Source organism: uncultured Cohaesibacter sp. (genome assembly GCF_963556055.3).
In the GTDB taxonomy this organism is placed as follows: Bacteria; Pseudomonadota; Alphaproteobacteria; order Rhizobiales; family Cohaesibacteraceae; genus Cohaesibacter.
On sequence record NZ_CAUVYE020000012.1, the window covers coordinates 172,516 to 229,392 of the forward strand.

55 protein-coding genes, 2 tRNA genes and 1 pseudogene (1 of these 58 only partly in view) are annotated in these 56,877 nt (G+C 52.8%); 20 read left to right on the forward strand and 38 right to left on the reverse strand.

What is annotated here, in order from left to right:
• The first annotated feature begins 214 nt into the window (after positions 1 to 214).
• Both ACHZB8_RS07155 and ACHZB8_RS07160 read left to right on the forward strand, forming a co-directional pair.
• The gene (locus tag ACHZB8_RS07155; RefSeq protein WP_316859572.1) at positions 215 to 1,360 is read left to right on the forward strand and encodes a hypothetical protein; all 1,146 of its coding nucleotides are present in this window, start codon (positions 215 to 217) and stop codon (positions 1,358 to 1,360) included.
• A gap of 172 nt (positions 1,361 to 1,532) precedes the next feature.
• Positions 1,533 to 2,429: a LysR family transcriptional regulator gene (locus tag ACHZB8_RS07160; protein WP_316859573.1), complete on the forward strand. Its 897-nt coding sequence runs from the start codon at positions 1,533 to 1,535 to the stop codon at positions 2,427 to 2,429.
• 72 nt (positions 2,430 to 2,501) lie between these two features.
• Here the strand turns inward: ACHZB8_RS07160 and ACHZB8_RS07165 are convergent, their stop codons facing one another.
• The 3 genes from ACHZB8_RS07165 to ACHZB8_RS07175 are packed head-to-tail and all read right to left on the reverse strand — an operon-like array spanning position 2,502 to position 5,136.
• The gene (locus tag ACHZB8_RS07165; RefSeq protein ID WP_316859574.1) at positions 2,502 to 3,557 is read right to left on the reverse strand and encodes an NAD(P)-dependent alcohol dehydrogenase; all 1,056 of its coding nucleotides are present in this window, start codon (positions 3,555 to 3,557) and stop codon (positions 2,502 to 2,504) included.
• 43 nt (positions 3,558 to 3,600) lie between these two features.
• Positions 3,601 to 4,497, reverse strand: a complete 897-nt coding sequence (locus ACHZB8_RS07170; protein WP_316859575.1) for an aldo/keto reductase — start codon at positions 4,495 to 4,497, stop codon at positions 3,601 to 3,603.
• Between the two features lie 42 nt (positions 4,498 to 4,539).
• Positions 4,540 to 5,136, reverse strand: coding sequence for an NAD(P)H-binding protein (locus tag ACHZB8_RS07175; RefSeq protein WP_316859576.1), 597 nt, complete (start codon positions 5,134 to 5,136; stop codon positions 4,540 to 4,542).
• 294 nt (positions 5,137 to 5,430) lie between these two features.
• Between ACHZB8_RS07175 and ACHZB8_RS07180 the strand changes: the two genes are divergently transcribed.
• Entirely contained in the window at positions 5,431 to 6,633 is a 1,203-nt protein-coding gene (locus ACHZB8_RS07180; RefSeq protein ID WP_316859577.1) for a multidrug effflux MFS transporter, read from the forward strand.
• A 75-nt stretch (positions 6,634 to 6,708) separates the two neighbouring features.
• Here ACHZB8_RS07180 and ACHZB8_RS07185 read toward each other — a convergent pair whose 3' ends face one another.
• From ACHZB8_RS07185 to ACHZB8_RS07240, 12 genes are all read right to left on the reverse strand, one after another.
• Entirely contained in the window at positions 6,709 to 7,725 is a 1,017-nt protein-coding gene (locus ACHZB8_RS07185; RefSeq protein ID WP_316859578.1) for a zinc-dependent alcohol dehydrogenase family protein, read from the reverse strand.
• A gap of 163 nt (positions 7,726 to 7,888) precedes the next feature.
• A complete protein-coding gene (locus tag ACHZB8_RS07190; protein ID WP_316859579.1) occupies positions 7,889 to 8,704 on the reverse strand; it encodes an SDR family oxidoreductase in 816 nt (271 codons plus the stop codon).
• A gap of 62 nt (positions 8,705 to 8,766) precedes the next feature.
• Positions 8,767 to 9,183: a cupin domain-containing protein gene (locus ACHZB8_RS07195; protein ID WP_316859580.1), complete on the reverse strand. Its 417-nt coding sequence runs from the start codon at positions 9,181 to 9,183 to the stop codon at positions 8,767 to 8,769.
• A gap of 250 nt (positions 9,184 to 9,433) precedes the next feature.
• Entirely contained in the window at positions 9,434 to 10,192 is a 759-nt protein-coding gene (locus tag ACHZB8_RS07200; protein ID WP_316859581.1) for a DUF4405 domain-containing protein, read from the reverse strand.
• A 12-nt stretch (positions 10,193 to 10,204) separates the two neighbouring features.
• Positions 10,205 to 10,840: a flavodoxin gene (locus tag ACHZB8_RS07205; RefSeq protein WP_316859582.1), complete on the reverse strand. Its 636-nt coding sequence runs from the start codon at positions 10,838 to 10,840 to the stop codon at positions 10,205 to 10,207.
• Positions 10,841 to 10,851: 11 nt separating this feature from the next.
• Positions 10,852 to 11,835 carry an aldo/keto reductase gene (locus ACHZB8_RS07210; RefSeq protein ID WP_316859583.1) on the reverse strand — a complete coding sequence of 328 codons (984 nt, stop codon included), beginning with the start codon at positions 11,833 to 11,835 and terminating at the stop codon, positions 10,852 to 10,854.
• 369 nt (positions 11,836 to 12,204) lie between these two features.
• Entirely contained in the window at positions 12,205 to 12,777 is a 573-nt protein-coding gene (locus tag ACHZB8_RS07215) for a hypothetical protein (protein WP_316859584.1), read from the reverse strand.
• Positions 12,778 to 12,781: 4 nt separating this feature from the next.
• A complete protein-coding gene (locus ACHZB8_RS07220) occupies positions 12,782 to 13,744 on the reverse strand; it encodes an NrtA/SsuA/CpmA family ABC transporter substrate-binding protein (RefSeq protein WP_316859585.1) in 963 nt (320 codons plus the stop codon).
• Entirely contained in the window at positions 13,738 to 14,562 is an 825-nt protein-coding gene (locus ACHZB8_RS07225) for an ABC transporter ATP-binding protein (RefSeq protein WP_316859586.1), read from the reverse strand. Before ACHZB8_RS07225 ends, ACHZB8_RS07220 begins: the two co-directional genes overlap by 7 nt.
• Positions 14,562 to 15,407, reverse strand: a complete 846-nt coding sequence (locus ACHZB8_RS07230; RefSeq protein ID WP_316859587.1) for an ABC transporter permease — start codon at positions 15,405 to 15,407, stop codon at positions 14,562 to 14,564. Before ACHZB8_RS07230 ends, ACHZB8_RS07225 begins: the two co-directional genes overlap by 1 nt.
• A 645-nt stretch (positions 15,408 to 16,052) precedes the next feature.
• Positions 16,053 to 16,142, reverse strand: a tRNA-Ser gene (locus ACHZB8_RS07235).
• Between the two features lie 270 nt (positions 16,143 to 16,412).
• Positions 16,413 to 17,033, reverse strand: a complete 621-nt coding sequence (locus tag ACHZB8_RS07240) for a TetR family transcriptional regulator (RefSeq protein WP_316859588.1) — start codon at positions 17,031 to 17,033, stop codon at positions 16,413 to 16,415.
• Positions 17,034 to 17,205: 172 nt separating this feature from the next.
• Here ACHZB8_RS07240 and ACHZB8_RS07245 point away from each other — a divergent pair, with 172 nt between their 5' ends.
• The 6 genes from ACHZB8_RS07245 (at position 17,206) to ACHZB8_RS07270 (ending at position 27,431) form a co-directional block, all read left to right on the forward strand.
• Positions 17,206 to 18,303 carry an efflux RND transporter periplasmic adaptor subunit gene (locus tag ACHZB8_RS07245; protein ID WP_316859589.1) on the forward strand — a complete coding sequence of 366 codons (1,098 nt, stop codon included), beginning with the start codon at positions 17,206 to 17,208 and terminating at the stop codon, positions 18,301 to 18,303.
• 108 nt (positions 18,304 to 18,411) lie between these two features.
• A complete protein-coding gene (locus ACHZB8_RS07250) occupies positions 18,412 to 21,498 on the forward strand; it encodes an efflux RND transporter permease subunit (protein WP_316859590.1) in 3,087 nt (1,028 codons plus the stop codon).
• A gap of 316 nt (positions 21,499 to 21,814) precedes the next feature.
• The gene (locus ACHZB8_RS07255) at positions 21,815 to 22,585 is read left to right on the forward strand and encodes a DeoR/GlpR family DNA-binding transcription regulator (RefSeq protein WP_316859591.1); all 771 of its coding nucleotides are present in this window, start codon (positions 21,815 to 21,817) and stop codon (positions 22,583 to 22,585) included.
• 13 nt (positions 22,586 to 22,598) lie between these two features.
• Positions 22,599 to 24,104, forward strand: a complete 1,506-nt coding sequence (gene glpD / locus ACHZB8_RS07260; protein WP_316859592.1) for a glycerol-3-phosphate dehydrogenase — start codon at positions 22,599 to 22,601, stop codon at positions 24,102 to 24,104.
• 139 nt (positions 24,105 to 24,243) lie between these two features.
• On the forward strand, positions 24,244 to 25,737 hold the full coding sequence (glpK, locus tag ACHZB8_RS07265; RefSeq protein WP_316859593.1) for a glycerol kinase GlpK: 1,494 nt from the start codon (positions 24,244 to 24,246) through the stop codon (positions 25,735 to 25,737).
• Positions 25,738 to 26,132: 395 nt separating this feature from the next.
• The gene (locus tag ACHZB8_RS07270; RefSeq protein WP_316859594.1) at positions 26,133 to 27,431 is read left to right on the forward strand and encodes a threonine/serine exporter family protein; all 1,299 of its coding nucleotides are present in this window, start codon (positions 26,133 to 26,135) and stop codon (positions 27,429 to 27,431) included.
• A 192-nt stretch (positions 27,432 to 27,623) separates the two neighbouring features.
• On the opposite strand, the gene rpsI is transcribed toward ACHZB8_RS07270, so the two are convergent.
• The 3 genes from rpsI to ACHZB8_RS07285 form a co-directional block, all read right to left on the reverse strand.
• Entirely contained in the window at positions 27,624 to 28,106 is a 483-nt protein-coding gene (gene rpsI, locus ACHZB8_RS07275; RefSeq protein ID WP_316859595.1) for a 30S ribosomal protein S9, read from the reverse strand.
• A gap of 2 nt (positions 28,107 to 28,108) precedes the next feature.
• On the reverse strand, positions 28,109 to 28,570 hold the full coding sequence (gene rplM, locus ACHZB8_RS07280) for a 50S ribosomal protein L13 (RefSeq protein WP_316859596.1): 462 nt from the start codon (positions 28,568 to 28,570) through the stop codon (positions 28,109 to 28,111).
• Between the two features lie 400 nt (positions 28,571 to 28,970).
• Positions 28,971 to 29,264, reverse strand: coding sequence for a hypothetical protein (locus tag ACHZB8_RS07285; RefSeq protein WP_316859597.1), 294 nt, complete (start codon positions 29,262 to 29,264; stop codon positions 28,971 to 28,973).
• A gap of 277 nt (positions 29,265 to 29,541) precedes the next feature.
• Here ACHZB8_RS07285 and ACHZB8_RS07290 point away from each other — a divergent pair, with 277 nt between their 5' ends.
• From ACHZB8_RS07290 to ACHZB8_RS07330, 9 genes are all read left to right on the forward strand, one after another.
• A complete protein-coding gene (locus ACHZB8_RS07290) occupies positions 29,542 to 30,360 on the forward strand; it encodes an enoyl-CoA hydratase (protein WP_316859598.1) in 819 nt (272 codons plus the stop codon).
• A gap of 8 nt (positions 30,361 to 30,368) precedes the next feature.
• Entirely contained in the window at positions 30,369 to 30,794 is a 426-nt protein-coding gene (locus ACHZB8_RS07295; protein WP_316859599.1) for a CoA-binding protein, read from the forward strand.
• Between the two features lie 261 nt (positions 30,795 to 31,055).
• Positions 31,056 to 32,336 (forward strand): O-acetylhomoserine aminocarboxypropyltransferase, encoded by a 1,281-nt coding sequence (locus ACHZB8_RS07300; protein ID WP_316859600.1) that lies wholly within the window; start codon positions 31,056 to 31,058, stop codon positions 32,334 to 32,336.
• 100 nt (positions 32,337 to 32,436) lie between these two features.
• Positions 32,437 to 32,850, forward strand: a complete 414-nt coding sequence (locus ACHZB8_RS07305; RefSeq protein ID WP_316859601.1) for a DUF6404 family protein — start codon at positions 32,437 to 32,439, stop codon at positions 32,848 to 32,850.
• Positions 32,851 to 32,866: 16 nt separating this feature from the next.
• Positions 32,867 to 33,064 (forward strand): DUF2842 domain-containing protein, encoded by a 198-nt coding sequence (locus tag ACHZB8_RS07310; RefSeq protein WP_316859602.1) that lies wholly within the window; start codon positions 32,867 to 32,869, stop codon positions 33,062 to 33,064.
• A 103-nt stretch (positions 33,065 to 33,167) separates the two neighbouring features.
• Positions 33,168 to 33,722, forward strand: a complete 555-nt coding sequence (locus tag ACHZB8_RS07315) for a polysaccharide biosynthesis/export family protein (RefSeq protein ID WP_316859603.1) — start codon at positions 33,168 to 33,170, stop codon at positions 33,720 to 33,722.
• Positions 33,723 to 33,921: 199 nt separating this feature from the next.
• The gene (locus tag ACHZB8_RS07320; protein WP_316859604.1) at positions 33,922 to 35,460 is read left to right on the forward strand and encodes an undecaprenyl-phosphate glucose phosphotransferase; all 1,539 of its coding nucleotides are present in this window, start codon (positions 33,922 to 33,924) and stop codon (positions 35,458 to 35,460) included.
• A gap of 81 nt (positions 35,461 to 35,541) precedes the next feature.
• Positions 35,542 to 35,618: transfer RNA gene (locus ACHZB8_RS07325), tRNA-Pro, on the forward strand.
• A gap of 504 nt (positions 35,619 to 36,122) precedes the next feature.
• Complete coding sequence (locus tag ACHZB8_RS07330; RefSeq protein ID WP_316859605.1) at positions 36,123 to 36,416, forward strand: hypothetical protein; 294 nt, start codon at positions 36,123 to 36,125, stop codon at positions 36,414 to 36,416.
• Positions 36,417 to 37,284: 868 nt separating this feature from the next.
• Here ACHZB8_RS07330 and ACHZB8_RS07335 read toward each other — a convergent pair.
• The 6 genes and pseudogenes from ACHZB8_RS07335 to ACHZB8_RS07360 form a co-directional block, all read right to left on the reverse strand.
• A pseudogene (locus ACHZB8_RS07335) lies at positions 37,285 to 37,569 on the reverse strand (MerR family transcriptional regulator); the annotation flags it as partial.
• Positions 37,570 to 37,724: 155 nt separating this feature from the next.
• Positions 37,725 to 38,030 (reverse strand): integration host factor subunit alpha, encoded by a 306-nt coding sequence (locus ACHZB8_RS07340; RefSeq protein WP_316859848.1) that lies wholly within the window; start codon positions 38,028 to 38,030, stop codon positions 37,725 to 37,727.
• A gap of 375 nt (positions 38,031 to 38,405) precedes the next feature.
• Complete coding sequence (locus tag ACHZB8_RS07345) at positions 38,406 to 39,383, reverse strand: beta-ketoacyl-ACP synthase III (protein ID WP_316859606.1); 978 nt, start codon at positions 39,381 to 39,383, stop codon at positions 38,406 to 38,408.
• The gene (gene plsX / locus ACHZB8_RS07350) at positions 39,384 to 40,475 is read right to left on the reverse strand and encodes a phosphate acyltransferase PlsX (RefSeq protein WP_394706137.1); all 1,092 of its coding nucleotides are present in this window, start codon (positions 40,473 to 40,475) and stop codon (positions 39,384 to 39,386) included. It lies immediately after the preceding gene.
• 134 nt (positions 40,476 to 40,609) lie between these two features.
• The gene (locus tag ACHZB8_RS07355; protein WP_316859608.1) at positions 40,610 to 41,206 is read right to left on the reverse strand and encodes a DUF177 domain-containing protein; all 597 of its coding nucleotides are present in this window, start codon (positions 41,204 to 41,206) and stop codon (positions 40,610 to 40,612) included.
• A gap of 265 nt (positions 41,207 to 41,471) precedes the next feature.
• A complete protein-coding gene (locus ACHZB8_RS07360; protein WP_316859609.1) occupies positions 41,472 to 42,020 on the reverse strand; it encodes a ubiquinol-cytochrome C chaperone family protein in 549 nt (182 codons plus the stop codon).
• A 308-nt stretch (positions 42,021 to 42,328) separates the two neighbouring features.
• Here ACHZB8_RS07360 and ACHZB8_RS07365 point away from each other — a divergent pair, with 308 nt between their 5' ends.
• Entirely contained in the window at positions 42,329 to 42,832 is a 504-nt protein-coding gene (locus tag ACHZB8_RS07365; protein WP_316859610.1) for an outer membrane protein assembly factor BamE, read from the forward strand.
• 104 nt (positions 42,833 to 42,936) lie between these two features.
• Here ACHZB8_RS07365 and thiL read toward each other — a convergent pair whose 3' ends face one another.
• The 13 genes from thiL to ACHZB8_RS07430 all read right to left on the reverse strand — a co-directional run bounded on the left by thiL (position 42,937) and on the right by ACHZB8_RS07430 (position 55,033).
• Positions 42,937 to 43,938 (reverse strand): thiamine-phosphate kinase, encoded by a 1,002-nt coding sequence (thiL, locus tag ACHZB8_RS07370; protein WP_316859611.1) that lies wholly within the window; start codon positions 43,936 to 43,938, stop codon positions 42,937 to 42,939.
• 12 nt (positions 43,939 to 43,950) lie between these two features.
• The gene (nusB, locus tag ACHZB8_RS07375) at positions 43,951 to 44,445 is read right to left on the reverse strand and encodes a transcription antitermination factor NusB (RefSeq protein ID WP_316859612.1); all 495 of its coding nucleotides are present in this window, start codon (positions 44,443 to 44,445) and stop codon (positions 43,951 to 43,953) included.
• Positions 44,442 to 44,900 (reverse strand): 6,7-dimethyl-8-ribityllumazine synthase, encoded by a 459-nt coding sequence (gene ribH, locus ACHZB8_RS07380; RefSeq protein ID WP_316859613.1) that lies wholly within the window; start codon positions 44,898 to 44,900, stop codon positions 44,442 to 44,444. The genes nusB and ribH overlap by 4 nt, the downstream gene beginning before the upstream one ends.
• Before the next feature lie 233 nt (positions 44,901 to 45,133).
• Positions 45,134 to 46,480, reverse strand: coding sequence for an FAD-binding oxidoreductase (locus tag ACHZB8_RS07385; RefSeq protein WP_316859614.1), 1,347 nt, complete (start codon positions 46,478 to 46,480; stop codon positions 45,134 to 45,136).
• A gap of 78 nt (positions 46,481 to 46,558) precedes the next feature.
• A complete protein-coding gene (locus ACHZB8_RS07390) occupies positions 46,559 to 47,176 on the reverse strand; it encodes a riboflavin synthase (protein WP_316859615.1) in 618 nt (205 codons plus the stop codon).
• A 12-nt stretch (positions 47,177 to 47,188) separates the two neighbouring features.
• Positions 47,189 to 48,325 (reverse strand): bifunctional diaminohydroxyphosphoribosylaminopyrimidine deaminase/5-amino-6-(5-phosphoribosylamino)uracil reductase RibD, encoded by a 1,137-nt coding sequence (gene ribD, locus ACHZB8_RS07395; protein ID WP_316859616.1) that lies wholly within the window; start codon positions 48,323 to 48,325, stop codon positions 47,189 to 47,191.
• Positions 48,326 to 48,379: 54 nt separating this feature from the next.
• Positions 48,380 to 48,880 carry a transcriptional regulator NrdR gene (nrdR, locus tag ACHZB8_RS07400; RefSeq protein ID WP_316859617.1) on the reverse strand — a complete coding sequence of 167 codons (501 nt, stop codon included), beginning with the start codon at positions 48,878 to 48,880 and terminating at the stop codon, positions 48,380 to 48,382.
• 59 nt (positions 48,881 to 48,939) lie between these two features.
• On the reverse strand, positions 48,940 to 50,253 hold the full coding sequence (gene glyA, locus ACHZB8_RS07405; protein ID WP_316859618.1) for a serine hydroxymethyltransferase: 1,314 nt from the start codon (positions 50,251 to 50,253) through the stop codon (positions 48,940 to 48,942).
• A gap of 276 nt (positions 50,254 to 50,529) precedes the next feature.
• Positions 50,530 to 50,724: a DUF6898 family protein gene (locus ACHZB8_RS07410; protein ID WP_316859619.1), complete on the reverse strand. Its 195-nt coding sequence runs from the start codon at positions 50,722 to 50,724 to the stop codon at positions 50,530 to 50,532.
• A 4-nt stretch (positions 50,725 to 50,728) separates the two neighbouring features.
• Entirely contained in the window at positions 50,729 to 51,979 is a 1,251-nt protein-coding gene (locus tag ACHZB8_RS07415; protein ID WP_316859620.1) for a L,D-transpeptidase family protein, read from the reverse strand.
• 676 nt (positions 51,980 to 52,655) lie between these two features.
• Positions 52,656 to 53,168, reverse strand: a complete 513-nt coding sequence (gene ldtR / locus ACHZB8_RS07420; protein WP_316859621.1) for a transcriptional regulator LdtR — start codon at positions 53,166 to 53,168, stop codon at positions 52,656 to 52,658.
• A 346-nt stretch (positions 53,169 to 53,514) separates the two neighbouring features.
• A complete protein-coding gene (locus ACHZB8_RS07425; RefSeq protein WP_316859622.1) occupies positions 53,515 to 53,937 on the reverse strand; it encodes a hypothetical protein in 423 nt (140 codons plus the stop codon).
• 70 nt (positions 53,938 to 54,007) lie between these two features.
• A complete protein-coding gene (locus tag ACHZB8_RS07430) occupies positions 54,008 to 55,033 on the reverse strand; it encodes an enoyl-CoA hydratase/isomerase family protein (protein ID WP_316859623.1) in 1,026 nt (341 codons plus the stop codon).
• Positions 55,034 to 55,377: 344 nt separating this feature from the next.
• On the opposite strand from ACHZB8_RS07430, the gene hemB reads away from it, so the two are divergent.
• On the forward strand, positions 55,378 to 56,340 hold the full coding sequence (hemB, locus tag ACHZB8_RS07435; RefSeq protein WP_316859849.1) for a porphobilinogen synthase: 963 nt from the start codon (positions 55,378 to 55,380) through the stop codon (positions 56,338 to 56,340).
• Between the two features lie 32 nt (positions 56,341 to 56,372).
• On the opposite strand, the gene ACHZB8_RS07440 is transcribed toward hemB, so the two are convergent.
• Positions 56,373 to 56,877, reverse strand: the 3' portion of a protein-coding gene (locus ACHZB8_RS07440) for a GNAT family N-acetyltransferase (protein WP_316859624.1). It continues 38 nt past the right edge of the window; 505 of the gene's 543 nt are visible here — the last part of the coding sequence; its start codon lies beyond the right edge, outside the window; it ends in the stop codon at positions 56,373 to 56,375.

Genomic DNA, 56,877 nt, shown 5'->3' on the forward strand with positions numbered 1-56,877 from the left:
GTTTGGCGCTGGAACGTACTAATACACAAAGACACTTTTTTATCGATCTCGTTACTGAACTGACTCTGATACCAATTTGCCTGCAAACATGGTTGTCTATTGAACGCAAATTTGCACCTCTTCGATTTGTCGTCAGATTGATCTATCGTTGTTGTTCATCGATTCCGTTTAACATTTTGAATTTTTGGTTTGACTCATGTTTTTTAGACTCCTTATGGCCACAGCATTCATATGCATTGGAAGTTTTTTTGCGCCCTCCGGATCCGCCAACCAAAATCCAATTGAGATCATCAGAAGTTTTCTCCTGCAAGGCAACTTGCACGAGGGGCTTAACTATGCCCGGCAAATTAATGAAAGCGATTCATCCGATCAATCCGTGGGATTCGGAGGCTCTCTTGATGATAGTTCAAACTTGATCCAGAGCAAAAAGGGATTTGTTTCCTTTACCATTTTTCCGATGCGAGACGGATACACAACAGGCGAAAGGATACAAGTGGACGTACCAGTGCCGACAATCGTTAGCTACGTCACCCGGAGCACCACATTGGATAAGGAAGAGCTGGAAATTCTGGAAACAAGTCTAGAACATGGCAACATATGCAGCCGACAAATTAATGTGGACCTTGATAATTTCTATGTAAAAACTACCAATGGCATTGAAGTCTTGTTTTTGAAGGATGGCGGTGTAAAAGTTTCATTTGCTGGATCCAATTCTGAACCAGACCCAAATAGCGAAGCCGCCTCAGCCAACGACAAGGAACCTGACGAGCAAGACACATATAGTGACGCGTCAACAAACCTGGATATTCCAGATGAGTTCAAATCCGATGACCCTGTGACTAAAAATGGTGCCGAACGGATTGTCGACAGTTACAGAGCATATTTTCAAGACGAAGAAATTCGAACCAATGTCAATCAACAAGTCGGAGAAATGGTCGATCAGGGCATACAAACCATATCCGACACGGCTGGCGATATCTATACAGGTGCGAAGAACCTCATAAAAACGGAAGAAGGAAGAGAGCTGATATCTTCTACCGCAGATGCGACGACGAAAGCCTATAATGCTTTCAATGGCAAATATCTGAAGGCCGCTGTACCCGGCATCGGAACATATTTCTCAGAAGTTGGTCTTGGTGTTCTCAATATGGAAGAGAAAGTCCGGGAGCATATAAACAAATCGTGGGAACCCTTTGACGATTCTTACGAAACTTACGATGAGAATCGTTCACCCCCCAAGACCATTCAAAGCACTGAAAAAGCTCAACCGAAGATAATATACAAATATAGTGGAAACGGAACAACCACATGGCAAGATCAAAATGGAAGAACCGTTGGCCACATCCAAGTTGTCAAATAGAATATCGACCGTTAGTCAAAATCGATCTTTTTCAATGTAAATTTGGCCAAACAGGGACCTTCCTGATTTGATACTACGGTATTTGATTGCGTCATTGACATTGTATCCAATAGTTCACATAATTATGAATGTAGCTCAATTTTCCAACCAATCTGATATTGGAAATTCATAAATGAAACGAGATGAACTGGGCGATCTCATCGCATTTCTTGCCGTTTGTGAAGAAAGAAGTTTTACCAAGGCAGCGGCGCGCCTTGGTACGTCGCAATCTTCCCTTAGCCATACTGTCAAGCGGCTGGAAGAGCGGCTTGATCTACGTCTTCTGACGCGGACCACCCGCAACGTCTCCCCGACGGACGTGGGCGAGAAACTGGCCGCAACTCTGCGGCCCTCTCTGGACAATATCGAGAATGAATTGAGAGGACTGACAGTATTCCGATCAAAACCGGCGGGGCTTGTACGCATCAACAGCTCTCGCAAGGCAGCTCAGGACATTCTCTATCCCAAGCTCGCTCCGATCATGGAAGACTATCCCGACATCCGCATAGAAATCTCGGTTGACCAGAAGTGGACAGACATTGTCGAAGAGCGCTTTGATGCCGGTGTAAGGCTGGGCGAGAGCGTCGAGAAAGACATGATCGCGGTACGGATCAGCCCGGAATTGCGCATGCTGGCGGTTGGAACGCCCGCCTATTTTGAAGAGCATGGGCACCCCGAGACCCCGCATGATCTTACAGAACATATCTGTATCAATATGCGTCTCCCTACGCTGGGCGGGCTCTATCCGTGGGAATTCGAGAAGAACGGCAAGCCGCTCAATGTGCGGGTTGAGGGGCAATTCACATCGAATGATCCCGACATGATCATTCAAGCCTGTCTTGATGGACGCGGATTATGCTGCCTGACAGATCACCATCTGGAACCCTATCTGAAGAGTGGCAAGCTTGTCACGACGCTGGAAGACTGGAGCCCTCCATTTCCCGGCTATTATCTCTATTATCCATCTCGGCGGCAAGCATCCTCGGCCTTTTCTATCGTGGTGGATGCCTTGCGCTGGAAGGCGCGCTAGTGCCCTCTTTGCCAAATATGAACGGCTGGTTGGACCCAGCCGTTTTGCGCGTTGCGTATCCCGTCAGAGAACCTAGCCGAGCGTGGACATGTCGATCACGAAGCGATAGCACACGTCATTGTTTTCAAGACGCTCGAAAGCTTCGTTGATCTGATCGGCGCTGATCAACTCGATGTCTGCAACAATGTCATGCTCGGCGCAAAAGTTGAGCATTTCCTGTGTCTCGGCGATACCACCGATATTGGAGCCAGAGAAGCTGCGACGCCCCTGGACCACATTGAAGGCCCCCACTTCGAGCGGCTCGGACGGAAGCCCCACCAGCACCAGAGAGCCATCTATGGCCAACAGGTTGAGATAGGCATTGATTTCATGCCCGGCAGAGACCGTGTCGATGATGATATCCACCTTGGACGCGAAGGCTTTCATCTGCTCGGGATTGGTCGATAACACCGCCTCATGAGCACCGAGACGTTTGGCATCAACCACTTTGGTGGCAGATGTGGTGAAGACCACCACATGGGCTCCCATCGCTTTGGCGATCTTGATGGCAACATGGCCAAGCCCGCCAATGCCGACGATGCCCACGGTTTTGCCAGCCCCTGCCCCCCAGTGTTTGAGTGGCGAGTAGACCGTAATCCCTGCGCAAAGCAGCGGAGCTGCCGAAGCCAGATCAAGACTATCCGGCATGTGCAAAGTGTATTTTTCCTTGCAGACATAGCTCTGGGAAAAACCGCCATAGGTCATGCTGTCCATATATTTGTCCGGAGAGTTGAAGGATAGGGTCGTTCCCCCTTCCCCTTCGCAAAACTGCTCCAGATCATGGCGGCAGGCATGGCAATGACCGCAGGAATCCACGATACAGCCAACAGCGGCCAGATCGCCAACCTTGAAGGACGTGACCTCACTACCAACAGCAGTCACCCGGCCAACGAATTCATGACCGGGAACCATCGGAAAATGCCCAAGGCCGAAATCGTCATTCACCTGATGCAGATCGGAATGGCAAATGCCGCAATAGAGGATCTGGAACTGAACATCATCCGGTTGCAGGTCTCGCCGGGCGATGTCCATCACTTCCAGAGGTTTCTTTGCTTGTGTCGTACCGACGGCTTTGATGTGTGTAGCCATGATTGGTCCTCTTGGAAAAGGTTTACTCGTTTGTCGCAGGGCGTCAGTCTTCGATCACGAAGGGGAAAGCCTTTCGATCGGAATGCTCAGGATCCGGGCCTCCGCGCTTGCCGGTGTCAAGTGCATCGATGCTGGCGATCTCTTCAGCCGTCAGCGCAAAATCGAAGATGTCGAAATTCTCGATAATGCGGGCCGGACTGACAGATTTCGGTATGATCGAAATGCCAAGTTGCAAGTGCCAGCGTAGCATGATTTGAGCTGGGCTCTTACTGTATTTTTGTGCCAGCGCCGCAATGGCGGGATGGGTCAGAGGGTCTTCCTCGGGCTTGGCATCCTCGCGCCAGTACCGTTGCACGCCGCCAATGGGTGACCATGCCTGCGTGAGGATATCGTGTTTCTTGTGAAAGTCGATCAGCGGTTTCTGCGTAAAGAAGGGATGCAGCTCGACCTGATTGACGGCTGGCGTGACATCCGTTTCTGCCATCAGGCGCTCAATGTGAGCCGGACTGAAATTGCTGACACCAATGGCACGAATGCGGCCTTCAGCCATGAGTTTTTCGGCGGCCTTGTAAGCCCCGACGGTTCGCTCAAATTCAGCCGGTGCGGGCTGATGCAAAAGATAAAGGTCGAGATAGTCGAAGCCGAGTTTCTTCATGGAACGCTCAAAGCCGTGCATCGCGCCGTCATAACTATAGTCGCTGACCCAGAGTTTGGTCTGGATGAAAATGTCACTTCGCGCGATGCCGTTTTCGCGCACGGCTTGAGACACCTGCGCTTCATTGCGATAGGCGGCGGCCGTATCAATCATGCGATATCCGGCGGCCAGAGCTGCCTTGACGGCTCCGACAGTGTCTTCAGGGCTCGAGCGATATACGCCGAGGCCAACGGCTGGCATCGTAACGCCATTGTTCAGCTTTATGGAAGGATTGTAACCTTGCATGGTTGTCTCCCGTGTTTGAGACTATGTTGAAATTTTTCAGGATCAGACCTTGTGAACGCCAAGGCTCTCACCGATTCCGAAGCCCGGTACTGTGGTGCATTTGACGATGAGGTCGGCAACGCTCTTGCGCGACACATAGGCTTGCGGGTTTTTGAACGGCTCACCCTTGCGCGTAGTGCCGTAAGCGATTTCATCGAGATCATTCAGCCATTCAGGGCGGATGATCGTGTAATCGAGATCCGATGCTTCGATGGCCAAGGCTGAATCCCGGTAAGGATCGAGTATACCGGAATATCTCTGTCCCGGAACTTCGTCATAAATGCCCATGGAGCTGACGAAGATCAGCCTTTTGACCTTTGCGTTATGCATGGCGTTGATGATGGTGCGAGCCTGCTCCACCATATCGCCTGACAGATTGGCATAGACACCATCAACCCCGGCCATGGCAGCTTCGAGCTTGACGCCATCCGTAACATCACCATCCACGAGTGAAACCCTTGGTTCATTCGCATATGGCTTGAGACGACTGGCCGCGTTGCGCGCATAGAGCACCAACTGAAGGTTCGTCGTCTCCAGAAAAAGATCTGTGGTGACACGGGCAATTTGTCCCGCAGCACCAAGAATGAGTGTTTTCACCATTAAACCTATCCTATGGGAACATGTTCGGCTCCCTCTGACATCAAAGATAGGCGTCTTATATTTCTTTGATTAGGTGCTAAAACCGGATTGAACTTATACCGGAATTTAATAAATAGCGCTTCGCGCGGTCGGCCGGATGGCTCAGCCATTCATGAATTTTGAATATAGCCGCAAGACTTTTTATGCGTCTTATCAAATTCCCCGGATATGCCGATATTCGCATCAATGGAACACCGCCATCATGCGTGTCCCTTCCCTCCTCCCCGCAGACCCAATCAATGAAATGAAAAGCCTATGAGCACAACAACCAATCAGGAAAGCCGAACCAGGCCGACAGTCGGTCACATCGGCTTCATTACCATCCTCAGTGCCCTGATGGCATTTACGTCTCTGTCGACAGACATTTACCTGCCAGCAATGCCGGTGATGGCAAATGACCTTCATGGCAACGCCGAACTGACTGTCACCGGCTTCCTGATCGGCTTTGCCATCGCGCAGCTTATCTGGGGACCAATCAGTGATCAAATCGGCCGCAAGAAACCACTCTTCATCGGCATGCTGGTTTTTGTTCTGGGATCGGCTGGCTGCGCCATGGCGCAATCGATCGAACAAGTCGTCTTCTGGCGCGTCATACAAGCTTTCGGGGCCTGTACTGGCCCAATGCTGTCGCGGGCCATGATCCGTGATCTTTACGAAAGAACGCGGGCCGCTCAAATGCTCTCGACCCTTGTGATGGTGATGGCCATTGCGCCAATCATCGGCCCGCTTCTGGGTGGTCAGATTGTTCGCTTCAGCTCATGGCATTCCATTTTCTGGCTTCTTTTCGGCATCGGCTTCGTCATGTTCCTGTCGATTTTCAAACTGCCCGAGACATTGCCCAAACATGACGCATCCTCTTCGTCAGTCATGTCAGCCTTACGCAACTATATCGTCTTGATGCGGAACAGGGAATTCATGCGCTATACCCTGTGCGTCACCTTTTACTATGTCAGCGCCTACGGTTTCATAATCGGATCGCCCTTTGTCTATATCGAGTATTTCGGGATCGACTATCAGTATTACGGTTATCTGTTTGGCCTGAACGTCGTCGGCGTTATGGTTATGAGCTACTTCAACCGGTTCCTGCTTTTACGCTATTGCATGGACCATCTGTTGCAGGCATCGGTGGTTCTGTCATTTTGCTCGATGCTCGTTCTTGCCGCTGCTGCTTACTTCGATCTGGCCAGTCTTTCCCTTGTCATCATCACGGTGTTCATTTTCTTTTCCCTGAACGGGATCATTGCAGCAACGGCGACGGCGGCGGCTCTGGATGAAGTCAAGACCGCTGGTTCCGCGTCGGCTCTCATCGGCTCCCTGCAATATGGAGGTGGCATCATTTCCTCGCTTCTTCTCACTGTCTTCCGCGATGGTACCCCTTGGCCCATGGCGTGGATCATGGCTCTGTTTACCTTTGCGTCCATGTCGACGGTGCTATTCAAGAGCCGTCGACAGGATTGAGGCCTTGCGGATACAAAAACGGCAGGACTTGCCTTGCAGGTCCTTTCGTTTCATTTGCAATTTTATGCTCCGGAATTACACGCGCAAAAGGGCCTTGATGGCACGCCGCTCGTCCATGGCCTTGTACCCTTCAGCGACGTCTGCAATCGGTATTTGCAGGTCGAAGACCTTGCCCGGTTCGATCTTTCGATCCAGAACCATCTGCATCAGGTCCGGCAAGAAGCGGCGCACCGGAGCAGGACCACCCATCAAACCGACCTGCGCAAAGAACAGATCCTGACCGTCGATCTTGACGCCATGAGGCACGCCAACAAAACCAACGGTGGAGCCGGGTCGGGCGCAGGCGATTGCCTGTTTCATGGATTGGTCGGTCCCCACACATTCCAGCACGGAATCCGCACCGATCCTTGCGGTGAGTTCCTTGATCTTGGCAATACCTTCATCGCCCCGTTCGGCAACGATGTCGGTTGCGCCAAATTCAAGCGCCAGCTCCTGGCGGGATTTGTGGCGGCTCATGGCGATGATGCGTTCGGCCCCCATCTGTTTTGCAGACATGACCCCCATTAAACCAACCGCACCGTCTCCCACGACGACAACGGTTGAACCGGGCTGAACTCGGGCAGCATCGGCCGCATACCATCCTGTCCCCAAGACATCCGAAGCCGCGAGAAGATGGGGAATGAGGTCTTCAGAAGGCTGCCCATCTGTTTTGACGAGCGTACCGTCGGCCAGTGCGACACGAGCCAACGGCGCTTGCGCACCTGTCATGAATTCCCGTTGTTCGCAGGAAGAATGAAAGCCATGTCCACAGTGCGGGCAGGTATTGTCAGACAGGCAGAATGATCCAACGACAAAATCACCCGGTTTGACCGTTTTAACCGAATCTCCAACTGCTTCAACAACACCGCAATATTCATGGCCCATTGCCATGGGAGCAGAAATGTCATTCAAGCCACGGTAAGGCCAAAGATCGGATCCGCAAACGCACGTCGCTGCGAGGCGAATAATGGCATCTGTCGCATGGATGATCTGAGGTTCGGGGACCTCTTCGTAGCGGACATCACCGGGACCATAGAGCATTGTTCCTAACATTGGTTATCTCCTTGGATTAAGCGCATCCTGTAGATCCGCCTTATTTGCATTGCGTTTTTGCATTTGTTGAACATCAGAGCATACAGACATAATTCTGAAGCAGATATAGCGCGTCTTTGAAAGGTTCTATGCTCTGGATTCATGAATTGACGGCACCGGAGCTTCAGGCTTGTGAGCCATAGAAGAAATCAGCCGTCGCACCACCATCAATCAGGAAATCGCTGCCGGTTATGAAACCGCCCTCCGGCCCCATCATGTGGGCAGCAAGCGCAGCGACTTCATCGGGTGTTCCGGCCCGCCCGGCAGGCATTTTCTTCAGCATCGTCTGGTAGAAGTCTGCGCGTTCGCCATAGAGCTCGTCATGGGCCAGAGGCGTGACGATTATGCCAGGACTGATGGCATTCACCCGCGCCTTTCGTTTGGCCCATTTGACAGCCTCTCCCCTCACGCGCAAGGAATTGCAACGCTTGGACATCTGATAGGCATGGAGTGTATCCTTGACGCCCTTGACGAAATCGAGATCCAGCAACTCATCTGCCGGTGCGGTTGCCAACAAGGCATCCTGCTCGCTGCCAAGAGCAGGCATGCGATAACCGGACTGGGACGAGATCACGATACCGGCCCCGCCGGGTGCAATCACCTTGCCGAACTCCTCGAGCAGCACTGCGGTTCCATATAGATCGACTTTGAGGATCTTCTCGATCGGGGCCTGAGAGGGAGATACGCCTGCGGCCTGAACCAGAGCGCTGATTGGCCCCAGGTCCTGTGCCTTGGCCACGATAGCCCGAACTGCGGTGCGGTCCGAAATGTCCGCTTCGATTGCTGTCACGTCAAACCCGGCGAACTCCAGCGTTTTCGCTGCGTCATTTGCGGATTCCTGCGTATGGTTTGCTACCAGAATATGGCGACCGTGACCAATCCGCCGCGCAATGGCCAAACCGATGCCTCCGGCACCAACAATGACTGTTACGTCTTTCATTTCATGTTCCCATTTCTATAAAGCTGCCTTTGCAACGGACATTCAAGGACCGTCCTGTCCTCTCACGCCAAGGCGCAATAGTCCTCGTCAGAGACAGCTTCCAGCCATTCATTGGCCGCGTTTTCGCCGGGCACTTCGATGGCAAGGTGAGAGAACCAGCTGTCCCTGGCTGCGCCGTGCCAATGTTTGACACCAGCGGGTATCTTGACCACATCACCGGGTTTGAGAGCTTCGGCTGGCTTGCCGAACTCCTGATACCACCCCTTGCCTGAGGTGCATAAAAGGATCTGCCCGCCGCCCTTGTCAGCTTTGTGGATGTGCCAATTGTTTCGGCAACCCGGTTCAAAGGTGACATTGCCGATGAACAGGTCTTGCTGCGACAGAATATTCAAATAGCTCCGGCCAACAAAATAGTCCGCATATGCAGTATTTTCAGGCCCACGTTCAAAAATTCCATCAGATGTCGTTTCACTTGACATTTGCTTCTACTCCATTGAAATTTCGCCAGATTTGGCATTGTGAGTTCACGCTCGACACACTCGAAAGACTGCCATGACAGGCTTTCGGCTTGTTTCCCTGCGGCTGTGCGCGTGATCCGGTTCAGGCAGAGCCTTGAGAAAACCTCAGCAACCACGCGCCGCGCGTGTCGCGCCGTCTGCATGTAATTTACGCTGTTCAATTCAAATGATTAGGCCATAAAAGAGACAAGCCTTTATGCTCAGGATTCATTTATCCGGCATTTTGCTTTGGCTCATTTCTACCCGTCCCAGATATTCCGCGCCCAGCCAGCCTGCCTGTACTGCGCCCATTATGGCCGCCGCGCCTTTTTGCCAGCAACTTGGTATTTCCATAGTGCCCAATGGCAGCATAAAGCCAGATTATGGAGCCGTAATTGACGAAGAACCCTACCCAGTTGGCTTTGAAATCCCAGTAGCTGAAAGTGAAATGAAGAACCAGTTTGGAGCCCATGTTCATTTCAAGGAACGCAAAGATCCCATAGACCGAAGCAAGCACGGTCACTGCTCTCAACAGCCATGTTCTCATGCTGTTTCTTGTGGTTATGTTCAGCAGTTCCCTTGCCACCCCCATGATCATCATCCAGTGCATACCGAGGTGGATGCCGACAATCATCAGCATCCAGTAGGCTGAGAGCGTATGGATCTGACGGGCAAGAAAGTCCCCCTTCATTCCAAAGAACGCGAAGAGGTCTCGCGAGATCATCAGGCTCGTGACCATCAGAGCGACAGCGGCAACGAGAAGGCTCAGATTGATTAGCGTCACCACAAGGCGGTGCCGGTTCCGGGCTACCTTGGTGAGTGAAGCAAACCAACGTCGGTTGCATGCGACATGGACAATCAGGAGAACGAAAAAAATCGTTCCGATTATCTCATGCACCAGAGAGCCAAACCATTCAAAGGCAAGAGCGAAAACAAACAATCCGGTCGCGATGAAATCGAAAAAGAGTCGAAATAGCCGTTCTCTGTTCAAGATTGGTCCTTTTCACCCCGATATTCCAAGCTCAGCAATCCAGTCGCTGACAGCATTTTGAGCATCAGCCGATGTCGTAACGATTCTTCCGTCGCTGGCACCTCTGAGAGCAAGGCCACTCAATATGGTGGCATCGGGACACAGGGTTTCCAGGTCCTCGACACTGCGGCCAAGTCGGCTGCCTTCATGGGTGCAGAAGGGAACAATCGTCTTGCCTGCAAAATCGTAACTCTCCAGAAAAGTGAAGAAGGCCATCGGCATGGTCGCCCACCAGTTGGGATATCCGACGAAAATCACGTCGTAATCTGCCATATTGCTGACAGTTCCAGTCAGCGTCGGACGGAAATTTTCCTGTTGTTCGCGTTTCGCCTGATCGGTGGTGGCGCGGTATTCTGCGGGGTAGGAATGAGTGGTCTTAAGCTCGAAAATGTCTGCGCCCGTCAATTTCCGAACCTGCTCGGCGACAGCGCGTGTGTTGCCGGTTCGTGAATAATAGGTGACCAGAATTTTGCTCTGGTCTCCGGTCTGTTGTGCTTGTGCATTTTTCATGAGAAAGGGGACCGACAGGCCGATGGATGCGGCAGCTTTCAGAAAACTGCGCCGGCTATTCAATTTGGTGGTGTCTTTGCTGGATTTGATGGTCATCATGTGAGCCTTTCCTACAAACCAGTCATGGCTTCGACCGCTTCAGTGTATCGCCCACCTTCCACTGTGATAGCTGCGGCATTGATGCGCTCCATGTCTTCGGCGGTGAGAACGACATCGACGGCTTTCAGGTTTTCTTCCAGGCGATGAAGCTTCGTGGTTCCGGGAATAGGCACGATCCAGGGTTTGCGGGCAAGAACCCATGCAAGAGCGATTTGGGCAGGCGAGGCTTCCCGCTCTTTTCCAATCTCGGTAAGGAGATCAACAACCGCTTTGTTGTGTTCCATTGCTTCTGGCTGATAGCGTGGCAACGCTTTTCGGAAATCTCCGTCCTTGATCTCAGAAGCGGACCTGATAGCTCCGGTCAAAAAGCCCTTGCCGAGCGGGCTATAGGCGACCCAACCAATACCCAGCTCTTCCACCACGGGCATAATGCTCGCTTCATGCTGACGGGTCCAAAGGGAATATTCACTTTGCAGTGCTGTGACGGGTTGAACCGCATGGGCACGACGGATGGTGTCCGGACCGGCTTCGGATAGGCCAAAATGGCGTACCTTGCCCTGAGCAATCAGATCCTTGACAGTTCCGGCCACATCTTCGATCGGTACAGAGGGGTCAACTCTATGCTGATAGAAAAGATCGATGACATCGGTGCGCAGTCGTTTCAACGATCCGTCGCAAGCCTTGCGTATATCGTCCGGATGGCTGGTCAGGCCATTCCATTGGCCGTCTTTTCCGATATCGAAACCAAATTTGGTGGCAAGGACCACTTTGTCCCGAATCGGTTCCAGCGCTTCGCCAACCAGAAGTTCGTTTGTGTAGGGACCGTAAATTTCGGCGGTATCGAAAAAAGTAACGCCCAGATCATTGGCCTGACGAATAAGCGTGACCATGTCCTTGACCGGCGGTGCGTCGCCATAGGAAAAGCTCATGCCCATGCAACCAAGTCCGATGGCCGAAACCTCAAGCCCGTGGTTTCCAAGTCTTCGCTGTTTCATCATCAACCCCTTTCAGCCAAACCGTTCCGTTTGCTAATTGATGACGAGAATCTAGGCGCTTCAGGATGTTTTGATTAGGCGGAGATTTTGGCAAGAGCTTATATCTGAATTTCATAAGTTCGGGCAACAGAGGCTCGATTACTAGCGTGATTACTGAATGCTCGATATAAGAACCGTTAAAAAGTCTCTCTGATCTCCTGCCCTGACAAATGGCGGCCATAGCCATACGAGGGAAAGCCTGAGGATTTCTTCAGGCCAACGATGCCCCCTCCTCCCCGGCTATTGCCAAAACTGGCAGCCGCATTCAGACCGGGAAGGAGTTGCTTTGACTTCCTGTCGTCAAAGATCGCGAAAGGCTCACCGAGCGATCTACGCCACGATCTTCCTATGAAACAGCGCAGTCGGATCGGCGGCCATCAGCTTGGCCACCATGCCATGCTTGAAGGTCTGATAGGCTTCTTGCGTGGCGTCATCGCCTTTCCTTGGCTGGAACTGCTTGACCTGCGCGCGGAATTCGTCGGTGAAATAGCCATCCACCGGCCAGAGCGCGATCCGCTTGCCACGATATTCGAACTCGAAATAGAAGCGCCCGATAAGTGCCTCGGGGGCCTCCATCGGCAGGCCTTCGGTCTTGATCGTGATGTTATGGGCGTTGCGGGTGCTGCCGCGTAGGACAAGCTCGATGATGTCTGTCACACCCGGGCCGGGGAACCCGACCTGAAGTTTCAGGTCGTTGCGTTCCATCGGTTCATCAGGCGACAGAGCCGCGATGGCGCAGGTCAGCATCTGGAACATCAGTGCCGAAGCAATGATCTGATCCGGACCGGCATAGCGGATGAAGTCGTCGCGCGTGAAGGCAAGCGGGCAATCGCCCTCTTTCAGTGCGACGACCGGTGCGTGGCGCGTCTGAACGCCATACGGATTTGAGACTTGCGTCAGCATCGGGCTACTCCATCGCACTCGGAGCGACGACATCGTCAAGGTCTACGACCTCTTTGATCAGGTCATTGGCAAGAAGGAAATCCATGTCATCCTTCATGCTGGCCAGATCATCCTGATCAAGGCTTGTTGTGAAGCCTGCCCAGTCGGCCAGCTTGGTGGCGTCTTCAATGGAGATATTCTTCTCCTTGGCACCAAGGGCAATGGCTTCGGCGCGGTTGTTATCGATATAGCTCTGGGCTTCCTTGTGCACCTTGATGACACGGGCCACCAGATCGGGATGCTTGGTGACAAAGTCAGGGCGCGCAGCGAGCACCAGCTTGGGCGTGACAAGGCCCTTGGCCGTGGTGATCACGTGGGCCCCTTCTTCCTCGGACTTGATGACCAATGAAGCGGCCAGCAGGGCAGCATCGACATTGCCGGACAGCATGGCCGCGCGGGCCTTTGGCAGATCCATCGAGACGAAGTTGACGTCACTTTGCTCGAGCCCGGCCTTGGCAATGGCAGCCACCAGCATCTGATGCAGCACGGTGCCTTTCGGGCCAGCAACCGTCTTGCCCTTGAGTTCGGCAACGCTAGCAGGACCGCCCTTTGCGGCGACCAGAGCGAAGGTCTCGGATGGGCGTGAGACGGCGGACACGATCTTGATCGGATTGCCCGCAGCGGCTGCCATCAGCACCGAAGTGGAGTTCATGACCATGCCGAAGTCGAGTGATCCAGCGGCCAGGGCCTGTGCCTGTTTGGCGCCAGAGGTGATCTCGTGCCAATTGATGGTGATGCCGTCTTTTTCGAATTCCTTTTCAAGTCGGCTCTGTAGCCTTGTGACCATGACTTGCAGATTGAAGGGCGAGGTCACATAAGAGACGTTGATTTCCTTGACCTCGTCGGCAATGGCCGCGGCTGCGGACAGGGCAAGGCCAAAGGCTGCGGCCGACAGGGCCGCGATAGCGGATTGAAGTGACTTCAGCATGCGCTGATTCCTCCGTTTGTGGGGGTGGTTGAAAAGGAGTGGCGTGCGTTCCCTGTGCGATGGCTGACCAGTCCGCGCAAATGGCGCTGGATTGAGCGAACCGCCTCGCCGTCAAGGTCGCGCGGGCGCGGAATGGGGATCGGGACATCCTCGATGATCTGGCCATGGGCCATGACGACCACGCGGTCGGCCAGCTTGACCGCCTCTTCCAGATCATGGGTTACAAACAGGATCGTGCGAGGGCTACGGGCCTGAAGAGCAAGCAGCAGCTCGTGCATATCCGACCGCGTCAGGGCATCTAACGAGGCAAAGGGCTCATCCATCAGCAACAGGGCTGGCTCTTGCAAGAGGGCGCGACCAAGTGCGGCCCGCTGCGCCATGCCACCCGACAATGCGGAAGGCCTGGCCTTGGCAAAGGCGGCAAGATCAAGTGCCCCGAGCATGTCTGCGACACGTCTCAGCCTTTCTTTCCTGTCGAGTGCCTTCCGCGCTCTTAAGGCAAGCAGCAGATTCTGTTCAAGATTGGCCCATGGCAAAAGGCGGTGATCCTGAAAGACCACGGCACATTGCGCAGCAAGCCCATGAGGCTGGATGCATCCGGCATCGGGAGCCACAAGCCCGGCAAGGCAATGCAGAAGGGTTGTCTTGCCGCATCCGGATCGCCCGATCAGCGCGACAATTTCGTTGGGGGCTATGCTGAGCGACAGCTCCTTGATGACAGTGTGACCGGCTGGCTCTGCGCTGTTGTCGTCGGCTCGGACAAAGCGCTTGCTCAGCCCTTTGATCTCGACTGGCGCCGTAGGGCTTCTCGTGTCCATCAGAAGACGCCCCCGAGCATGCGCTGCCGGTCATCGGATGGCAGCAGGCGGCGGAAGATGGCGTCAAGCACCATGCCCGTGATGGCAATGACCACGATGCCAACGAAGATCCTGTCGGTCCGCGCCAACTGTTCGGAATCGAGAATGAGATAACCAAGCCCGGCGCTTGCAGCGATCAGCTCTGCCCCGACAAGAGCACGCCAGGCATAGCCAAAACCAAGCCGCAAGCCTGTCGACAGACCCGCGCTCGCCCCCGGCACCAGCACAAAGCGGACGGTCTCCAGCTTGCTAAGGTTGAGAGTCTGGGCCATTTGCAGAAGTTTTGGATCAACCGTCTGGAGAGCGGTCAAGGCAGACAGGTAGACGGGAAAGAAACTGGCAAGGATGATGACCGCGAGTTTTGACCCCTCCCCGATGCCGAACCACAGGATAAGCAAGGGAACCAGCGCCAGCGGCGGGATCACCCTGATGGCTTCGAGCGGCAGGAAAGTCATGCGACGGACGAGCGGGAAGCGATAGTTGAGCGCCGCCAGCAACAAGGCCGAAGACCCAGACAGTGCAAAGCCGACAAGCACCCGCATCAGACTCACCTCGATATGCTTGGCCAGCAACCCCTTGCCCCACAGATCAACCGCGGCCGTCCAGACTTCCACAGGTGGCGGCAACAGATAGGCATTGAACCAACCTCGTACAGAGCCAATATGCCAGAGTCCAACGCCGAGAAACGGCAATGCCAGAACAGTCAGCAGCGCGAGCGGTCTTTGCTTTGCCAGATAGGCGTTGAATGTGGGAACGTTCATGAGGGATATGCGTTTGTAGAGTACGAGGGCACATTTGGGCGTCATGAACCATCGCGCATCAATGTTGAGTATTGAACTCAGGTATATACAGAATATAACTTGAGTCAATGACTCAAATTTACAAACAGACAATCTCTCGCGTTTGGTCGGGCTTTTGCAAAAAGTTCCGGATCGTGGTTCTGGTCACATCGACTGCTTGACGCAACTCGCCAGGACATCACTTCAAGGCTGAGTCATTTCTTTTGATCGCCACACGACAAGAGACGGTTATGAACAGCGAAAATGACACACCATCAGGCACCGTCCAGGCAGATTAATTGCCCTGCCCTTGAGAGGTCAAAGGATCACAAGCTCTCAGATAGTAACAAGGAAAATCGGCTCAGCCTTTTTGCTCTGTCGAAAGCATTTACTCCCGGCCCGCATATGGGGAGAAAATCCGACTTTCCACAATTCCGCTCAGAATACACATTCGCCAACTGGCTGCTCACGGCTGGATGCCGTGAAATCAACGCAGCGCACAGCTCACAAAGGCCATATAGGGATTGAATGAGAAATTTTCATTCCGACGTGAAATCGGCAATGAGTCACAAATGCTTGAAAATCAGGCTCATTCGCGAGGGGACAAGGAAAGGGAAAAGAAACTTCGCGAGTTTCAATAACGAAACCATTTCAGATATTTGCGAAGGGAAATGGCGGAGAGGAAGGGATTCGAACCCTCGAGACAGTTACCCGCCTACGCCCTTAGCAGGGGCGCGCCTTCAGCCACTCGGCCACCTCTCCGCGGACCTGTTTAAAGATCAAGGCAGAGTGAATCAATGGCTATTTTGTCACGAGAATGACATTTCCACATATGGCACCATCTCAACGCGATGAAGGGAGCCCAGCCACGTTTCGAAATTTTGCACAAAAAACAAAGGATTATGTTCGCATCCCTGAAAGACGAATGTTGATATTGCGCTTCTTTCACACCCCAAAATCGAAGTGCTCCAAGCTTGGTGAATGCCTCCACCCGGATAGCACTGCACACGGCTCTTACATCAAATGTTTCGTCTAGTCGTTCAAGACACTATCAAGATAATGGGCAAAAACTGGTTGACCATCACGATTGAAATCGAATTCCAGGAAAGGCAAAAGTGCCTTGTTGATCATGCCGAACAGGATGCAAAGAAAGCCCATGGCTGCGATCTTTGGTTCCATGCCATCCTTTAGCTGACCAGCCTCGTGAAGTCTGGTGAAGGATTTGAGAAACACGCTTTCATACATCTTGTGCTGACCAATGAGAAACTCGATCAGTTCAACTTCTCTCTCAGACATTTCAATATTGTGCATCAGGATGAAAAGGGCGCGTCCAACTTTGCTATTTTCAGAAAACAGCTCGCACAGATTGTCGATTTGTCGCCTGAATTCTATAGCGGGATTGGGAGGCGGCAAATCTTCCAAGGCTTCCTTGATCTGCCTGAATTCCGGTATGGCCTGTTCATTCCAGATCGCTTTAAGCACTTCGGTCTTGCCGCTAAAGTGGCCGTAAAAGGCTCCTCTGGTCATGCCCGCCTTTTCCGCGATCTCATTCAGCGTCGTCGCCTTATATCCCTGACTGTGAAACAGGACAGCGGCGGATTCTATGAGCGCCTGATATGTCTTTTCTTTATCAGCTTTCGTTTTTCGAGCCACGTTTTCACCGACCGTAATCTCAAGTTAAGTGTCACATGCGATATTGCATAGCAGAAATGACAATACAATGGTCTTTACAAATATACATACTGGTATGTATATATAAAAGCCATTTGCCAAATGTAACATCCTTGTGCACCATTTTTTCGCATCTCACTATTCGAGTTCGCCTATGATCAAAAAACTTGCCCTCATCACCCTTGTTGCTTTGTCGCTGACAGGGTGCAATGACAAGCTGTTTTCTTCGGCCAATGCTATTGAACGGGCCGCTGAGGATCCGACTGCACGTCCAGCCAAGATTGTGACGGCGCATCAGGTGGCCCTCAAGCTTCCAAAATCCTTTCCGGGCGTTACCAAAGCCAGCAATAATGCCGAGCTTTCCTTCCGCATCGCCGGGCAAGTCGACACTCTGCCCGTCCGGGCAGGTCAAATTCTCAAAAAGGGTGATTTGATTGCAGAGCTTGATGACACCCCTTATCGCAATGTGCTTGCAGCCAAAGAAGCCAGTTATGATCTGGCCAAGGTCAGCCTTGAGCGAACCGAACAGCTGTTCGAAAAGAATCATGTCGCACAGGCGGCTCTTGACTCGGCCAAGTCCACTTTCGAATCCGCACAGGCCGATTTGAAGGCTGCACAAGACAATATTGGCTATACCCGCATTACCGCACCCTTCAGCGGGATTGTCGCAAAGACATATGTCGAGCGCTATCAGACCGTTTCGGCCGGGACATCGATCGCCAAATTCCAGAGCAATGAAGGCGTTGATGTCGAGTTCAACGTACCTGAAAAGCTGTTCTTGCGTTTCAATCCCAAAAAGCTGGCTTTGCTGCCCAAAATCGAGGTGCGTTTCGATGCGCTGCCAGATCGTGCCTTTGAAGCCACCTACAAGGAAATCAACACAGTTCCAGACTCTGTCACCCGCTCCTACAAAGTGACCATCACGATGCCGAGCCCAGAAGAAATAACCGTCTTTCCGGGCATGAGTGTTTCTGCGAGCGTCGACATCGCCAAAATCCTCAATTTTGACGATGCGGAAGGTGTCCTTGTTCCATTGGAAGCCGTGTTCGATGAAAATGGGTCTCGCTGGGTCTGGAAAGTCGATGAGAGCAATCAGGCTCGCAAGACCGAAGTTGAGGTCTATGGCATTCAGGATGGCATGATCCGCATCTCCCACGGCATTGCGGAAGGAGATCGGGTGATAGCAATCGGCACTGCCCACGTCACCGAGGGAATGAAGGTGAGAACCTACAAAAAGGAAGGAGGGCTTTAGCGCCCTCTGCCTGCCCCTCGCCTTTTGCCAATTGCATACTGAATATCCACTTGGTGCCCGTCATCCGCCTATGAGCTTTCCAGTCACGCGTCCAGGACGTTAGAAATCATGACACTTACAGACTATGCCATTGAAAACAAAACGGTCAGTTGGATGGTTACGATCCTGCTGATCCTTGGTGGTATCTTTGCATTTCTCAATCTTGGCCGCCTTGAAGACCCGGAATTCACGATCAAGCAGGCGGTCATCGTAACGTCCTATCCCGGTGCGTCAGCCCTTGAAGTGGAGGAAGAGGTCACCCTGCCCGTTGAAACGGCCCTTCAGCAGTTGGCCTATGTCGACAATGTCACGTCCATTTCTTCTGCCGGTCTGTCTCAGGTTACCGTCGAGATGAAGGACAAGTATCGCGATGCCGAGCTCAAGCAGATCTGGGATGAAATGCGCCGCAAAATCCGCGATATGGAATCAGACCTGCCGTCCGGCTCCTATTCCCCGGTCATCAATGATGATTTCGGCGATGTCTATGGCATCTATATGGCTGTTACCGGCGAGGGATACAGCCAGCAGGAATTGCATGATTATGCCGACTATCTTCGCCGAGAGCTGGTTCTTGTTCAGGGTGTCGGCAAGGTTTCCATTGGCGGGACCTTGCAGAAACAGATCATTCTTGAGATCAATCGTGCAAAACTTGCCTCTCTCAATCTGTCTGTCTCCTCGCTCCAGTCCCTTCTACAATACCAGAATGTGGTTTCAAACGCAGGCAACATAAAGGTAGGCAGCGAATATATCCGTATCAGCTCGACCGGAGATTATAGCAATGTCGACCAGATCAAGGACGTTCTGCTGGGGCAGACCGGGGACAATCTGGTTTATCTGTCCGACGTTGCCGACGTCAAGATTGACTATAAATCTCCACCAACCCATGTCTATCGCTTCAATGGCGAACCGGCTCTGACAATCGGGATTTCCTTCGCCGAGGACGTCAATGTGACCGAGGTTGGCGAGAATGTCTATAAAAGGCTCCAGGAGCTTGAGTTCAACCGGCCAATCGGGATCTCCCTGCATACGATCTATAATCAGCCGGATCAGGTCACGGCTTCGATCAATGACTTCCTGCTGAATTTGGGAGCGGCGGTCATCATCGTCATTCTCGTGCTGCTGATCACGATGGGGCTGCGCTCCGGTATTCTGATGAGCATCATCCTGTTGCTGACAATCTGCGGAACACTGATTGTCATGCAGGTGATGGGCATGCCGCTTCATCGCGTCTCATTAGGTGCCATGATCGTTGCACTGGGGATGCTTGTCGACAACGCCATTGTGATCACTGATGGTATTCTGGTTGGCCTAAAGCAGGGTCTCAGTCGCGTTCAGGCAGCTCACCGCATAGTGGCGCAAACCGTCTGGCCTCTTTTCGGGGCAACCGTCATTTCGGTCGTGGCCTTTGCTCCTATCGGCCTGTCGCCTGACTCAACGGGTGAGTATACCGACTCCCTCTTCTGGGTATTGCTGATTTCGCTCATGATTTCCTGGCTGATGGCGATCACGATCACACCGTTCCTCGCCTCCATCATGTTCAAGGAATCTACTCCCGCCGACGCGGAATCCGACGGCGAGGCTCGTGAGCCCATCGATCCGTACAAGGGATTTGTCTACACCATTTACAGGCAGGTTCTGCTGCTGGCCTTGCGCTGGCGTTGGGGCACCGTGCTGCTGCTTCTGGCGGGCATGGCTGCGGCTATCTATGGATTCGGTTTCGTCAATCAGTCCTTCTTCCCGACGTCCAAGCTGCCCATGTTGACGGTAGACTTCTGGTTGCCTCAGGGCTCGGATATTCGTTCCACCATCTCGGATATGAACCGGATCGAAAGCGTTTTGCAGAAAAACGACAAGATCAAGCAGATCACCACAACGATCGGTGCGGGTGCTGATCGCTTCATGCTGACATTCCAGGGTGAGCGGACTTATGCCAACTATGGCCAGTTCATCATCGAAGTGAATGACTTCGAACAGCTTGATGAGATTCGGAACTGGGTTGACAATGAAGTGCGGGAAAATGCGCCCTATGCCTTTGTCAAAACCAGCCGGTTCGAGCTGGGGACCGGTGGTGGCTCGAAAATCGAGGCTCGGATATCCGGGCCGGATCCTGTTGAGCTGCGCCGCCTTGCCTCAGAAGTCATCGACATCTACCGCGCGGACCCGGATGCCATCAATATCCGCCATAACTGGCAGGAAAGAACCAAGGTCCTGAGGCCTCAGTTCGCTGAAGCCGAAGCAAGACGCCTCGGCATCACCAAGACCGATATCGACAATGCCATTCTGATGAATGTCAAGGGACTGAGCATTGCCAGTGTTCGCGATGGAACTGAAAGACTGCCGGTCATGGTGCGTTTGCCAGAGAGTGAACGGTCAAGCGTCGAACAATTAAGCGACATTCAGGTCTATAGCACGGTTCTTTCCAAATATGTCAGCATCGATCAGGTCGTAAAATCCATCGATCTGGCTTGGGAAGACCCTCTCATCATGCGTCGAGACAGAAAACGGACCATCAATGTTTGGGCCGACTCAGACCCGACGTCCGAAACGACATCGAACGCATTGTTCAAACGGCTTCAGAGCAAGGTTGAGGCCATTGCCCTTCCTGAAGGTTATGAATTGACCTGGGGTGGTGAGTATGAAAACCAGTCCAAGGCAACAGGGGCCATCTTCGCCAATGTGCCGCTGGGTGTCCTTGTGATGTTTGCCATCACCGTGATGCTTTTCAATTCTTTCAAACAGACACTTGTTGTCTGGCTCACAGTTCCGCTTTCCATCATCGGTGTGACGCTCGGGCTCTTGCTGTTTAATCTGCCCTTTAGCTTCACGGCTCTTATCGGCTTTTTGTCGCTTTCAGGCATGCTGCTCAAGAATGGCATCGTGCTGATTGAAGAGATCAAGCGGCTGAATGAAGAAGAAGGGTTGAGCATTCACGACTCCATTGCTCAGGCAGCCGTATCAAGGCTGAGACCGGTGACCATGGCCGCGATTACGACCGTGCTTGGTCTCATTCCGCTGATAACGGACATCTTCTTCGATTCCCTTGCCGTGACGATCATGTTCGGTCTGACAGCTGCAACTGTGCTGACCTTGATCGTGGTTCCGGTCCTGTTCGCCCTTTTCTATGGCGTAACATTCAAACGGGGAGAACGCATCTAGCACCATCCCCAAGCAAGCTATTCCGGTGACAAACCTACTTTGACCCATCCACCGGATTAATGCCATCGGAGCCGATGCTCCGGCGGCTAGACACCGCAAGAGGCCGACTTTTTACGGTTTGCCTCTTGCGGTTTTTTTGTGCCCGCTTGTGGGTGGCAACAGTAAAAAGCGACATGCCTTGTTTTCTGGAAAACGCCTTCCCTTCATCATACAAGTTTCGTTTATCTTCGTTTTAGGTTCATAATGTCGCGTCAACGAAATTTTTGGTTGCGGTTTTAAGCCAAATCGAAGATAGTCGACTTAACAGGAGGCTCCCATGGACACACTCATTCCCAGACATAAAACCATTCTGGATCAAGCCCGGATTGACGGGCGGGTCGATGTCGACAGCCTCGCCGAGATGTTCGGTGTCACTCCCCAAACAATCCGCAAGGATCTCAACTATTTATGTGAGATCGAGGCATTGGAGCGGATTCATGGAGGCGCGATCTACCCTTCGGGCGTCAGCAACTATGCTTATGAGGCACGCCGCCGACACGCAGCGGACCAGAAACAGGCGATCGGGCAAGCAACGGCGGCTCTCATTCCGGACAATGCTTCTCTCATCATCAATATCGGGACGACCACCGAACAGGTCTCCCAGGCTTTGACCCGTCATGACGGATTGATGGTCATCACCAATAATCTCAATGTGGCCAACATCTTTCACAGCTCGTCCAACGCCGAAGTCGTGATCGCCGGGGGTGTTCTTCGCAAGGAAGACGGCGGCCTTGTGGGCGAGGCAACTGCCGACTTCATCAGGCAATTCAAGGTCGACTTCGCAATCATCGGTGCATCCGCCATCGATCCGGACGGCACACTCCTCGATTATGACGTTCGGGAAGTGCGTGTAGCACAGGCGATTTTGCAGAGCGCCCGCAAGACCATTCTTGTCTCTGATTCCATGAAATTTGAACGCACGGCACCGGTCCGCATCGGTCATCTATCGCAGGTTGACTATTTCGTCACGGACAGCCTTCCCGACGATGAAGTCGTCTCGCTGTGTCAGGACGCAAAATCCGAAATTATCGTTGCCAAACCCCTTTGACGGGAGGAAACACATGACCAACACCATTAAAGACATTTTTGTTATTGGCGGCGGCATCAACGGCTGTAGCATTGCACGCGATGCGGTCGGACGTGGTTACTCGGTCGCACTTGCCGAAATGCATGATTTGAGCAGCGCGACTTCGTCGGCCTCCACCAAGCTTATCCATGGCGGGTTGCGCTATCTTGAATATTATGAGTTCCGCCTCGTGCGTGAAGCCTTGAAGGAACGGGAAGTTGTCTGGGCCAATGCTCCGCATATCGTTTGGCCCCTGCGTTTTGTCCTGCCCTATTTCAAGGGCGGCATTCGCCCGGCATGGGTGATCCGCATCGGGCTGTTTCTCTATGACCATATCGGCGGTCGCAAGAAACTGCCTGCCACGGCCGACATCAACATGAAAACAGATGCGGTGGCCAAGCCCCTGAAACCGCTATTCACAAAGGCATTCGAATATTCAGACTGCTGGGTTGACGACTCCCGTTTCGTGGTCCTCAACGCAATGGACGCAGCACACAAGGGAGCCGATATACTTGTTCGTCAAAAGGTCATTTCCCTTGTCTATGAAAACGGCATCTGGACCATCACCACGCGAAATGAACGGACTGGCGAAACATCTGATCATCAGGCAAAAATGGTCGTCAATGCTGCCGGGCCGTGGGTCGATCACGTCATCCATGAGGCGCTTGCCCGCCCTGACGACAAGAATGTCCGCCTTGTGCAGGGCAGCCACATGATCGTGAAGAAGATGTTCGATCACGATCGTTGCTATATTTTCCAGAATAATGATGGTCGTATCGTCTTTGCCATTCCCTATGCGCATGACTTTACGCTCATCGGCACTACCGACCATGATTATGAAGGCGACCTCAACGAGGACGAAATCAAGGCAACCGAGGAAGAGCTGCTTTATCTCTGCGATGCAGCCAGCGACTATTTCGAAAAACCAGTTACCCGCGATGATGTGGTCTGGAGCTATTCAGGGGTAAGGCCGCTTTATGACGACGGAGCCTCTGCGGCTCAGGAAGCAACACGCGACTATGTCTTGCGGCAGAAACCGGACGATCACGATTCTTCCATCATTCATGTGTTTGGCGGCAAGATCACGACCTCGCGCATGCTGGCGGAAGCTGTTCTGAAAAAGATCGAGCACAAGCTGGGAGCCAAGAAACCGGCCTGGACCAAGCAAGCCCCCCTGCCCGGTGGCGATTTCGATTCGGACCAGTTCAATGCCCTGATTGAAGCGCTTGTCAAGGATCATCCCTATCTTGACCAGAAACATGCCTATCGACTGGTTCGGCAATATGGCACGCTCGCGGCGTCCGTTCTCACCGGCATTTCAACTCCTGAAGTATTGGGGCAGCATTTCGGTGCAGACCTTTACGAAGCTGAAGTGCGCTATCTTATCGATCATGAATGGGCTGTAACGGCAGAGGATGTGCTTTTCCGCCGCACCAAACTCGGTTTGAAATTTTCTCAGGAACAGATTGCAGTCCTGCAATCCTACATGGATGCAAATTAGCGGATAAGCATGGAGGCCGGTCGGACTTTTCCGACCGGTGCTTCTCCCGGACTGCACCCAATTTGTAACTTCGAAAAGTGGCTCTTTCGGGGTTAGACTCACTTACAATATCAGCATTCGAGGAAGGGGCGAATGGCTCATGAAAAGATCCTATGTAATGGCAATCGATCAGGGGACGACGTCATCCAGAGCGATCCTGTTCGATCAAGACTTCCGGATTTGCTCTGTTTCGCAAATGGAGTTTTCCCAGCATTTCCCGAAATCCGGTTGGGTAGAGCATGATCCGGAGGAGATCTGGGAAAGCGTAGTGGCAACCTGCCGCGAAGCCATGGACAATGCCGGCGCTCATGCCTCCGACATCGCCGCCATCGGCATCACCAACCAACGGGAAACCACGCTCGTCTGGGACAAGCGAACCGGTCAATGCATCCACAATGCCATCGTTTGGCAAGACAGGCGCACATCCGATTATTGCAAGCGCCTGAAAGATGACGGCATGGAAGAGACCGTCATCGAGAAGACCGGCCTTTTGCTCGACCCCTATTTCTCCAGCACCAAAGTTGCCTGGATCATCGATAATGTCGAAGGGGCTCGGGCGCTGGCAGAGCAAGGCCATCTCGCCTTTGGAACCATCGACAGCTTCATTTTATGGAGACTTACAGGTGGCGCAACCCATGCGACCGATGCCACAAATGCCAGCCGGACGATGCTCTATGACATTCACAACGGGCGCTGGAGCAGCACTTTGCGGCAAATCCTGAACCTGCCGCAGCAACTGAACCGGCCGGAAGTGCGCGATTGTGCGTCCGACTTCGGACACACCTTGCCAGAGCTGTTCGGCGGCCCTATCCCCATTGCTGGCATTGCGGGCGACCAACAGGCAGCAGCCATCGGTCAGGCCTGCTTCGCTCCCGGCATGCTCAAGTCAACTTATGGGACGGGCTGTTTCGCGCTGCTCAACACCGGCGACAAACCGGTTCGCTCGGAAAACCGCTTGCTGACGACCATCGCTTATCAGTTGGATGGCAAGCCGACCTTCTGTCTCGAAGGCTCGATCTTTGTCGCTGGCGCCGCAGTCCAATGGCTGCGCGACGGCCTCAAAATCATCGAACGAGCCAATCAGACAGGTCCCCTCGCCCGCAAGGCCGATGTAAATCAGGATGTTTATCTGGTGCCTGCCTTTGTCGGTCTTGGTGCGCCTTACTGGGATGCGGATTGCCGCGGGGCGATTTTCGGTCTCACCCGAGGCTCGGGCCCGGAAGAACTTTGCCGGGCGACGTTGGAGTCGGTCTGTTATCAGACCCGCGATCTGTTGACCGCGATGAAAAAGGACTGGGAAACCGATAGCGACACCATCCTTCGGGTTGATGGCGGTATGGTCGCCTCCAACTGGACCATGCAATTCTTGTCGGACATTCTTGATGTTGTGGTCGAGCGCCCGCGTGTGCTTGAAACAACCGCCCTTGGCGCCGCCTATCTTGCGGGCTGTCAGGTCGATTTTTATCCGGGACAGGAAGAATTCGCCAAGAGTTGGTCGCTTGAGCATCGATTCGAGCCTCAGATGGAAGAAAGCCTGCGCGAGCGAAAATATGCCGGTTGGCTTGATGCCGTCTCCCGGACACTCAGCAGGTAGGGAACGCGGTCCGCTTTGAGAGGGCCTGCCAGGTCAGGCTCTGTCGAAAGCGTTCGCCCTCTCGCGGCACAAAATCCGCTCGATTCCGAAGTTTTACTTAAGTGCATGGCTGGAAAACCCGCTAGCCATGCATTTCTATTTGGTCTGCGTTCATAACATGACGGTGCATTTTTGCCAGAAATTGGGTTAGGTAAAACCCTCTCTCCGTATATATCGTTAGTCAGGTTCACGGCGGGAGAGTTTCGATACCCATATTCGCCATATTCTCGCTTTGTCAGAGAATGCAAGAAAGATGCAACAGGTTCGCTTTAGTCTAGGCTCTTGAGAACATGATGGAACCAACTGGCCCGTTGATTGTCCATCCCGACAGTCCGGCCTCGAAACAGAGACCAGAAATGACCGACATCCAACCCCCTTCCGATTCCGATCCCGTTCCTCTGAAGCACAGGGAACTCGAAAAGATAGCCATGGCCGCCCTTCACCTGGGACAGCTGTTGATGGAAACCGGCGCAAATGCGGATATTGTGCGCAAAGGCATGACGATGGTTGTTGCCGGTCAGCATACCGAAACGCTTGCTGCCCGGATTGGCTACGCATCGCTGAGCCTCACGGTCAGAGGGGGTGGCAATACGATCAGTCGTTTGTTGCAAGTTGGCCATCACGGGGTCAATCTGCAATTGAACAATGCGGCAAGGTCTCTGGCTGTGAGAGCTGCCTATGGCAAGATCACGCCTGAAGAAATTGAAAAGCGGGTTGCAGCACTTCGCACGAGCACCCCGAAGCATCATTGGCTTACCGTGGCGCTGGCCACCGGGCTTGCCTGCGCGTCCTTCGGGCAGTTGCTGGGCACCGACATACTTGCCTTCGCTCCGATCTGGTTGGCGGGCTTCATTGGTCAAGCCATCCGCCATTTCATGGTCAAAAACAGACAGAACACCTTTGCCATGGTCGCAACGGTTGCCTTTGTCGCCTCGTCGATTGGTGCTTTTCTGTCTTCCCTGATTGGCAGTGTCACACCAGAAATGGCCATGTTTTCATCGGTCTTGCTGTTGGTGCCCGGCGTTCCTTCGATGAATGCGCAAACCGATATCATGGAAGGCTCGCCGACCCTTGGCAGTGCACGCGCCATCACCGTGTTGATGATACTCATCTTCCTCACGGTCGGAGTGGCCATGTCGCGGCATCTGTTCATTCACTTTGACAACAACGATGTGCTCTCCCATTTCGGCATCATTCATCACACAATCTTCGGCGCAATTGCTGCGGCCGGGTTTGGCATCCTGTTCAATTTCAGTTGGCGCACTGTAGTCTGGGCCGCAGTGGGCGGGGCCATTGCCCTTGCCATTCGCACCCTGGGCATGGATGCCAATTGGGGACTTGCCATGTCGTCAACCATCGCAGCCATCGTGGTGACGCTTTTTGTTCGCATGCTCTATCTCATGCCGCTCAACTTCCCGACAGGGGGAAGCATGCTGGCGCTGGCCGGTTGCATTCCGATGATTCCCGGAAGTGGTGCGGCCCACGGCCTTGTCGGCCTCATGACATTTGCCAGTCAGCATGAGTCGTATGATGTTGCTCTTCTGGGAAGCTCGGCAGCAGCGATGTTGAGCGTTGTCTTCACCATTGGCGGCATTGGGGCGGCGATCACGCTCATCAACGAGATCTTCAAGAGGCCAAGCTTTCCGACACAGTAAGCGTCTGCTTTCCAATCTCTTTAAGCTATCAAGAGACCCCGGCACGCTCCGGGGTTTTCTTTTGCCGGAAACAGCAGGTGTGCAATCCCGGCCTGTGCTTTCATCTCGTCCACGTGCAGAAAGGCTGCACTGGGCAACAAAAAAGGGCCCCGAAAAGGGCCCTTCTTCGAAATCGAAAACCGTAGCTGGCGATTAACGTTTGGAGAACTGGAAAGAACGACGTGCTTTTGCACGACCGTATTTCTTACGTTCAACAACACGGGAGTCGCGAGTAAGGAAGCCACCTTTTTTCAGCACAGGGCGCAGCTCTGGTTCGTAATAGGTCAAAGCGCGGGAAATGCCGTGGCGAATTGCACCAGCCTGACCGGAAAGACCACCACCGCTAACGGTGCAGATGATGTCGAACTGGCCATCGCGGTCAGCAGCTACGATTGGCTGTTTGAGAACCATCTGAAGCACTGGGCGACCGAAATACTGGGTGAATTCTTTCTTGTTCACGGTGATCTTGCCGGAACCCGGCTTGATCCAAACGCGAGCAACAGCATCTTTACGACGGCCAGTTGCATAGGCACGGCCATAAGCATCGAGCTTCTGAACATGGACCGGTGCTGCGTCTTCAGCTTCTACGCCAACTGCGGAGCCGAGTTCTTCAAGAGACTGAACAGTATCATTCATTGTTAGGCCCTCGCATTCTTGGAGTTCATGGATTTGACATCCAGTGCTTCGGGAGCCTGGGCTTCATGCGGATGTTCGCTGCCTGCATAGACGCGCAGGTTGGAAAGCTGAACACGGCTCAAAGGGCCACCTGGCAGCATGCGCTGAACAGCTTTCTGGATCACACGCTCAGGGAATTTCCCTTCGATGATCTGACGAGCGGTGCGCTCCTTGATGCCACCGGGGTGACCGGTGTGCCAATAGTATTTTTTGTTTTCGTATTTACGGCCGGTCAGTTTGACTTTGTCGGCGTTGATTACGATAACATTGTCGCCGCAATCCATATGCGGAGTGAAGGTCGCTTTGTGCTTGCCACGCAGACGCATCGCGATAAGCGAAGCCAGACGGCCCAGCACCAGACCTTCGGCATCGATCAGAATCCATTTCTTCTCGATGTTAGAAGGGTTTGCAGAAAAAGTTTTCATTGCGCTTCCGTAATTCGGTGTCATTTGACAACGTGAAACGGCGGCTCATGCCTCTGGCAATGGAACCGCCGCAATGTCTGGCGCTCCTTTTACAGGACCCATTTCTTTTGTCAAGAAGTTTTGTTTAAAATTCATCAATGAAATCAACGCCCTATTTTTGCGGTATTAATTTACCACAAATTCTTGTAGCAACAGAGCAAAAACGGCGTCTGCCATTGAGGCTTGACCTATCCGTAGGTGCTCCCTGACTGGCAGCAAACAACCTAGAACATGGGCAGACCTGCCGCGCCCTGCCCATGGCCCTTGCGTTGCATTCTATCCCAAGCCTTCAGTTTCGGTCAGGCCTGCGGATGCGAGAAGCGAGTGTAATCCTGTCGATCTGACTTCTCGCCACCAGAAATCAGAGTGCGCACACTGAATCATGGATATGAGAATCTTCTTCATCATATCCTGATCGAGGAGCCCGAGACGCACCGCTTATGGTATCAATAAAGCGGGCATCTTCCAGTAACATCCTTTTCCAGCCCAAATTGCCGTTTCTCGCACCCCCGGCAGTCTGGTAGACATACATGATTTCATTTCCTCGCAGGGTTTTGCCCACTGCGTGAACCTCGACTTCACGATCATATCCGTGATAGTTGATTTTCAGGACATCGTGATAGTTGAGAGCCTGACAAGCAACCTTGCTGTCCATGATCATTCTCCCTTCATCATCTTCTGTCACATCCATAAGTGTTCGCCAGGTTTGATCTGTTGTAAATGCTCAATTCGTTACCGCTTCCTCCGAACCGGGCCATTTGCGAGCTTTGAGAGATCCCGGCTCTGTGTGTGTCATGGACCTCGTTTCAGCAAAAGACCTGTTACCCGATAGAAGGGCTTTTCATAATCCGTATCTCCCTTAACTTGACAGGGCAATTGCGTCGCGGGCAAAGTCCATGGCGTTTTGAGATTCTTGCTTCAGGATGAGATATATGACCGAGCTTAAGGGCGTTGAAGAGCCAGCAATTCTGATCGAACAGGTTGGGCCTGTTCGGCGACTGATCATGAACCGCCCGGAGCGTCGCAATGCACTTTCCGAATCCATGATGGTATCCCTGTCCGATGCTCTGGAAGCCGCTGGCAGAGATGAGGCGACCAAGATTATCGTGCTTGCGGCAAAGGGATCCGTCTTCTGCGCGGGGCACGATCTGAAGGAATTGACCTCGCGGCGCTCAGACCCGGATGGCGGCAAGCATTTCTTTGCCCATATCTTCCGGATGTGTGCCTCGCTGATGCAGACCATCATCAATCTTCCAAAGATCGTGATCGCCGAAATCCAGGGCACCGCAACGGCGGCAGGCTGTCAGCTGGTTGCAAGCTGTGATTTGGCAATTTGCGTCAACGAAGCCAGTTTTTGTACGCCAGGCGTCAATATCGGTCTGTTTTGCTCGGCCCCAATGGTCGCGATTACGCGCGCCATTCCCCAGAAGCAAGCCATGGAAATGCTTGTGACCGGCGAGGTGATCGATGCGCACACAGCCAAGGCCTATGGCCTCGTCAATCGGGTTGTACCGCAGGATTATTTGCGCATCGTTGTCGACAAATATGCCATCGAGATCGCGGGCAAATCACAAGAGGCTCTGAAATTCGGCAAGGAAGTGTTTTACCGTCAAGCCGACATGACCCTTGCCGATGCCTATGATCTGGCGTCCCATGTCATGGCAGAAAACATGCTTGCGGCCGATGCAGAAGAAGGCATCGATGCCTTTTTGTCCAAGCGAAAGGCCGACTGGCCGAGCCTCAAAGAGTGAGACCCTTCATGAGTGATCTTGACTATAGTGCCGACTATATCAAAGGCATCCTGACGTCTGTCAAAACAATCGCCCTTGTCGGTGCAAGTGACAAGCAAGACCGGGCCAGCCATCGGGTGATGAAATTTCTGCTTGAGCATGGCTATCATGTCATCCCGATCAATCCGGGCAAGGAAGGCAAGGACATTCTCGGGCAGCGCGTGTTTGGCAGATTGGCAGACATTGAAGAGCCGGTCGATATGGTCGATATCTTTCGCAATTCAGAGGCCGCCGGAGCCGTGTGCGATGAGGCCATCTCGATCGGGGCCAAAGTGATCTGGATGCAGCTTGGCGTGATCAATGAAGAGGCTGCCGCGCGTGCCGAAAAGGCAGGGCTTCAGGTTGTCATGGACCGTTGCCCGAAAATTGAATATCCTTGCGTGATGACAATCTAGCCCCTTGCTGGACAGGATGTCCCAACACGACTCATTTTCCGTCAGGCGGCTCTTTGGCGCAACGCTCTTTTTCAGATGTGCCAAAAACTCGCCAAATTCAAAAATATTTTTCGTTCCAAACTGAGATTTAGCGACAATATTTGCCTTTTGCGAATGGTATTGAAACCCGCTCTGGTTTAAATTGCGGCCACAGTTTACGTCATTCCAAGCGGCAAACATTATCAAGAATGCAGCCGCGCTTTCCCTTTCAAGAGGTTTATCATGAGCGATCAAGACGCCCCCGGCTTCGCCACTCTTGCCATTCACGCCGGAGCACAGCCAGATCCGACGACCGGCGCCCGTGCCACCCCCATCTATCAAACGACTGCTTATAAGTTTGACGATACGGACCACGCGGCGGCCCTGTTTGCCCTCAAGCAGTTCGGCAACATCTATGCACGCCTGATGAACCCGACTCAGGCTGTTCTAGAAGAGCGCATGGCTGCACTGGAAGGCGGCACCGCGGCTCTCGCTGTCGCTTCGGGCCATGCCGGTCAGATGGTCACGTTTCATTCGCTGATGAATCCAGGATGCAATGTGGTTGCCGCTAACAAGCTTTATGGTGGCACCATCAACCAGTTCAATCACACCTTCAAGAGCTATGACTGGCACGTCAAGTGGACCGATGCCCTCGATCCGGAAGCAGCGCGGGCTCAGATTGATGAGAATACCCGTGCGGTCTATATCGAGAGCCTAGCCAATCCCGGCGGGGTGATCTGCGACATCGAGGCCTTCGCCAAGGTTGCTCATGATGCAGGGGTTCCGCTCATTGTCGATAACACCATGGCAACACCCTATCTGTGCAAACCGATCGAATATGGTGCCGATATCGTGTTGCATTCCATGACCAAATTCATCGGCGGACATGGCAACTCCATGGGTGGGGCCATTGTTGATGGCGGCTCGTTTGACTGGTCGGCAAGCGACAAGTTCCCGATGCTCAGCGCGCCGCGGCCAGAATATCACGGCACCAAAATGCATGAGAGTTTCGGCAATATCGCCTTTGCGATCACCTGCCGCGTTCTTGGCCTGCGCGATCTGGGGCCGTCCATTTCGCCGTTCAACGCCTTCCAGATTCTCACCGGTGTCGAAACCCTTCCGCTGCGTATGGAACGCCATTGCGAGAACGCTCTGGCCGTTGCCAAATGGCTGGAACAGCATGACGCAGTGAACTGGGTTTCCTATGCCGGTCTGCCGTCCAGTCCGCACCATGCCGCCCAGCAGAAATATATGCCAAAGGGTGCAGGTTCGGTCTTCACCTTCGGCCTCAAGGGCGGCTACGAGGCGGGCGTGAAATTCATCACTAGTCTCAAGCTGGTCAGCCATGTGGCCAATATCGGCGACACACGGTCGCTGGCCATCCATCCGGCATCGACCACCCACGGTCAGCTTGATGATGCTCAGAAAACAGCAGCCGGAGCAGCGCCGGACACCATCCGGTTGTCCATCGGCATCGAGGATGTCAAGGACATCATTGCCGATCTTGATCAGGCGATGTCCTAGTATCTCGCAATAGCATGGGCAAGGCTGGAAATGCTTCCAGCCTTTCTCTATTCTCAGATCAATTGTCCTTCATTTCTCCTTTTTCCTCAGGACCTACCAAATGGATTTTGATACGCAATATGATCTGGCCATGGCATCCCTGAAACAGACGCCTATCCTTGAAGGCAACTATGCCCCTCCCCTGCATCGACTGCTTCGCAGTCAGGGTTTCAAGATCCGTCCGCCTCATTTTTCCTCAGCCTTCTCCAACATTCTGATGACCGGCATACCATTTGCGATTGTCTGGGGCTTTCTTATGTGGTTGTTGGTGTGGGAGGACGCGAGCCTGCCATCCAGCATTGCGATTTATGCCGGAGGATCCGCAGGTCTGCTGTTCGGCGTCATGCTGTCCATCTATTATCGTTGGGCGGCCAGGCGTCATGAGCTGCCTCGCTGGGAAGACCTGCCATCACTGGCTGATCGATTGCAGAGCAACCCGGACATTGACGAAAACGATCTGGACGCACAGCCCTAGCCCTTACGGAGACGCGATGACCCAGCGTACAAGAAAATTTTTTGGCATGATCCTTCTGGTTTCCTGGGTGATCTTTTACGCGGCGGTTGGCATGACAATTGGCGCTGCGGTAGTGGCAAATGCCAATGGCTGGGTTCAGATCCTGTTTTTCATCGTCACCGGTGCGATATGGGTCGTGCCTGCCGGCCTCATCATCCGCTGGATGGAAAAATAGCAATTTCCCTCGCAAAGCTCGGCCCTCCATTCACGCAGCTTTACTCCCCATTAACCATAATCACCCATAAATGAAGGCGGTTTTCCTCTTAGAGAGTCGCGTAATGGTTCGTTTTTTGTTGATGTTGGTTGTTGCCCTGAGTTTAGGTGGCTGCTCGAGCTACCGACCGGCTGGTGATGCCTTTCACAAGTCGCTAATCGGCCCTTACGTTCTTGATTCAGGAGACCGCATCCGTCTGATCGTCTATAATCAGTCGGACCTCAACAACGAATATGTAGTCGACCAGTCGGGCTATGTCTCCATTCCTTTGATCGGAAATATCGCGGCACGTGGCAAGCAGACAAGTGAGCTGGCTCATGCCATCGCGACCCAGCTTGGCAACGGTTATATTCGTAACCCTGATGTCTCTGTTGAAATTGCCAGCTATCGACCATTTTTCATCATGGGCGAAGTGAAGACCGCTGGCCAATATAGCTATGTCAACGGTATGACCGTGCAAACGGCTGTGGCTATTGCGGGCGGTTTTTCGGCACGGGCACAGCAGCGATATGTCGACATCACACGCCAACTCAACGGCAAGGTGCTGACCGGCCGGGTCCAGTTGACGGCCCCTATTCGCCCGGGCGACACCATTTACGTTCGGGAACGGTTCTTCTAGGCTTTGCAGACCTATTTGCGCCTCAGATGACGCTAGGACACCGCGCCATGGGGTGCATTTTTGATCATTAGCATTCATTAACTCTATTGCATAAAATTTGGTCATTATTCTCTAAAGTGACCGGGCTATTAAAAGTTGGTCAGAGTTTCACTGCTACCTTGCCTCAAGAAGTAAAACTCTTTTTTCAAGGTATTTGAGGATGCAGGCAGTCGACCCGAAAACCGCATTTTCTTCACATGCAGTCCTGTCTGCCAGTGCGGACGGCGAAGATTTTCATAAAAGCGTGACCATTCCAGATTTGGCCCGCGAAGTGGCTTCGGAGTTCTCGACCACGACCTATGCGCCATCCGTGGTCCGTGGGCTTGTGCAGCTATTTGACTTCCTGATGCTGGCAAGCCTCGGAGTGCTATCCACAACAATCGCAGGAGGCGCAATTCTGGCAGGGTTCCATCTACCGGTTCTGTTTTCAGTTTCCGGTGCCTTGTTATTTTTGCTGTTCACGCTTTCCGCCGATGGCTATTCCGTCCATGACATGAGCAATCTTGCCCCGCAAATCGGCAAGGTCATCGGGGCATGGACGCTGGTGACCGTGCTTTTCCTTCTGGTGTGCTATCTGTCTGCCACATCAATCGATCTTAATCGCAGCTGGCTTGGTCTCTGGTATTTCCTCGGCATCGCACTTGTATCTGTCGCCAGAGCCATCGAGTCCTATCTGATCGGACACTGGCAGGCTGATGGTCGGCTCGAGCGCCGCGCCGTGATTGTTGGCGGCGGACAGCCTGCGGCCGATATCATCCATTCTTTCGAGAGTCAGGAAAACAACGACATCCGCATTTGCGGCATTTTCGATGACCGGGATGATGATCGCTCGCCACCAATCGTCGCCGGCTACCCGAAACTGGGCACCGTTGACGACCTTGTCGAGTTTTCGCGTCTCTGCAAAATCGACATGCTGATTGTCACCATTCCCGTGACAGCCGAGAAACGCGTCTTGCAGATGCTTCACAAATTGTGGGTGTTACCGCTCAACATTCATCTGAGCGCCCATATGAACAAGATGCAGTTTAAACGTCGCACCTATTCCTATGTCGGCAACCTGCCCACCGTTCCGGTATTTGCAAAGCCCATCGCCAATTGGGGTGGGTTGCTGAAGCGCACATTCGATCTCGTCATCGCGGCAACGGCAATCCTTGTGCTTTCCCCTGTTCTGATAGCCACTGCGATTGCCGTGAAGCTGGACAGCCCCGGACCGATCATTTTCAAGCAAAAACGGCTTGGATTTAACAATGAAGAGGTCATCATCTTCAAGTTCCGCTCGCTTTATCACGAGCAAAGCGACCAGACTGCGAAGAAATCGGTTACCAAGCACGACAATCGAGTCACAAGGGTCGGCCGCTTCATTCGCAAGACCTCCATTGACGAGTTGCCACAATTGTTCAACGTCCTCATCGGCACGCTTTCTCTTGTCGGCCCTCGCCCGCATGTACCACGTCAGCAGACCAATGACCGTCTGTTCGAAGAGGTGGCAGATGGATATATGGCACGCCACAAAGTGAAACCCGGCATTACCGGTTGGGCTCAGATTCACGGTTGGCGCGGTGAAATTGATGATGATGAGAAGCTCAAGCAACGCGTCCAGCATGACATCTATTATATCGAAAACTGGTCATTGGCGCTGGACTTCTACATCCTCTTCGCAACGCCGCTGAAAATTCTAAGCCAAGACGGCGCTTACTGAAAATGAAAGCTTGAGGATAATTGCTTTCAGGCAATTTGTAATATTGCAACAGGATGACAATGCCTCTATATATCCCCCTGTCGGAGCGTAGCGCAGCCTGGTAGCGCACTTCGCTGGGGGTGAAGGGGTCGTAGGTTCGAATCCTATCGCTCCGACCATTTCTTCCCCTCTCGCCTCGGTTGGCGGTTTTTTCCTCTCTGCAAGATTTTCATCTTCACAGCGCTGTCGCAGCTGTGTTTGCTGGTTGTCATATTCTTGAAACACGCGCTTTATATCCAATTATCAACGTGAAATTTGCTACTCAGGCCGAGTCGGACGGGATCTGTCCGAAGGCAATCCTGATGCAAGCCCTTATGGCCGTGTGTGACTGCGGGTCAAAATGTGCGTGTTTTCGGGCGTGCGTTGCCTGGCTGGCCGATTTTCGTTTGCTACTGTCATCGGGTCGCTCGGGGCGAGGCCGTGTGATGGTCGGCAGAGTTTTTTAAAGACACCAGAACGTCATGGTAACTGACCGTACCTGACGTATCAGATGGCCCTGTCGGATGGTGGGGCCATCTCTTTTTTGTGGCCACTGCATGGCTCATCTTAGCTAAGCGCTTTTCACTAAATTTTTAATGATCCTGAGAGGAAGCGGTTAAGAGCTCAATGGTAGAATCCCGGCCATGATTTCAGCTCTTCACATATCAACGGCTGGCATGACCGCCGCATCGGACCGCTTCGACGACATCGCGAAAGGCATCGCCAATCCGGTGGCGGACAATGCTGCTCAACCTGCTTTCAAGGCGGAGAGAGAGGTGGAGGCGACCGAACCGATTGCGCCAGTTTCCGCCGCGACAAGCCTGGATGCGCAGAGACTGGTCGATTTGGTTGAAACCGAAATGGCGTTCAAGGCCAGTGCCATGGCAACAAAAAATGTTGCAGAAGCGTCTCAGGCTCTGATGGATGCGCTGCGTTAAGTTAACGTGACCTTCCCCAAAACTTCCGGATCAATCGCCAATTTGGGCAACCGTTTACCCAGGCTTGACATGTTCACACAGAGCCGTCAGGAAAGGGACCGAGCCTTCTGCCCGATTATTCTTTGGATCTTGCCTGATCAAGAATGCGCTTGCATTCGAGCAATTCGAACAGTGTGAGCTGTAATCGCCGGACATCATCAAGGGCGAGCGCCTTTTGCCCGGTCTGAGCATTTTCAACGCCTGCACTTTCCCCTCGATTGCCCATCAACCTCGAAAAAAGCCCGCTATTGCGCTGCTCTTCCAAAATCTTGCTGCGCCCCTGCTCCACTGTGACGGCAGCGTCCTCTCCGCGTAGAAACTGAGGCTCGCCTTCACACAAATCCAGAGGTGGCTGGTGCTGCTCATCGACCGGCCCCTGGGTCTGTCTGAGCGTCGGTTGAGGGATCTCTTCATCCTGCTCATAAGCCAGATGTTCGGAATAAAGCAATTCCGTTGACCGCACTTTGTGAACGGAAACACTCTGCGGTGAATGAGTTTTTGATGAGCGCGCGGTATTTTGATCGCGCAGAGCAACCGCTCGCTGCGGATTTGTTTTGAACTCAGCGATATTGTCTGCTTTTTCCGATATGGGGGCAATGCGCACATCCGATTGGACATGCATATCGGGATCTCCAATTGCATGGCTTCTTTTTGCCGCAGGCTCCTCATGGAAACTGGGTGCAGTGGGTGCATGCTGGTGCGGGTCCGCATGGGGAACCATGATCATGGCGGATCGTTCAGAATGCCTTTCGGACGACACTTCAAGCTCTCTCTGAGCCTCAGGTTCCTGATACTCATCATCAGGGTTCAAGTCTTCATCGGATGTGGAGACAGATGAATCCTGCCCATCGACACAGTCGATTACATAGCGGACACCCTGTTCCTTGAGGATCTTTTGAACACCCTTGATCGTGTAGCCTTCATCATACAGAAGATGACGAATACCCTTGAGCAGATCGACATCATCGGGACGGTAATATCGTCGCCCCCCACCCCGTTTCATGGGTTTGATTTGAGAAAAACGCGTTTCCCAAAAACGCAAAACGTGCTGCGGAAGATCAAGATCATCCGCAACCTCGCTTATTGTCTTGAATGCGTCAGGACTTTTTCTCAACTCACCCCACCCATTGAGCCAGCCGCTCAAATCAATTCAAAAATACAGAGTCCCCCAATCCCGGTCACTTCTGCCGGGTGCGAATTTGGAAAACCCTTCCAAATAGGTATAAATTCTATATAAAACCCCAAGAAAGCAGCTGAAAATTGCTACGGCTATTCAGGGGCGAGAGAGTCGTTAATTTTCTTTTTCAGAACGTTTGACGGTTTGAAGACCATCACACGACGTGGCGAAATCGGCACTTCCTGACCAGTCTTGGGATTGCGACCGACACGTTCGTTTTTGTCACGGACGAAAAAAGTACCGAAAGAAGAAAGCTTCACCTGTTGTCCTTCGACAAGGCAATTGCTCATTTCATCCAGGACCATTTCGACAAGCTCAGCGGACTCTGTACGTGACAATCCAACCTTTTGATAGACTGCTTCGCACAAGTCTGCCCGCGTTACCGTTTTACCCCCCATATCGACAACCTCATTCTGAAAAAAAATCTGTGACTCGCCCAGTCTTGTCAGGGTATTTCTGATATTCATTTCCGTCAACAGGTAGTCTGAGTAAAACTGATCAGGATCGGTCGGAAAATGTTTCCCTTCCGACGCTTTCAGCCGTCGACCGGCATAAACCGCACCCGTAAACAGGATCCCATGATACCACTTCAGAAAACCGAGCTTGAAATTTTCTGACTTTATCGTGGGAATTTCACCAACTTTATTAGTAGAATTTTCTGTTTTTAAACAAAAACAGCCCTGTGATTTCTACCTAAATCTGTCCATTTCAGAATCATTGCAACATAATTGCAACCTCAGAGAGCAGAAAACCCATTCGATACTAATTGACCATTACCAGCGCAGCAGAATCGACCCCCAGGTAAATCCTCCCCCCATCGCCTCCAGAAGCACGATGTCTCCGCGCTTGATGCGCCCGTCCTTGACGGCAACATTAAGGGCCAGAGGAATTGAGGCCGCCGACGTGTTGCCATGCATACTGACGGTAGAGACAATCTTTTCAGGTGCGATGTGAAGCTTTTTTGCGCTGGAGTCGATGATACGCTGATTGGCCTGATGCGGCACAAACCAGTCAAGATCCTCGGCACTCAAGCCGGTTGCATCGAATGCGTCGGTGATTACGTCCGAAATCATCCCGACTGCGTGCTTGAAGACTTCCTTGCCTTCCATGCGCAAATGACCTGCGGTCTGGGTGGTCGAAGGGCCACCATCGACATAGAGCTTGTCCTTGTGCTGACCATCGGAGCGCAGATGCGTGGTAAGGATACCGCGGTCTGAGGTATCCCCTTCGCCTTCCTGTGCCTGAACCACCACGGCTCCGGCCCCGTCTCCAAACAGAACACAGGTGGTCCGGTCCTTGAAATCGAGGATACGGGTGAAGGTTTCGGCCCCGATGACCAGGGCATTCTTGGCTTTGCCACAGCGAATATACATGTCTGCGGTGGTCAGTGCGAAAATGAAGCCGGAGCAGACGGCCTGCATGTCAAAAGCAGCGCCGTGATGAATGCCAAGCATGTTCTGTATCGCCACAGCGGTTGCCGGGAACGTATTGTCAGGGGTCGCAGTGGCACAAATGATCAAGTCGATATCCTGCGCATCAAGACCAGCATTCTGGAGCGCATCGACGGCAGCCTTGTAACCAAGATGTGACGTGAATTCACCATCGGCGGCGACGTGACGTTGGCTAATCCCTGTTCTTTGCCTGATCCATTCGTCAGATGTGTCAACGATTTTTGTCAGATCTTCGTTCGTTACAATTTTCTCGGGAAGATAGGATCCTGATCCCACCAAAACAGATCTCGTCACGCTCACTTATGCGTTCTCCTCGTCGGCCTCAAATCGGTTCTTGTGATAAATCGAGAGGTCTTGCTCGATTTTTTCGGTAAGGCCATTCTTGACCATATCATAGCCAAGCCCAATGGCTGCGGCGAAACCCTCCCCGTCCGCGCCACCATGGCTCTTGATGACAATTCCGTTCAGACCCAGGAAGACACCACCATTGACCTTTCGTGGGTCCATTTTCTCGCGCAGGCGGCTGAAAGCGGAACGGGCAAACATATAGCCGATGCGAGCCATCCAGGTGCGGCTCATGGCCGAGTAGAGATATTCGGCAAGCTGCTTTGCAGTTCCTTCTGCGGTCTTGAGGGCAATATTCCCGGCAAAACCTTCGGTAACCACAACATCAACTGCACCGGTTCCCAAATCGTCGCCCTCAACGAAGCCCTTATATTCGAATTGCGGAAATTTGAAATCGCGCAGCATTCTGCCCGCTTCCTTGACCTCATCAAGGCCCTTGACGTCCTCTTCACCGATATTGAGAAGACCAATGGTCGGTCGGTCGATACCGAAAAGGGATCGAGCCATGGCTCCCCCCAGAAGAGAGAAGTCCACCAGTTGCTGGGCGTCAGCGCCGATTGTTGCGCCGACGTCAAGTACGATGCTTTCACCACGCAGGGTCGGCCAGATGGCTGCGATTGCCGGGCGTTCAATGTCGGCCATGGTCCTGAGACAGAATTTCGACATGGCCATCAGCGCACCCGTATTGCCAGCGGAGACACAGACATCGGACAAATGATCCCGTGTCGCTTCAATAGAGCGCCACATGCTGGACTTGTTACGACCGCGACGAAGCGCCTGACTGGGGCGCTCATCCATCTGGATCACGACTTCACAGTGATATAAGGTGCTGGCTTGCTTGACGCGCGGAAAGTCATTCAAGAGATTTTCAATGATCTCTTTGTCACCAAACAGCTGGTAGCGAATATCAGGATGTCGAACCAGGGCGATGTCTGCACCATCCAGGATCACGGACGGGCCGTGATCGCCTCCCATAACATCCAATGAAATATTGATCGTTTCGGACATACCAGAATACTCTATTCCGCTTGTAATTCTGAACCACATGAAGCCGGGGCGATTGCCACTCTCAAGCTCACTGCGGCCGGTTCTCTTGTCTATGCTGAGAGTTTCTCGGACAATATCGAATTCCCCCGAAGAAACAACCAGATTATTTAGAATTTGACCTAACGCCCCCAATTCTACTCTTTTTCAGGTAGATCCTTTTTAAGACTGGCGAGGGCCGCAAATGGATTTTCGCTGCTGTCAGATCCGCTTTCGTCCTCGATATGGGGAGAGAATTCGGCATCTGCAACACGAGGATAGTCATTGAGGTTCAAGGCAAAAAACTCCTCGGCATATTTGCCAATATCAATTTCTTCACCTTCAAACTCTTCGGGCGGATCTTCTCCTTCAGGATCGACAACCATTTCTCCACCGGTCAGATTGTTGTCTGCCCGGCGAGCGAAGCTTGATCCTTTTGGGACCAGCGTCAGATTCAGCTCGGCATCGATCATTTCAAGCACAGGCTGAAGGGTTACGACGCAAGCCTGCTCGACCTCCCCACGCACAGCCCCCTCGATTCGCACACCCCGCTTTTTCCAGGGCATGACCTTTGCTTCAACAGAAAAAGACTTGACGGCGAGAATACCAAGGCGCTCACGCAACGCGTCGCAAGCCTCCTCGTCGGCCTCCGCCTTGACCATCTCCCCAAGGGATTTGAGACGATCCACTGCAATGGGCAGGGACAACACCGGTTCGAGTTCGATGATTTCTTCAGTCACGATTTTTTTTGCCATGGTCCAGGCCTCAAATTGGCAGCTTGATCTACAAGGATCAGCGCTGAGCACGTACATGTGTCGCGCTCGTTTCGAAAGGATCAGAGTCTGATCTCATTTGTGTGCCGTATCACCATTATGTGATGGCTTTGTCAAGATTTGCGCACTTTATGCGGCCTAAAAACTTCAAGCAGTTTCTGCGAAAGGCCCTCTTTGTTCCCTTCAAGCCCCATTTCCGCGCATTTGTAGCCCTGTTGACACGCGTGAGGGTCAAGGCGGCTATATGTCAGTTTTCTGGATATTTGGCAATTCCGGCAAATTGAAGTCGCCCCTCCGCAAAGGCCTCTGTTGTCTGGCTCGCCAGATGGGTTTCGTTTGCCAACATATAGTCTGCGATCGCGTAAGCTTGAGGTTTTGTCTCCTCGTCATCAGGATAGATATTGCGTGAAAGTGCCGCTGCCAGAGCCTCCCGGCTCTCGGCTCTGGCCTTGTCATAGGCGTCAAGACGACCGTAGAAGGCTTCAGCCATCTTCTTGATTTTTTTGGGTACGGAAAGATCTCCGACACCCTGCTCCCTGAGCGAGGCGTCCATGTCCTTCATGAAATAATCAAACACTGCCTGACCGATCTGGCGTTTGTCTTCGCTCTCGAAGCGCAGCCGATGGGAAAACATATAGAGATGCATGATGATCATTTCAAAGCGACCGGTCGTGCTATCAGCAACATTATAGGAAAGATAAAATTCCGGCTGCCTCGCCTGTGCCACGATTTGATCGTAAAGCGCTTTTGCTATGCTCTTCTGGTCGTCGCTGTTCTTGAACAATCCGAATATCATATGTGTCCCCATTTTGATTTTCTCGCCTTGCAGGCCAAAGACTGAAACCTGTTCAACGCCGGCAACTGGAAGCAAGGTATCTTGACCAACGATATAGTGCATCTGACGGGCAATCGAGTTTGAATGATTGCATTTTGTTATCAAAAGAGATACCGACATAGACTAAAACATAGGCTAATATCGCCGCCGCACAATCGTGATCGCTGCCAAGGTTATTCTTTTGTGGTGATCCGCGTCCAAATTCAAGACGCAAAAGGCCTGTTTCATACTTAAGACAGGATTGTATATACGAGGAGTACCACATTCCCATGCGCAACGTCAGCTCCGCTACCGAATGTCACGAAGGTCAACAGCCAAGCCGGTTTTCCCCTCAAGTCAAGGCGCTCAGCCTTGTCGTTTTTCTCAGCACCGCGCTTCTTTCCGGTTGTTATACGGACAGCACGACCATTCATGGATTTGTCCCGTCAGACTATACCCTTGATCAGATTGTCGAGGGTGCCAGCCGCGAGCAGGTATTGTTGACCCTTGGCACACCCTCGACATCTGCCAATTTTGGTGGAGAAGTTTTCTACTATATTTCGCAAACACGCAAACAGGTGGCTCAGTTCATGAATCCAAAGCCTGTTGATCAAACCGTGGTTGCCGTCTATTTCGACGAAGATGCCCGTGTTGCTCGAACCGCGAAATACGGACTCAAAGATGGAAAGCTGTTTGACTATTCCCGTCAGGTCACACCGACTGGCGGCAAGGACGTCCAGTTTCTCAGTCGCTTGATGGAAGGCGTCGGCGCAGGCATTCCTGGCACGAACTAACAGGTCAATGGTGTTATTGCGCGCGTGGCAGTGACACCATCTCACCCCGTCTCGTTCCAGATTTTCAATCGCCCCATACAGAGTATGATCGGGTGGTTTTTCCGCTAGAAATGCTCATATCCCTGCGTCTGGCAAAGATCGATTTCTGCATTTTCCCTATCCCGTATTTTGAGGCCATGCCCTTCGCGCACGCGTCCGATCCTTGTTATGGGCAATCCGTTCTCTTGCTCTATTGCCTCATCAATCTGTTCCCTCATCAGGGCTGAAGCGCAGAAAAGCAATTCATAGTCATCCCCGCCCCCAAGGGCCAACATGCGGCTACCGGACAACGCGCCAATAGTCTTTGAAGCCGCAAGGGAATAGGGAATCGCCGTTTCATCAAGCTCGATCAAGACGCCTGCGGCTTTTGCCATTTTTCCGGCATCCCCGATCAGACCATCCGAAAGATCCATTGATGCCGTTGCGAATTGCCGCAAGAAAGGCCTCATGCCTGTCCTTGGCTGAGGCAACCAAAAACGATCCTTCAGAAAGGCGCGGTCTTGTTCCGAGAGAAATTCATATTTCTCTTCATTCTTGATGATGTCGAGACCAAGCGCTGCATCTCCGATGCTGCCGGTCACATAGACATCATCACCCGCTTTGGCATTTTTCCTCAGGAGCACCTTGTCTCTGGGCACCTTGCCGAGAGCCGTGACGGACAAGGTCAGGCGATCCGGGCTTTTGACCGTGTCACCACCGATCAGAGGAAAACCGAACACCTTCTGATCAGCCTCAAGGCCTGCGCAAAAGGCTGCGAGCCAGCTCTCGCTCCAGGTCTCGGGCAGACCTAGTCCAAGCAGGTAGCCAACCGGTTCGGCCCCTTTTGCGGCAAGGTCGGAAAGATTGACCCGCAAGGCCTTGCGGGCGATCAGATCGGGTTGATCACTGGCAAAGAAGTGGATATCTGCGACCAGCATGTCCTTGGTCATCACAAGGTGCTGATCGGCTTCCTGTCGCATGAAAGCGGCATCGTCGCTGAAACCGAAAGACATTTCGGGGTGAGACAATGGCACCAGATATTTCTCGATGATGCCATTCTCTCCGAGGCGACGTTGCGGGCCAGCCATGCGATTATCCCTTTATTCTGGCTGACTTTTCTTTTTCATTTCATCAGACCGCACAGCCCTCGCCAAGCTGTCGAGAACGCCGTTGACCATACGCGGTTCATCCCCTTCAAAGAAGGCTTTGGCCACATCGACATATTCTGTGAGGATAACCGGCACAGGCACATCCTTGCGAAAGATGACTTCATAAAGCCCGCTGCGCAGGATTGCCCGCATGGTCTGGTCAATGCGAGCCAGTGGCCAGCCTTTCTGCAAGGCTTCATTGATTTTCGGATCCAGCAAACGCTGTTCACGAACAACGCCGCTTACCAGTTCCTTGAAATAGGAAAAGTCAGCAGGCAAATAGAGCTCGTCGTCGATTTCCTTGCCCAGTCGATAGAGTTCGAACTCTTCCAGCACTTCACCAAGGGATGTACCGCCGACATCCATTTGATAGAGGGCTTGTACGGCACCAAGACGTGCGGAACCCCTTTGATTGGCTGGTCGAACCGGCTTTTCTTCTTTGCTCATTCTTCTATTCCGAATTTTTCGCGCAGCTCGATCATGGCGAGCGCAGCGCGGGCGGCTGCGCCACCCTTGTCCTTTTCTTCGGGCTTGACGCGCGCCCAGGCCTGGGCACTGGTCTCCACGGTCTGAATGCCGTTGCCAAGAGCAATGCAGCCCTCAACGGAAAGATTCATCAATGCCCGGGCTGACTCGTTTGAAACGATATCATAGTGGGTGGTTTCGCCGCGGATAACCACGCCAAGCGCGACATATCCATCATAATCGGTAATCCCGTCCTCGACCGCTGCCATTGCCATCGACAGCGCAGCCGGAATTTCCAGAACGCCGGGAACCGCAACGCGTTCGAAGGTGGCTCCTGCATCCTCCAGAGCTTCTACAGCTCCGCGAACAAGCTCATCGGCGAGATCTTCATAAAAGCGCGCCTCGATGATCAAAATATGTGGAATTTCCTTGCTCATGTTATCCATCCGAAGTCTGACGATTGGCACAATGGTGACAAACAAGAGCGCTTGTAAAACCATGTCCCATCGGGCTTGTCCAGCTTTTTATTCATCTGCATTGGGTCGAAAGATCGGATTCCCCAGCTCACCCGTCAACCCCCACGAAAAGAGAAAGGTCGCTTTTTATTGCTTTTGTTTTGAAGATTGGGCGAAATTCTCAGGTCTAGCCCATCGACAGTTTGCGGTCAGCCCTAGAGGGCCGGTCCCAAAACCAGCTTTGAACCATCGGAAAAACGGGAGAAACGGAAGCGCGAAATATTGTGTTTGGGGGTCTCGCCGATCATCAGATCCTTGATGACCATCGCAGCGCCGGGTGCAATACCAAAACCATGTCCGCTGAAGCCTGTTGCGACGACAAGTCCGGGGATTTTCTCGACCCGGTCGATGATTGGCACCACATCGGGCATGGCATCAACCATCCCTGCCCAGGCTGTTTTCAAAACCGGTTTTGGCAGATCGGGAAATCGCTTTTCAAAGCCCGAGAGTGCTTTCCTTACATACTTCATATTGGGTGCTGGCTCCAGAAGGCGGCAACGCTCAAACGGCGACATCTCATTGGCGGACCAATGTCGGCGTGTTGTCCAGGCGTCGGGATAATCCTTTGGTGCCCATGGAGAAAGGAAGGTGTGATTCCAACTTTCTTTCAGCAGTGGGAGATATTTGAAGAAACTGCGAAAGGCATCGGGGCCAATGAAAAAGTCGTTTCCATCGCAAACCGCAAGCGTATAGCCGCCATCCTCACGCAGACGAATAGCAAATTCTTCGTCAACGCTGTTGGCAGTGGTAAAGTCCACCATGGGCTCGGTCTGCAATGCAGTCAGGCTCAGGGACAATTGCGGGAAGTCGATACCATGATTGGCGGCGAACAGCCGAGACCATGCGCCTGCGGCCAGCAGCACCTGTTCGCATTTGACAAGGCCCTTTTCAGTATGAAGACCGGTGATCTTTCCTGCTGTCAGTTCGAGCTTGCGAGCCGCGCAATCCTCAAGGATGATCGCTCCTTCCTCATGGGCCAGTTTGGCGATAGCCGGACCAGCCTGCCAGGGCTCGGCCCTTGCATCGTCGATGGTGGTGGTTCCCCCGAGCCATTGTTCGTTTGACTGGCCCGAGAAGCACTCCGAGATGTCTTTTCTGGTGAGCCGCCTTGACTTCACACCATATTTTTCGGCGATCTGCATCCAGCCTTCGAGATTTTTCAGCTCCTTTTCACTCGAAGCCAAATAGTTGATGCTCGAAATCCTGAACCCGGTCGCACCACCGGTATCGTCATCGGCCTGTTTCCACAGTTTCAGTGCATCCATGGCCAGAGGCACTTCAGCCTCGTCGCGCTCATGCTGACGAATCCAGCCCCAGTTCCGTGAGGACTGCTCGCCAGATATCCGTCCCTTTTCTAGAAGGCATACTTTTTTGCCAGCTCTCGCCAGATAGAGAGCTGCAAAGACACCGACAATGCCTGCGCCAATGATGGCGATATCAACGGATTCGGGTAACGGATCAGAAAACTGGAGCGGAGTATTGATGCTGATTTTCTCGGCCATGGGAAGCTCTTGCAAAAGGAAGGGAGCGAAACAGACATTGCTCGCTCCCCATCAAATATCAAACTTTTACGCTCATGCCTATTGTTGTGATGGGCTATATTCACTGAGACGGGCGACGTAACGCGCCATCATGTCCACTTCGAGGTTGATCTGATCTCCGGCCTTTTTCTCTTTCCAGGCGGTATTGGCAAGCGTGTGCGGGATCAGAAAGATCGTGAAATCATCGCCGTCGACATCATTGACCGTCAGCGACGTGCCATCAAGAGCAACAGACCCCTTGGTGGGAATGAAACGAGCCAGATTTCCCGGCGCTCGCAATTTGAAAAACACGCTGTCGGGGTGATCCTTCCGCTCGACAATCGTGGCCAGACCATCGACATGACCAAGAACGAGGTGGCCTCCAAGCTCATCCCCCATTTTTAGCGAGCGCTCCAAATTGATCGCGCTTCCCGGTTCCCATTGGGACGCATTGGTCAAATCAAGCGTTTCCTTGCCGGACTCCACGTCAAAAAAGTTCCGACCATCCCAAAGCAGACCCGTTTCGACCACCGTGTGACAAACCCCATTGCATGCAATCGAGGCTCCCAGCGCAATGCTCTCGGGGTCAAACCTTGTGGCAATGCGAACACGCTGACCAGCCGGTATGGCGTCTTGCTTGATGACCTCGCCGACGTCGGTGATAATTCCGGTAAACATGGCCACTTCTCCTTAGTTGATCTGTTTGATGCTGTTGGGGTGAACAAAGCGGATCATTCTGTCTTCACCCATTTTTCGTGTCATTTCACAAGTAAAACCGGCCCGGGTCAATGCCTTGACAGGATTGCCATCCAGCGCCGGAATCCCCTCCTCACCCACGATGTGTACGCCTTGATAGAGAATGAATTCATCTATCAAACCCCGCGCAAGCAATGCATCGGCAAGGGTTGCCCCGGTTTCAGCAAAAACCTTGTTGATCCCACGTGCTGAAAGGCTATGCAGGGCCTTTGAAAGATCAACATGGCCATCGGAATCCGGATCGATTGCAAGGACTATGCACCCGGCTCGTTCCAGTGCATCCCTCTTGCTCTGTTGTGCGGCTTTGCTGGTCATGATCCAGACAGGAACGTCTCTAGCCGTTTTCACCAGATGGCTTTCAAGGGGAAGACGGGCTTTTGAATCGAGCACGACACGCAGCGGCGATCTGTCTTCAAGGGCAGGCAGTCTCACCGTCAGGGACGGATCATCAACGATGGCGGTTTCGATACCGACCAATATCGCGTCGGCCTGCATTCGCAAGCCATAGGTCGCTTGCTTGGCGGCCTGTCCTGTAATGGGAAAATTCCCCTCGCCTCTGACGCCAGTTTTTCCGTCTGGCGAGACAGCCATTTTAACCTGTAACCAGGGCCTGTTTCGTTTGGTGCGGGAAAGGAACCCGGCAAGATCCCGGTTGGCCCTTTGCTGCTCCAATCCAGAATCAACCATTATTCCGGCCTCGGCAAGCATTTCAAAGCCACGCCCGGCGACTCGTTTATCCGGGTCCGGGTGGGCGCAAACAACGCGTTTGACGCCCGCCTCAATCAGCCCCTTGGCGCAGGGAGGCGATTTGCCATAATGGGAACATGGTTCGAGTGTGACATAGGCTGTTGCGCCCTTTGCCCTGTCGCCAGCTTCGGCCAGAGCCACGCGCTCGGCATGGGGACGCCCACCTCTTTGGGTCCAGCCTCGCCCGACCAGTTCCGGTCCCCATTTCGTATCGATAACAATGACGCACCCGACCGCGGGATTTTCCGCAGTCACTCCGGCACATCGCCGCCCGAGACGCAATGCGAGATCCATCCATTGCTGATCAGTGACAATCGTCTTCATTGAAAGGCCCCATGTCTTCGATCGAAGACACTTCTTTCCGGAAATGGCAGGCCGTCAGGCTCGCTTTCCGTCATCGTCCTCATCGAGCATATCATCATCGATGCGCTCGGAAGACAGCTCATTGAGCATATCGGAAAAGTCTTTTGCTTCGCGGAAATTCTTGTAGACGGATGCAAATCGGATATAGGCAATTTCGTCCAGGCCCTTGAGGCCTTCCATGACGAGCGTGCCGATATGTTCGGCTGGCACTTCGGGCTCACCGGTGCTTTCCAGCTGGCGCACGATGCCGGAAACCATGCGCTCGACTTTCTCGTCTTCAACAGGGCGCTTGCGCAGGGAAACCTGAACCGAACGCATCAGTTTGTCGCGATCAAACGGCACTTTGCGGCCTGTGCGCTTGATGACGGACAATTCGCGCAACTGAACCCGCTCGAAGGTCGTGAAGCGACCGCCACACCCGCCGCAGAAACGACGGCGGCGAATGACGGTGTTGTCTTCAGTTGGCCGGGAATCCTTGACCTGTGTGTCGTCGTAACCACAATAGGGACATTTCATCGCTCGGCCTCATTTTCGTTAAGGGCTTTCGGTTTCGTTACCGAAAGCCCAAGCAGTTGTCAAAGGTCTGGGTAAATCGGGAAACGATCCGTCAGAGCAATGACTTTCTCTTTCACCGCCGATTCTACCGCATTGTTCCCTTCTTCACCATTTGCCACGAGACCGTCAAGCACTTCGATGATCATCCGGCCAATCTGCCTGAATTCCTCGGTGCCAAAACCACGAGATGTGCCCGCTGGAGTGCCGAGGCGAATACCGGACGTGATGGCCGGTTTCTCGGGATCAAACGGAACACCGTTCTTGTTGCAGGTGATGAAGGCGCGACCCAATGCAGCTTCGGCCATTTTACCGGTCAGCCCTTTTGGGCGCAGGTCGACGAGAAGCAGATGATTGTCAGTGCCGCCAGATGCCATTTCAAGACCACCCTCAAACAGGGTATCGGCCAGAGCCTGCGCATTGTCCTTGATGGCCTGCGCATAGATCTTGAAATCATCGGTCAAGGCTTCACCGAAGGCAACGGCCTTGGCTGCGATAACATGCATGAGAGGTCCGCCCTGAAGGCCGGGGAAGACGGCTGAATTGACTTTTTTGGCGATATCGGGATCGTTGGTCAGAACCAGACCGCCCCTTGGACCACGCAAGGTCTTGTGAGTGGTCGAGGTCACAATATGAGCATGTGGGAACGGATGCTCATGCAGGCCAGCAGCCACAAGACCGGCAAAGTGGGCCATGTCGACCATCAGATAGGCACCGACGCTATCGGCGATTTCGCGGAAGCGTTTGAAATCGAATTCGCGGCTATAGGCGGACCCACCGGCAATGATGAGCTTAGGCTGATGCTCTTTTGCCAGTTCCTCGATCTGATCGAAATCGATGCGGCCATCCTGTTTGCGAACGCCATACTGAATGGCGTTGAACCATTTGCCGGACTGGTTCGGCTTGGCACCGTGGGTCAAGTGCCCACCGGCATCAAGGCTCATGCCCAGAATGGTGTCGCCCGGCTTGACCAGTGCCATGAAAGCGGCCTGGTTGGCTTGCGATCCGGAATTGGGCTGCACGTTGGCAAATTCACAGCCGAACAGTTTGGTCACGCGCTCAATCGCGAGGTCTTCGACCACATCAACATGTTGGCAACCGCCATAATAACGTCGACCCGAATACCCTTCCGCATATTTATTGGTCATGATCGAGCCTTGCGCCTGCAAGACTGCCTTGGACACAATATTTTCAGAAGCGATCAATTCAATCTCGTGTTTCTGGCGACCAAGTTCGTCTTCGATTGCCTTTGCAACGGCTGCGTCCGTTGCTTCGAGATCACGGGTGAAGAAGTTCGGGAAAATCGCTCCCGAATTGGCATCTGCGCTTGTTGACATGGAACCATACCCCTCATTTTTTGTGGGCGAAAATATTTCGAACCTGAGTGTTTACGGCTATCACAAAAGCAGGGTCAAGTCTGCGATTAATAAATGAATAAATGTTCATCTAGTGTTCGCAAAACAGCAACACTATGCTCTCATAACAGTCGCATAATCTCTTTCGTGACGCGGATGTAGCACAGTCTCGAGACAAACCCAAGGCGCTTTCATTGTGCAGCGCGCTTTTGTCAGCAGCCTCACATCCTGGTGGAAGATCAGTGATTAAAAAGCAGGTCACCCATGACCAAGTTGCTCAAGGCGTCGCTTGAGTTTTCGCACCGCAAGATTTTGCAGATCGCGTTGGGAGACGCTCGATGGCCCGAAGACGCTGACCTCAACGCCCGTCGCGGCATCAACCGCGACGGCCTTGACCTGTTGGCCGATAGAGATGAACTCGATATAGATTTCACCCGGCTTCGGTTCAGTCATGCAACTAGCCTTGCGTTGGAACAGGTGGTGTGTTGACCGGGCTCATGGCGTTCAACCCATCGCGATCATAAATGTCTTCACGGAAATGGATCATGCCTTCGCTGGTCGCCCAGGCCGTGATGTAGGTCATATAAATGGGAACCTTGCCAGCGACCTTGACATCGACGCGTTCGCCGGACCGAATTACTTCATCAACGCTCATTCGGTCCCAGCCCTTGGTATCTTCCAGAACCCAGGTAACGAACTCGCGAACATTCTGCACCCGCACACATCCTGAGGAATGGAAGCGGTAGCTCGATCCGAACAGGGTTTTCGACGGCGTATCATGCAAATAGACAGAATACTTGTTATGAAAGTTGATCTTGATCGAGCCCATCGAGTTCTTGGCGCCCGGTTCCTGACGGAACTGATAGTTCAGTGCGTCATCGGTCGTCCAGTCGACTTGCGAGGCATCCAACTCGATATTGTTGCGCAGATCCCGGATGTGGATCTTGTTTTCCCTCAGATAATCCGGATCCTTCTGCATTTTCGGGATGAGATCTTTCCGAATGATACTTTCAGGAACATGCCAATAGGGGTTGAAGTTGATCTCATGGATCTGACTGGCGAGAATCGGGGTCTGGCGGTCAATCTTGCCGACAACAGCGGTGTGGCGCGAATGCACAAAGCCTTCTTCCACGGTTTCGATTTCCGCAGCAGGAATATTGACCATGACATAGCGCTTGCCGAGGAAACCTGACATGGAGCGCACGCGGACCAGATTCGTTTCCAGCTGGCGCAATCGCACTTCAACCGGCACATTCATGGCCGCAAGGGTTTCCTTGCCCACGATCCCATCGGGATGAATGCCATGGCGAGACTGGAAGCGGCGCACTGCTGCGTCAACATAGGAATCGAACACGTCACGAACGCCGACATCCTGCGCCAGATCACCTGACATGTTGAGACGCTGGCGCAAAAAGACGATCGCTTCGGAACGCATGCCTATGCGGAGGGCCTCATCATCCGGAACGACTGGCCAACCGCCGCGCTGCAAGATCCCGTAGTAGAATTGCATCGCGCTTTCGATATTCTCGGCCGTGGACGGCGACAGGGTCGGCTCGGCAGTTCTCACCGCGGCCACAGTCTGGCCGGGCGTATCAAACCGATCCCCCCATTCTACCTGCCCCTGATTCAGAACTTCATCGATCGGGTTGACGGGCTGAGCAAAAACCGGTGTCGAAGTCGCAGCAACCATCCCCGCCAATATGGTCATGCTACCACTCAAGAATGTTCTGCGTGTGCAATTCGGCATGCTAGTCTTGTCAAATCTACCCGGTAATCTGTTTTTCATGGTCTCTTTCGCCACTTAATTTCTATTAGTCGGCAACGACTCGCGCCTATCAAACAGTCAAATTACTTGTCTATATCTTTGCCCTAACATGCAGTGGAGCCACTTACAATCAGACATCGTCATCTTTTGCAACGGAATGTCTTTCTCACGGGCCTGGAAGATATTTCCTGTCTGAGCCTATTGATATGCGATGCATTGCCAGTTTTGCAAGGTCACCTTTGGCTGGCATGCACTTGGCGTGCCTTTAGAATGTGGCAAATTCGCGATGAATGGAAAATGAACCAATTACGTTTTCGTAATCCGTTGGTCGGAAAATCACGGATCGGCGGCTAATTTCAAGACTTCGCCTCGCTCGAACCGACTGTCTTGTCAGCAACATTTGGCACTCTGTCCAGACACAAGAAAACCCCGCAAGGACTTCACTTGCGGGGTTATTGCATGCAGGTCAGAAACAGAACCGGTTATCAAAGGCAATGTGTCGCGCTTCTTAAAGCCTCATAGCCCGGTTCCGCCATGCAGTTCAGTGTGCATATGGCTCACTGTTTTCCAAACTGAAATCCAAATGCTTGCTCTTGTTCGAAGATTTCAGGCAGGAACTCTAGAGACGGTAAAGGATCTGATCGGTCCAGAAGCGTTCAAGACGCTGCAAGGACTTGTTCAACAGCATGAAATCTTCAGGAGCGATGCCACCAACCTGCTCGATCGTGCGGATGTGACGTTCATAAAGCTCACTTACAATCTGCTGAATTTCCAAACCTTTATCGGAAAGAGAAATACGCACGGAACGCCGGTCCACCTTTGAACGCTCATGATTGACATACCCCATGTCGACCAGTTTCTTGAGGTTGTAGGACACGTTCGAGCCTTGATAATAGCCACGGGAGCGAAGCTCGCCTGCGGTCACTTCAGAATCACCAATATTGAACAAAAGCAAAGCTTGAACGCTGTTGACATCGGTGCGGCCACGACGTTCGAATTCGTCTTTAATAACATCAAGAAGTCTGCGATGCAGGCGTTCAACCAACCGAAGAGCGTCCATGTAGAGAGGTTTCAACTCTACGTCTTCCCCGGTTTCACCAATCGCCTCAAGCGTTTGTTGTGACGTAATCATGTGTTTGAGCCTCATTTTTGTTTTTGACTTTGAGTGACGGTTTGCCCGTCTTTAGAGTTCAGCTTAACCAGCGCAAAATAAAATCTGCTTAAGCAACACCCTTAACAAAGTCCTAAAAGTTCAATTAGAAGCAAATCCGGCTCAAGTTTTGGGAAACTGGTAAATGATACGTTATTGACTTCAATAAACTTCCAAATATACAAAAATATCGACTGTATTTTTACGTAACTAAATATAAATATATCAAACAATATTAGTAAAAATAACAAACTCGACCAAAAATCTGATCAAGACTTACCCCTCAACAAGGAAATACTTTAAGTCATACATATTTGACAAACATACCCTAGTAATCAGGCTGTTGACATGCCTTGTAATAGACCCAGCCGGTGCTGGCCGCCAGTCCGAGGAGGCCGACCAGATGAATGAGGGAAACAATCGATTCAAAGGCAATGAAATTGTCGATGAGCGAAATGGCCGTCGTCTGCATGATGGCGCTGAGACCCCACATGACGACTCCCCAGAAACTGAGCTGCCAGACCCCGATGCAGGCAATGAGAAAACTGCAAGCCAACAGCACGCGGCTTGCCGATGCTGCCCATGGCCCGCGCTCAAGTCCACTGGGGCCCATGACGCCAAGGATATCGAGACAGTAGAAAAGCCCACTGATCATGAGAAACAAACTGCCCGACCGCGCCACGATGACGAACCAGAACGGGAGATTCTCTCCCCAGATATTGTTGTGTACGTCTGTCAGTTTCAGGGTCATGTCTTTCACCATGCAGATGCTGGTCGCTATTTGATCTCAAGTCCGGAAGGCATTTCGCCTTTCCAGCCAATCAATCGAACAATTCGGGCACATTTTCGAGCGGGCTGAAAAAGGATTGCAGCAGGTCTGGCGTCACTTGATCAAACTCGGAAGGCTGCCAACGGGGTGCGCCATCCTTGTCGATGATGGTCGCCCTCACCCCTTCGTAGAATTCATCACCCCGGATCACGCGCTCGACGATGCGGAACTCCATTGCCATGCAGTCGTTAAAGCCCATGTCGATTCCCCGGATCACCTGCTCAAATGCAATATGAACCGACAAAGGCGAGCGCGAGCGCAACAGCGCCAGGGTCTCGGCAGCAAAGTCACTGTTATGGCGTTCTAGCCTGTCCATGACCTCAAGGACCGAGTTTGCGGAGAAAACCTCCTCGATCATATCCCGTTTTTCGGCGTCAAGACTGGGTGCAATCGCATCTTCGACATAGGCGTTCAGAAGCGTGGTAGGCTCGGCGCCTTCGGCCAACTTCTCGACAATTTCAGAGAAATGCTTCGATTTCATGGTGTGTGTAACAAGCCCTGCGGCAAAGCAATCCCTTTGATTCAACCTTGCCCCAGTGAGGGCGCAATAGGTACCGAGGAAACCGGGCATTCTTGAGAGGAAATAGGAGCCACCAATATCGGGGAAAAGACCAATGCCGGTTTCAGGCATGGCAAATTTGACCGCTTCACCCGCCGCTACATGAGACCCGTGCACCGAAATCCCGACACCGCCCCCCATGAGAATTCCCTCGGCAAGAGAAACATAGGGTTTGGGATAGCTGAAGATCTCGCAGTTCATGCGATATTCGTCCCGGAAGAAGTCAAGCGGCGGATTCATTCGGCTCTGATAGATTGCGCGAATATCCGCACCGGCCGAAAAGGCCCGCTCACTGGCTGACGTGAGAACCACGGCGGCAACATCCGGATCCGTTTTCCATGCGTCCAGTTGATCGGCAAGCGCCTTGATCATTTCGTGTGTCAAGGCATTGAGAGGCTTCACCCGGTTCAATGTAACCAGACCGATCGAGCCGCGTTTTTCAAATAGGATATCGTTCACTTGCCAGTTTCCCTGCGCGCATTGCTTTTTCGATGTGATAGCCCGTGTTGATTTGGCGGGCAAGCGCTGAGGCGCATTTATTCTCAGCGCGAACGACGAGCAGACAAAAAATCGACTAATCCACTTCATTACCAATTGGTCAGTTTTGTCCGGGCGCAAATTTGGTTAGCATGAGCCAACTTTCCATTCTCTGGCACGCCTCTTCATCAGATGCCCATCTGACCTTTGCGTCAATGACTTATCGACAAGGACCAACACCTCTCATGTCACGTTCAGCACCAACCAAGGTTGAATCGCTCCCCTCCTCCCATATTGACATTGCGGAGATCACTGGCGGACGCCGCATGCGGCGCAATCGCCGCTCGGATTGGTCCCGGCGTCTGGTGCGGGAAAATGCCCTCACGGTCAATGATCTCATCTGGCCGATTTTCGTTCTCGATGGCGAGAACAAGAAAGAAGCGATTGGCTCGATGCCCGGTGTTGATCGACTGAGCATCGACAATGCGGTTCGGGCTGCCGAAATGGCAGCCAAGCTAGGTATTCCGGTTTTGGCGTTGTTCCCCTATACCGATCCGGCCTTGCGTGATGAGGATGGTACAGAAGCGCTGAATGAAAACAATCTCATCTGCCGGGCTCTGAGAGCAATCAAGCGGGAAGTTCCTGAAATCGGCCTGATGACCGATGTTGCCCTTGACCCTTATACAAGCCACGGTCATGACGGATTGCTGAGGGATGGCGAAATCATCAATGACATCACTGTAGAGCAGTTGACCCGTCAGGCCCTTGTACAGGCCGAGGCAGGGTCAGACATTATAGGCCCGTCCGACATGATGGATGGCCGGATTGGTGCCATTCGACAAGCGCTCGATGCCAATTGCTTCGATCAAACCCAGATCATGGCCTATACGGCAAAATATGCATCTGCCTTCTATGGTCCGTTCCGGGAAGCCGTCGGGGCCAACGCGACCCTTCAGGGCGACAAGAAGACCTACCAGATGGACCCGGCCAATAGCGATGAGGCAATCATCGAAGCAGAGCTTGATATTCGTGAAGGTGCGGACATGCTGATGGTCAAGCCGGGCATGCCTTATCTCGATATTCTCTATCGCGTGAAAGACACCTTCTCGATGCCGACCTTTGCCTATCAGGTGTCGGGTGAATATGCGATGCTTTGTGCTGCCGGACAGAATGGCTGGCTCGATATGGATCGCGTCATGTGGGAGAGCCTGCTTGCCTTCAAACGTGCTGGTGCGGACGGAATCCTGACCTATTTCGCACCCAAAATCGCTGAAGCGCTCGCGAAATAGTTCGAAATTACAGGATGTATTTCGCGCGGCCCTCAAGCGGGAACGGGATTGAGGATCTTGTACATATATGTCGTTGAATCAAGCCGTTCACTATCTGTTGCCCGGGCAAAATTCGGTATTTGCCCGGCAATTTTGTAATTGAGCAGAATATACAGCGGTTCAGCCTGATCGCCGGAGCGCGTATCGAGCGTGATCAGGCTTTTCCCCATCTCGCTGGCGGCCTCTTCGAGCATTTCCATCAAGGTCGTGGCGATGCCACGCTTTCGAAATTCGGGGTGAACCAGAAGCTTCGCCACCTCGCATCGGTGGGCCTGATTGGGTGGGAGATCCGTCTGAAGCTGAACCGTACCGACGATCCGGTCATGGGCCTTTGCAAAGAATAGCAGCGTTTTACCCTCTCGAACCTCGGGGAAAACCGCATTTTGCCAAAACTGCTTCGCGTCCTCCAGACAAAAAGGCTGGATAAAACTGACACTCGCGCCATTTTTCACACAGGAAAAAAGAATGTCGGCCAGATCGCCCAGAGCGGCGTTGAGC

Excerpts from the sequence above, each read along its gene's own strand:
- ACHZB8_RS07155 (WP_316859572.1), top strand. The coding sequence starts at position 215 with ATGGCCACAGCATTCATATGCATTGGAAGTTTTTTTGCGCCCTCCGGA.
- ACHZB8_RS07160 (WP_316859573.1), top strand. The coding sequence starts at position 1,533 with ATGAAACGAGATGAACTGGGCGATCTCATCGCATTTCTTGCCGTTTGT.
- ACHZB8_RS07165 (WP_316859574.1), bottom strand. The coding sequence starts at position 3,557 with ATGGCTACACACATCAAAGCCGTCGGTACGACACAAGCAAAGAAACCT.
- ACHZB8_RS07170 (WP_316859575.1), bottom strand. The coding sequence starts at position 4,497 with ATGCAAGGTTACAATCCTTCCATAAAGCTGAACAATGGCGTTACGATG.
- ACHZB8_RS07175 (WP_316859576.1), bottom strand. The coding sequence starts at position 5,136 with ATGGTGAAAACACTCATTCTTGGTGCTGCGGGACAAATTGCCCGTGTC.
- ACHZB8_RS07180 (WP_316859577.1), top strand. The coding sequence starts at position 5,431 with ATGAGCACAACAACCAATCAGGAAAGCCGAACCAGGCCGACAGTCGGT.
- ACHZB8_RS07185 (WP_316859578.1), bottom strand. The coding sequence starts at position 7,725 with ATGTTAGGAACAATGCTCTATGGTCCCGGTGATGTCCGCTACGAAGAG.
- ACHZB8_RS07190 (WP_316859579.1), bottom strand. The coding sequence starts at position 8,704 with ATGAAAGACGTAACAGTCATTGTTGGTGCCGGAGGCATCGGTTTGGCC.
- ACHZB8_RS07195 (WP_316859580.1), bottom strand. The coding sequence starts at position 9,183 with ATGTCAAGTGAAACGACATCTGATGGAATTTTTGAACGTGGGCCTGAA.
- ACHZB8_RS07205 (WP_316859582.1), bottom strand. The coding sequence starts at position 10,840 with ATGATGACCATCAAATCCAGCAAAGACACCACCAAATTGAATAGCCGG.
- ACHZB8_RS07210 (WP_316859583.1), bottom strand. The coding sequence starts at position 11,835 with ATGAAACAGCGAAGACTTGGAAACCACGGGCTTGAGGTTTCGGCCATC.
- ACHZB8_RS07215 (WP_316859584.1), bottom strand. The coding sequence starts at position 12,777 with ATGCTGACGCAAGTCTCAAATCCGTATGGCGTTCAGACGCGCCACGCA.
- ACHZB8_RS07220 (WP_316859585.1), bottom strand. The coding sequence starts at position 13,744 with ATGCTGAAGTCACTTCAATCCGCTATCGCGGCCCTGTCGGCCGCAGCC.
- ACHZB8_RS07225 (WP_316859586.1), bottom strand. The coding sequence starts at position 14,562 with ATGGACACGAGAAGCCCTACGGCGCCAGTCGAGATCAAAGGGCTGAGC.
- ACHZB8_RS07230 (WP_316859587.1), bottom strand. The coding sequence starts at position 15,407 with ATGACGCCCAAATGTGCCCTCGTACTCTACAAACGCATATCCCTCATG.
- ACHZB8_RS07245 (WP_316859589.1), top strand. The coding sequence starts at position 17,206 with ATGATCAAAAAACTTGCCCTCATCACCCTTGTTGCTTTGTCGCTGACA.
- ACHZB8_RS07250 (WP_316859590.1), top strand. The coding sequence starts at position 18,412 with ATGACACTTACAGACTATGCCATTGAAAACAAAACGGTCAGTTGGATG.
- ACHZB8_RS07255 (WP_316859591.1), top strand. The coding sequence starts at position 21,815 with ATGGACACACTCATTCCCAGACATAAAACCATTCTGGATCAAGCCCGG.
- glpD (WP_316859592.1), top strand. The coding sequence starts at position 22,599 with ATGACCAACACCATTAAAGACATTTTTGTTATTGGCGGCGGCATCAAC.
- glpK (WP_316859593.1), top strand. The coding sequence starts at position 24,244 with ATGAAAAGATCCTATGTAATGGCAATCGATCAGGGGACGACGTCATCC.
- ACHZB8_RS07270 (WP_316859594.1), top strand. The coding sequence starts at position 26,133 with ATGACCGACATCCAACCCCCTTCCGATTCCGATCCCGTTCCTCTGAAG.
- rpsI (WP_316859595.1), bottom strand. The coding sequence starts at position 28,106 with ATGAATGATACTGTTCAGTCTCTTGAAGAACTCGGCTCCGCAGTTGGC.
- rplM (WP_316859596.1), bottom strand. The coding sequence starts at position 28,570 with ATGAAAACTTTTTCTGCAAACCCTTCTAACATCGAGAAGAAATGGATT.
- ACHZB8_RS07285 (WP_316859597.1), bottom strand. The coding sequence starts at position 29,264 with ATGGACAGCAAGGTTGCTTGTCAGGCTCTCAACTATCACGATGTCCTG.
- ACHZB8_RS07290 (WP_316859598.1), top strand. The coding sequence starts at position 29,542 with ATGACCGAGCTTAAGGGCGTTGAAGAGCCAGCAATTCTGATCGAACAG.
- ACHZB8_RS07295 (WP_316859599.1), top strand. The coding sequence starts at position 30,369 with ATGAGTGATCTTGACTATAGTGCCGACTATATCAAAGGCATCCTGACG.
- ACHZB8_RS07300 (WP_316859600.1), top strand. The coding sequence starts at position 31,056 with ATGAGCGATCAAGACGCCCCCGGCTTCGCCACTCTTGCCATTCACGCC.
- ACHZB8_RS07305 (WP_316859601.1), top strand. The coding sequence starts at position 32,437 with ATGGATTTTGATACGCAATATGATCTGGCCATGGCATCCCTGAAACAG.
- ACHZB8_RS07310 (WP_316859602.1), top strand. The coding sequence starts at position 32,867 with ATGACCCAGCGTACAAGAAAATTTTTTGGCATGATCCTTCTGGTTTCC.
- ACHZB8_RS07315 (WP_316859603.1), top strand. The coding sequence starts at position 33,168 with ATGGTTCGTTTTTTGTTGATGTTGGTTGTTGCCCTGAGTTTAGGTGGC.
- ACHZB8_RS07320 (WP_316859604.1), top strand. The coding sequence starts at position 33,922 with ATGCAGGCAGTCGACCCGAAAACCGCATTTTCTTCACATGCAGTCCTG.
- ACHZB8_RS07330 (WP_316859605.1), top strand. The coding sequence starts at position 36,123 with ATGATTTCAGCTCTTCACATATCAACGGCTGGCATGACCGCCGCATCG.
- ACHZB8_RS07340 (WP_316859848.1), bottom strand. The coding sequence starts at position 38,030 with ATGGGGGGTAAAACGGTAACGCGGGCAGACTTGTGCGAAGCAGTCTAT.
- plsX (WP_394706137.1), bottom strand. The coding sequence starts at position 40,475 with ATGTGGTTCAGAATTACAAGCGGAATAGAGTATTCTGGTATGTCCGAA.
- ACHZB8_RS07355 (WP_316859608.1), bottom strand. The coding sequence starts at position 41,206 with ATGGCAAAAAAAATCGTGACTGAAGAAATCATCGAACTCGAACCGGTG.
- ACHZB8_RS07360 (WP_316859609.1), bottom strand. The coding sequence starts at position 42,020 with ATGATATTCGGATTGTTCAAGAACAGCGACGACCAGAAGAGCATAGCA.
- ACHZB8_RS07365 (WP_316859610.1), top strand. The coding sequence starts at position 42,329 with ATGCGCAACGTCAGCTCCGCTACCGAATGTCACGAAGGTCAACAGCCA.
- thiL (WP_316859611.1), bottom strand. The coding sequence starts at position 43,938 with ATGGCTGGCCCGCAACGTCGCCTCGGAGAGAATGGCATCATCGAGAAA.
- nusB (WP_316859612.1), bottom strand. The coding sequence starts at position 44,445 with ATGAGCAAAGAAGAAAAGCCGGTTCGACCAGCCAATCAAAGGGGTTCC.
- ribH (WP_316859613.1), bottom strand. The coding sequence starts at position 44,900 with ATGAGCAAGGAAATTCCACATATTTTGATCATCGAGGCGCGCTTTTAT.
- ACHZB8_RS07385 (WP_316859614.1), bottom strand. The coding sequence starts at position 46,480 with ATGGCCGAGAAAATCAGCATCAATACTCCGCTCCAGTTTTCTGATCCG.
- ACHZB8_RS07390 (WP_316859615.1), bottom strand. The coding sequence starts at position 47,176 with ATGTTTACCGGAATTATCACCGACGTCGGCGAGGTCATCAAGCAAGAC.
- ribD (WP_316859616.1), bottom strand. The coding sequence starts at position 48,325 with ATGAAGACGATTGTCACTGATCAGCAATGGATGGATCTCGCATTGCGT.
- nrdR (WP_316859617.1), bottom strand. The coding sequence starts at position 48,880 with ATGAAATGTCCCTATTGTGGTTACGACGACACACAGGTCAAGGATTCC.
- glyA (WP_316859618.1), bottom strand. The coding sequence starts at position 50,253 with ATGTCAACAAGCGCAGATGCCAATTCGGGAGCGATTTTCCCGAACTTC.
- ACHZB8_RS07410 (WP_316859619.1), bottom strand. The coding sequence starts at position 50,724 with ATGACTGAACCGAAGCCGGGTGAAATCTATATCGAGTTCATCTCTATC.
- ACHZB8_RS07415 (WP_316859620.1), bottom strand. The coding sequence starts at position 51,979 with ATGACCATATTGGCGGGGATGGTTGCTGCGACTTCGACACCGGTTTTT.
- ldtR (WP_316859621.1), bottom strand. The coding sequence starts at position 53,168 with ATGATTACGTCACAACAAACGCTTGAGGCGATTGGTGAAACCGGGGAA.
- ACHZB8_RS07425 (WP_316859622.1), bottom strand. The coding sequence starts at position 53,937 with ATGACCCTGAAACTGACAGACGTACACAACAATATCTGGGGAGAGAAT.
- hemB (WP_316859849.1), top strand. The coding sequence starts at position 55,378 with ATGCGGCGCAATCGCCGCTCGGATTGGTCCCGGCGTCTGGTGCGGGAA.